Here is a 56,091-nt window from a genome sequence, read left to right on the forward strand (position 1 = left end):
GCGTGGAGCCCGCGCGACCTGCGGGTCGAATGGTTCTCGCTGCCGCTGGGGGCGTTCCTGCTGCTGGCCGGGATCATCGTCCTGCGGGGCTCGGATGCCGACGGGATGCTCGACCAGGACGCGCGTCCCGGCACGCTCGACAGCTGGCCCGCCCGCTGGACGGGATCCTGGGCGCTGCTGGCGCCGGGCATCGTGACGATGATGAGCGCGTCGATCGTGTCGACCTTCACCGATCCGCTCACGTGGCGGGCGATCCTCGTGATGGTGCTCGCACTCGCAGCGATCCTCGTCGGGTCGCGGGCGCGGCTGGCCGCTCCCTTCCTCATCGGCCTCATCGTGCTGCCGATCGAGAACGTCTTCGTCTTCTCGGTGCAGATCGGTCGCGGTATCGAGTCGATGCCGTGGTGGATCACGCTGGCGGTCATGGGGGCGGTGCTGCTGATCATCGCGGTCACGGCCGAGAGGCGCACGGGCGAGAGCGGTTCGGTCGCCGCGAGGATCCGCGATCTGCGCTGACGTCGGCCCCATTTGACCGCTCACGTTACGCGGCATTACACTTGATCAGGTGTGTGCACGTCTTGACGTGTGCGCTGGGCGCCGGCTCCATAGCCGGTCCGCCCCCACGGCATACCCTCCACCACAAAAGCTCGTCGGTTCCGGCGTGCCGGAGGGTCATGATGTGAAACCCATCACGCTGTCACCGTGCAGCACTATGAGGAGAGAACGTGCCAACCATTCAGCAGTTGGTTCGCAAGGGTCGCTCGCCCAAGGTCACCAAGACCAAGGCGCCCGCACTCAAGTCGAACCCGCAGCAGGCCGGGGTCTGCACCCGCGTCTACACCACCACCCCGAAGAAGCCGAACTCGGCGATGCGCAAGGTCGCTCGTGTGAAGCTCCGCAACGGCACCGAGGTCACCGCGTACATCCCCGGTGAGGGCCACAACCTGCAGGAGCACTCGCTCGTGCTCGTGCGTGGAGGCCGTGTCAAGGACCTCCCCGCTGTCCGTTACAAGATCGTCCGTGGCGCCCTGGACACCCAGGCCGTCAAGAACCGTAAGCAGGCTCGCAGCCGCTACGGCGCGAAGAAGGGCTGAGTCCAATGCCTCGTAAGGGTCCCGCCCCCAAGCGTCCCGTCGTCAACGACCCGGTATACGGCGCTCCGATCGTCAGCCAGCTGGTCAACAAGATCCTGGTCGACGGCAAGAAGTCGCTCGCCGAGTCGATCGTCTACAACGCCCTCAAGGGTGTCGAGGCGAAGAACGGTCAGGACGCCGTCGCCACTCTGAAGAAGGCGCTCGACAACGTGCGCCCGACTCTCGAGGTCAAGAGCCGCCGCGTCGGTGGCTCGACCTACCAGGTTCCGGTCGAGGTCAAGCCGCACCGTGCGAACACCCTCGCACTGCGCTGGCTCGTCAGCTACGCCAAGGGTCGTCGTGAGAAGACGATGACCGAGCGTCTCCAGAACGAGATCCTGGACGCGTCGAACGGCCTGGGTGCCGCGGTCAAGCGCCGTGAAGACACTCACAAGATGGCCGAGTCGAACCGCGCATTCGCTCACTACCGCTGGTAAACAGCTTCGCCCGCCCCCGGCCACACGCCGGGGGCGGGCACCCCCTCTTCGCAGTACGACTGCCAAAAAGATAAGGACACTCCTGTGGCACAAGACGTGCTCACCGACCTGAGCAAGGTTCGGAACATCGGCATCATGGCTCACATCGATGCTGGCAAGACCACCACGACCGAGCGCATCCTGTTCTACACGGGCGTCAACCACAAGCTCGGCGAGACCCACGACGGTGCCTCGACCACCGACTGGATGGAGCAGGAGAAGGAGCGCGGCATCACGATCACGTCTGCCGCCGTGACCTGCTACTGGAACAAGAACCAGATCAACATCATCGACACCCCCGGTCACGTGGACTTCACGGTCGAGGTGGAGCGTTCGCTCCGCGTCCTCGACGGTGCTGTCGCCGTGTTCGACGGCAAGGAGGGCGTCGAGCCCCAGTCCGAGACCGTGTGGCGTCAGGCCGACAAGTACAACGTCCCCCGCATCTGCTTCGTCAACAAGATGGACAAGCTCGGCGCGGACTTCTACTTCACCGTCGACACCATCATCAACCGCCTCGGCGCCAAGCCGCTGGTCATCCAGCTGCCCATCGGCGCGGAGAACGACTTCATCGGCGTCGTCGACCTCGTCGAGATGCGCGCGCTCGTCTGGGCGGGTGACTCCAAGGGTGACGTCACCATGGGTGCCTCCTACGAGATCCAGGAGATCCCGGCCGACCTCAAGGACAAGGCCGACGAGTACCGTCAGCAGCTCCTCGAGACCGTCGCCGAGACCGACGACGCTCTGCTCGAGAAGTTCTTCGGTGGCGAAGAGCTGACCGTCGCCGAGATCAAGGGCGCGATCCGCAAGCTCACCGTGGCTTCCGAGATCTACCCGGTGCTCTGCGGTTCGGCCTTCAAGAACCGTGGCGTCCAGCCGATGCTCGATGCGGTCGTCGACTACCTGCCGAACCCGCTCGACGTGGGCTCGATCCAGGCGCACGACCCCAAGGACTACGACACGATCATCGAGCGTCACCCCGACGCGAAGGACCCGTTCGCAGCCCTCGCGTTCAAGGTCGCGGTGCACCCGTTCTTCGGTCGCCTCACCTACGTGCGCGTCTACTCGGGTCAGCTCGACTCCGGTGCTCAGGTCATCAACTCGACCAAGGGCAAGAAGGAGCGCATCGGAAAGATCTTCCAGATGCACGCCAACAAGGAGATCCCGGTCCCCGCGGTCACGGCGGGCAACATCTACGCCGTCATCGGTCTGAAGGACACCACCACCGGTGACACCCTGACCGACCCGACCTCGCCGGTCGTCCTCGAGTCGATGACGTTCCCCGAGCCCGTCATCGAGGTCGCCATCGAGCCGAAGACCAAGGCCGACCAGGAGAAGCTGGGTGTCGCCATCCAGAAGCTCGCTGAAGAGGACCCGACCTTCCGCACGGAGCTCAACCCCGAGACCGGTCAGACGACCATCAAGGGCATGGGCGAGCTGCACCTCGACATCCTCGTCGACCGCATGAAGCGCGAGTTCAACGTCGAGGCCAACGTCGGAAAGCCGCAGGTCGCGTACCGCGAGACGATCCGCAAGGCCGTCGAGAAGCACGACTACACGCACAAGAAGCAGACCGGTGGTTCGGGTCAGTTCGCGAAGATCCAGTTCAACATCGAGCCGCTCGACCTCGACGACGAGAAGACGTACGAATTCGTCAACGCCGTCACCGGTGGTCGCATCCCGCGTGAGTACATCGGCTCGATCGACGCCGGTTTCCAGGACGCCATGAACGTCGGCGTGCTCGCCGGCTACCCGATCGTCGGCGTCAAGGCGACGATCGTCGACGGTGCTGCTCACGACGTCGACTCCTCGGAGATGGCGTTCAAGATCGCAGGTTCCATGGGCTTCAAGGAAGCTCTGCGTCGGGCGAACCCCGTGCTCCTCGAGCCGCTCATGGCGGTCGAGGTGCGTACTCCCGAGGAGTACATGGGTGACGTCATCGGTGACCTGAACTCGCGTCGTGGCCAGATCCAGTCGATGGAAGACGCCGCAGGCGTCAAGGTCGTCCGTGCACACGTCCCGCTGTCCGAGATGTTCGGATACATCGGCGACCTGCGCTCGAAGACCTCGGGTCGCGCCGTCTACTCGATGGAGTTCAACAGCTACGCTGAGGTTCCCCGCGCTGTGGCCGACGAGATCGTCCAGAAGCACCAGGGCGGCGAGTAACACTTTCCTGAGAGCCGGGCTCCGGCTCGGCTCTCAGGTCCCCTACAACTTCACATTCCCTCTCTACTAAACTGAGAACCTAAACCCGTAGAGATCCGGTCGCAATCCAGTGCCCGGACACCTCTACACGACGTCCTGAGGAGGACCAAGTGGCTAAGGCCAAGTTCGAGCGGACCAAGCCGCACGTCAACATCGGAACGATCGGTCACGTCGACCACGGCAAGACCACGCTCTCCGCAGCGATCTCGAAGGTGCTTGCTGACAAGTACCCCTCCGACACCAACGTGCAGCGCGACTTCGCTTCCATCGACTCGGCGCCGGAAGAGCGCCAGCGTGGTATCACCATCAACATCTCGCACATCGAGTACGAGACCCCGAAGCGCCACTACGCACACGTTGACGCCCCCGGCCACGCCGACTACGTCAAGAACATGATCACCGGTGCGGCTCAGATGGACGGCGCGATCCTCGTGGTCGCCGCCACCGACGGCCCGATGGCTCAGACGCGTGAGCACGTGCTGCTCGCCAAGCAGGTCGGCGTGCCGTACCTGCTGGTCGCGCTGAACAAGTCCGACATGGTCGACGACGAGGAGATCCTGGAGCTCGTCGAGCTCGAGGTCTCCGAGCTGCTCGCATCGCAGGGCTTCGCTGAGGACGCTCCTGTCGTCCGCGTGTCCGCTCTCAAGGCGCTCGAGGGCGACGAGAAGTGGACCCAGGCGATCCTGGACCTCATGGAGGCCGTGGACGAGAACGTTCCGGACCCCGTGCGCGACAAGGACAAGCCGTTCCTGATGCCCGTCGAGGACGTCTTCACGATCACCGGTCGTGGAACCGTCGTCACCGGCCGCGCCGAGCGTGGCACGCTGGCCATCAACTCCGAGGTCGAGATCGTCGGACTCCGTCCGACCGTCAAGACCACGGTCACGGGTATCGAGATGTTCCACAAGCAGCTCGACGAGGCATGGGCCGGCGAGAACTGTGGTCTCCTGCTCCGTGGCACGAAGCGTGAAGACGTGGAGCGCGGTCAGGTCATCGTCAAGCCGGGTTCGGTCACGCCGCACACCGACTTCGCGGGCACCGCGTACATCCTGTCCAAGGATGAGGGTGGGCGTCACAACCCCTTCTACACGAACTACCGCCCGCAGTTCTACTTCCGCACCACCGACGTCACCGGCGTCATCACGCTGCCCGAGGGCACCGAGATGGTCATGCCCGGCGACACCACTGACGTGACGGTCGAGCTGATCCAGCCGATCGCCATGGAAGAGGGCCTCGGCTTCGCCATCCGTGAGGGTGGACGTACCGTCGGCGCTGGTACGGTCACGAAGATCATCAAGTAAGCATCTGCTTTCTGGCACAGGGGTCGGACCTTCGGGTCCGGCCCCTTTGTCGTACCCGGGGGAGGTGCGGCGCGCATCCTCTGTAACAAATCTCTATACGATTGCATAGAAGTCCATGCTTCTTGTATTCTGATCAGCGTTGCGTACGCGCAATACACGTGATCGCGCCGTGGCAAGGGGAAGGCGCGAGATATCGGACGCCGGCGAGCGGCCCCCGCCCTCGCTGAGACGGACGATTGCGTCGTGTCAGGGGCAGCGCCTGGATGTCGGGGAGCGTCATTCAGGGTGCAGGGGAGAAGGGCGAATGCCGCAGTCTTCTTTCCACCGGGGAATGCACATGCTGACGGATGCGGGGGTCGGGCCGGGAACCCGACCCCGCACCATGATGGATGCCGGAGACGCGTCAAAACAGCCGCTCTGGGCATCTTCGCGGGGATCCGTGACCTGCGCTCGGTACCATGACTCGAGCTCGCACTCCGGGCCGCCGTCGCCCGATCCCGGGCAGGAGAGGAACGCGACCATGTCACAGATCCACGTGGGTCCGCCGCCACCGCGCAGCTACGCGCGCCTGTGGGTCTCGACGCTGCTTCTGATCGTGTACACGGGCTTCGTGCTCGTCGTGACGATGTGGCCGAAGCCCGAGCAGCTCGAGTTCGGCGGCATCGCCTCGCGCGTGCTTTGAGCGCTGCACAACCTCGGAGTATCGGAGTCGTTCGGCTACAACGAGATCGAATTCGTCGCCAACATCGGCATGTTCGTGCCTCTCGGCTTCCTGCTCGGTCTCGCCCTCGCACGCAGGGCCTGGTGGGTTGCGCTCTTCCTGCTGCCCGCGTTCTCCGGCGCGATCGAGTTCACGCAGGGAATCGCGCTCGACGAGCGCGTCTCGACCGTGCTGGACGTGCTGTCGAACACCATCGGCGGATACCTGGGGCTCCTGCTCGCGATGATCCTCCGAGCGATGATCCACAAGAGGGACCGCACCAAGATCGAAAGGGAGCTCTGGGAGCGACGGGCCGCGGCCGCCGAGCTGCAGCGTCAGAACGCCGCGCGTGCCGCCGCTCGTCCGGTGCAGGGGGCTCCCGCGTACGTCGCGGCGGACGAGCCCGACCCTGTCACGCGGGTGCTGGATGCCGACTTCTGGAACACGGGGGATGCGCCGACGGTGCGGATCCCGGTGTGAAGAGTCACCTGAGATCGAGTGACGTCACAAGAGGACGCTCAGTTCCCGCGTTGCACCTGAAGGATCTCGCGATCGCCGCACCAGCGAGAATCGTTTCGCCCTTGTAGATTGAGACCATGCATCGCGTATTCATCTATGGTTCGTGCGTTACCCGAGACGGCGTGGAGCACTGGCCTGAATACGGCCTGGACATGACCGGGTATATCGCGCGACAGTCGTTGATCTCAGCCACTGCGCCCGCGCGCCCCAGCGACTTCAACACTGGGGCAATCGCGTCCCCGTTCCAGAAACGGATGGCGGACGGTGACATCGTCGGCAATGTGATTGGTAAGCTCACCGCAGATCCCAATGCCTACGACATCGTTCTATGGGATATCACCGATGAGCGGCTCGGTGTTTACCGGGTCCCGTCGGGTGGTTATGTCAGCAGAGTCGTCAACTACGAGAACGGGATTTACCGAGGTGCAGATAAGCTCGGCGCGCCCGTTCGGGTTGGTAGCGCGGCTCATCGAGAGCTCTGGTTGGGCGCTCTCGACACGTTCGTCGAGCGTCTCGAGGCCGCTGGTGTCAAAGATCGCGTCATCCTGAACGCGATTCCCTGGGCAACGAAGGACGAGGACGGACGAGATACCTCGGCCCAGAACATCGATCCCCGTGCGTTCAACGTCCTGCTTCAGGACTACAGCGAAGAGGTGGCGGCTCGAGGGATTCAAGTTGCACACCCCAACCCCGCACGCGTTCTCCAGGCGAACACGCACAAGTGGGGTACGGCGCCATTCCACTATGCTCCGGACACCTACCACGCAAGTCTCGAAGCCGTGAGTGCTCTGCTCTAGCGGCGTCGCCGCGACCCGCTTCGAGATACCTTCGCCGGTCCCGGACATACACCCGCAAGGGGTCCGCTGACAGCGCGAGACCGAAGGCGCGCAGCGGGCTACTCCGGGCGGAGAAGATGACAGCGCTCGCCATGGTGAGGCTCCCACGATCCTGTGCGCACGATCGATGCTTCCGTCGGAAGAGTAGGCCTGTGACCACTGATACCATCGAACGCGGCGCGTACACGTCGCCAGGGCCCCGTGATTAACCACTGCCGGCCATTAAGCAATATTTCAGTATGTTAGCGCGACGTCTACAGCGCAGACGGGGGACGGCAACTTGAACCGCATCAGCAAAGCTTGGGAGTCACTAGGGCGAGCGCGCCAGGTAGCTTCACTTCTCCTGGTCTTGCTGTCCCTGCTTCAAGTCGTTCTTCTAGTTCTCGCCGGACAGGGATGGCTTCTGCCTCTAGTCGCGGTGGTCGCGCTGCTCGGCCTTGTGCTGATCAAGCAGTCGGCTGCGGCTAGAGACGCGGTCACGCGCCTTACTCAGTACCGACAGCCGGTTGAACGCCCCGTGAGTGTGAATCAGGCTGATGCGCGTCCCGCTCTCGCGCTCCTGCGCGAGCAGGTGGGTCGCACTGTGGCGCAGTTCACCTGGTTGGGAGAGCGCACGCTGGAGTCGAGCGAGCGCATTAATGAGGTAGAGCACGTTGCACATGAAGCGCTTGCGGGCATCAATGCTCAGAACGAGCGTCTGATTGAAATGGGAAGGGAGATCGCGGCAGCGTCAGCCGCTCTCTCGTCAGCGGTCGCAGCCGGCGACGAGCAACTGCGCGCGAATGCGTCGGAGACCCGAGAGGGACTATCGGCCGCTGTCGCCGCTGTCGCGGCTGTCGACACTAGACTCGCGAGAGCTCTCGACGGAGGCAACTCTCACTCGCTTGAACGCCGCATCGTCGCGGAGATATCGGCGCTCGCGCTTCTCAACGCAACTGCAGATGTCCCCCACCTCCCCCCGTTCGATTCATGGGCGATGTCTCCGCTCACGGTGAGGCTGATGAGGTCTTTCGCATGCAAACTCGGGCCGGAATCGACGATCGTAGAACTGGGATCGGGAGTTTCGACCGTATGGATCGCTTATGCCCTGTCTCAGCGGACGAGTCCGCCGAGGTACGTCGCGATCGACCATAGTGAACTTTTTGCGGCGAAGACTCAGATGCATCTCGAAGACACGGGCGTATCCGCCGCCGCAGACGTTGTACTCGCACCATTGCGAGCGGTGGAGATCGACGGAAAGCCGTTTGACTGGTACGCGACCGACTGGATTGCAGGAGTAAGCAACATCGCTCTTCTCGTTGTTGACGGGCCGCCAGCCGGCAAGGACCCAGGTGCCCGTTACCCCGCACTGCCGTTGCTTGTCGACAGGCTTGCCGACAACGCGACGATCATCGTTGACGACATTGATCGTCCGGGCGAGTCGGATATGCTCGCGAAGTGGCTGACGGTTCCCGGCGTGACAATGGCTGGGCCGGTAGGAAGATCCGCGATCTTGAACTACGCCCGGCCTGGGAAGGCGACCGAATGACTGCCTTTGGCAAGCTCGGAGACATGGAGGGGGCTGATGCGGAGTACGCGCGTCGCATCCTTCTCGCCGGCCCCGGAAACCTAGAAACCTTTACGCTCCAAGCGCGCACCAAGGAGACGCGCAATGCGTACGCATTGGCTGCATCTCGCGGGACTTACAATTTTGAGGGCCTCATCGCTCGTGTGATCGATGAAGCCAAGAACCCCAGTCCCGACAATTCGAGACTGCGGGCGGAATACGACGTGCGGGCTCTGCTGTCGCTCGCCCGAGTCGTGGCGAATCAGTCTTCTGATCCGGAGGAAACTTACAACGCGGTTCAGCTCTTCAAGTTCACGAACCGTGTGTTCGGCACGGGGGCGCTCAAGCGAGTCGATCGGCTGGTCTTCCTTGAGGCACTAGCCGCACTCGGCTGGGTCCGCGACACCGAGAAGTACTCCCGCCTGTTCAAGGTCTCGACCCTCGACCGCAACCAGTCGGATCTGTTGAAAGCCAACGTATGGGCGAACCGTGACCGGAGCACGCACGCCGCGATGGCATCCGAGCATTGGCTCGACCTCGTGAACTCGGGTTACCGCAAGTCCGGCATCGAAACCATCTCCTTTGCGCCGGGTGAAGGCCCACTTTTCGACCGAATTATTTCGGGTCCATCTGAGCACATCGTCCATAGTGCAAAAGTCACGGTAATCGTGCCGACGTTCAATAGCGGTCCGCGAATTGCGACCGCGCTACGATCGTTGGTGAATCAGACCTGGCGCAATATCGAGATACTCGTGATGGATGATGCGTCGCCGGAAACCAACGATAAATACCTGTTCGATTGGGAGGCGCGCGACGCACGAATTCGCGTGCACAAGATGGATGTAAATGGGGGTACTTACCGCGCTCGAAATTACGCCATTTCTTACCTGGCGACGGGCGACTTTATCACGGTTCACGACGATGATGATTGGTCCCACCCCCGGAAGATCGAAACACAGGTTCGTCAACTTCTCGCTAGGCCGTCTTTGGTTGCGAATATGTCGCTCCTCTCTCGCGCAACGCCAGATCTCGTGTTCACAAGGATCAATAACAACCCGGTCTTCACGCAGCCCAACTACTCGTCGCTTATGTTCCGTCGTTCGCCGGTAATAGACAGAATTGGCTTCTGGGATTTGGTGAACCGCAGTGCGGATGCGGAATTCCACGATCGACTCAAGGCCGAGTTCGGTGCTGATGCTTCAGGTGTGGCGGGGGAAGACATTCTTTCGTTCCTCCGCGTGAGGCCAGATTCGCTCACATCAGGCGAGATCGCTCGCGGCTACATCGATCGGCGACGTCTCTGGTACCAACAGTCTTCACGCGAATGGCATACTCGAGCGAAAGACGAGGGGCAGTCACTCCATGTGGCTGCGTTCCCTGAAGCGCCCCGGCCCTTCTCCGCACCCGTCAACATGATCGGCTCAAAGAACGATCAAGACGTCGTAGAGTTGGATGTTCTCTATGCGACTGATTTCCGATTCCCGGGCGGTAATTCCTCCCTCGCTGCTATCGAGATCGACTTGCTCGTGCGCGCAGGCTACCGAGTCGGGATGATGCAACTCGCCTCGCCGGTGAACGGACCCAAGGCATTCATCAGGCCTCAGTTCCTCGCGCTCTCCCAGAGTCCCTTGGTCTCGGTCGTTTCAACGTTGGATGAGGTGCATGCGAAGCTCACGTTGGTGCGGCATCCCTCGGTTCTTCAATACCCCGAACCGGTTCGCTCAGGCGTTCACACCGATGAACTTGTGGTCATTGTCAATCACGCTCCGCGAACAAATGACGGTCTCGGATCTATATACGACCTTCCGCAGGTCGCGGACATGGCGCAGGTCATCTTTGGTCGCGCCGCGAGGTTTGCTCCAGAGTCGGAGCTGATTCGTGACGCAATGAGAGTAGAAACGCCCGCGGAGTCGATGTTGCCGGACAGCTGGCCAGGAATCGTCTCGATCCAAACGAACCCGGAACGCCGAGTTCCGCCTCCTGCGCGTGTTATCGGGCGCCACAGCCGAGACCACGTCGCGAAGTGGCCCGAGAACGTATCCCGGCTTAGTGCGAGCTACCCCACTTCCGGCGAGTTCGAGGTTAGAGTTCTTGGAGGTGCGGAGACGCCTCGTAAACTCCTCGGACAGTTCCCAAAGAATTGGGTCGTTCACCCGTTTGGGTCAGTCGCCCCGGCTGAGTTCCTCGCGGATCTCCCGTTCTGGGTCTATCAGCACAACTCCGAGTTGGTGGAGTCGTTCGGTATGGCGGCCGCGGAAGCTATGGCGGCGGGTTGCGTAGTCATCCTGCCCCCGTATATGAGCGTTAATTTCGGTGGTGGAGCTGTCTATGCGGAGCCGAAAGACGTTGTTCCCACGATCGAGCACTTCATTGCTTCGCCGGACGAGTACTACGCACAGAGGGAAAGGGCAGCTCTGGTGGCGAGCGAGCGATTCGGCCCGGAAGCGTTTTACTCGCGAATTTCATCGTTGCTTCTCGACGCCCGCCCCCTGGTGCGGTAGTTCCCCTTCGCGAGGTGCGGACGCCTGCCTGAGAGTGGTGGGGGTGCCGCAGCAGTGCGGTATGCAATTTTAACTGTGTATCTGTATAACTGCGCTTGCCCCCACCATCGAAACCACGTAACAACGTGAAGCCATCCCCGGAACACAATGGTTTGTGCGGAGTGACGATAACCGACCAGCCCAGCGAACCTCAATGCTTGCCTGCGCGAGCAGGTCTTGTCTCTGCGACGCTGTTTGGCCCGCCGGCAAGACACTTGGAAGGGCTCCGCCGCGGCTCTACCGCCGTGTGGCGTCGCTCGGTGAGTGTGCGCTCCCTCGGAGGCTTTCGAAGACGGCTAACGCATCCTGGCTCATGTCAAGCGCTTTGATCTCTTCGGCGGCGGAGTCGGAGATGAGCGCGAACTGTTTACGGGCACCCTTGAGAACAAATTCGACGATGTCGTGTATAGCTGGGTCGATCTTGCTTCCATGGCGGCACACCTCTCGCGACATCTCCAAGTAAGCGAGAAAATATCCGCGTGCAGAGCGCTCTGCATTGAGAGTTGTGATGGTGGAGCCGGGCCGGATCCGGCGTGCATATACGTTGATCCGGTGGTGCGCGGCTCGTTCCGCATTCATTAGCAGGCGGAAGGTGTAAGGGTTGTCCTGGTGGACAATGCCAGGAATAAAACGAACCCCGGAGGCGCGCGCATATGCAGCTCGTGTCATATAGAGCCCGACGTGCGGTCTGTAGTCGCGGCCGCGCCGCATCGTGGACATCAGATCCATCCCGCTCAGAACGCCTTGATATAGGTGGGTTCGCTGATAGTAACCGGCGTACCACTCCCACGTCTTCTCCTCGACGTCGCCGTCTCGAAATGCCACGCAATCGAACAGCAAAACGTCGAGGGACTCTTGGTCAGCGTGTCGGACCAGTGCCGCGAGCGAGTCGTAGGGCCAGTAGTCATCACTGTCCAAAAATATTACATAGCGTCCAGAAGCCCGCTCGACTCCAAGATTCCTGCCCACGGACTGTCCGCTGTTGGCCTGTTCGATCACGATCACGCGTGAGTCGCGCTCGGCGAACTGCTCAAGGATGGCTCCGGAGCCGTCCGTAGACCCGTCGTTGATGCAGATCAGCTCAAGGTTGACGTCAGTCTGGGCGAGTACGCTCGAAAGGCAGTCGGCAAGCCAGGGCTCGGAATTGAAAACGGGAACGATGACGCTCACATCGGGTGTGGCAACCCGAGCCGGCGCGGGTGTTTCGGAGGAGAGCGGCGGCGGAGGTGTCGCCGGCGACAGGCTCCGCGTGCTTCCAGCCACGGTGTTCAGCGTCTGCCGAACCGTCCGCTTTGCCCAGGAGGCCAAAGTGCGCGCCTTGCGTGGGAGGAAGGTCAGCGCTCGCCCGGCACGGAAAGATGGGCCCTCCATGATCTCTTGGACCTTTCGATACGCGCGGTCACGTTCGCGACGTAGGGCCGTGATCTCTGCCTCTGCCTGGCTCCAGTTGCCGCCGGGCAGGCTCTGCTGCGCGACCTTAACGGGCCTCTGGAACGCGACTATACGTATGTGTGCAGGATCGCAGTATTCGAGCAGGCCGGTCGGGTCTGTCAGAACAGCAGAAAGCCCGCTCACTGAGGGGCCATCGAGGTCGACCTGGTCGAGATCGTAGCAAACAGGCGCGAAATGCTCGATGCCGCCCATCGTCTGCTGGCTCGCACACCGACGGGCGCGATGTGTGTAGAGCCGGTCGAGGACCGAGACATAGGTCGCTGCTCGCGCGAGAGCGAGGAGGGCGATGGGTAGGTCGTTCGCTCGATCGAGAGACAGGTGCTCGGGAACGTTCTCGTAGGTGTCTCGAAGGAGAGATGTCGAGAAGCAGTATCGCCACAGATGTCCGCTTGCTACCTCCCCAACGGGGAACAGCGTCGGAACGATATCGGGAGCGATCAGAAGACGGTGGCGAGGCTGCGGCGCGGCTTTGAAGCGACGGGGTGAGTCCTTGCGGGGAGTGACAACTGCGACGCCGAATTCGACGACGTCTGCCTTCTCGCGAATCGCGGAGGATCGTGCGGTCTCAGCCGCATGTGGCGCGAGTTCGTCATCGCCGCAGAGGAAAAGCACGAAAGGTGCTGATGCCGCGAATACCCCGGCACGCTGTGCTTGAAACATAGACACCCCTGCATCAAGACTAATCATCGTGATGCGCGGATCCTTGACTGCGTGCGTCCTGACGATCGCGGCGTTGTCGTGGGTGGATTCATCGCCTACGCAGATGATCTCGACGTCGGGCAGCGTCTGCGAGAGACAACTATTGAGCGCGGCGGCAACGTCGCCCCCATGACCGACAAGAGGCAGAATAATGGAAACGCCGGGGGCTTGGTGCACGGATCGGACCTCATCTGGGGCAACTCTTGGGGGCGGTCCCTCGAAGCTCCACTAGAACGAAAACGTTGTATCTGACACTATCCCACGTGCCAGCGAGGCCAGCGGTCATAGCGGTACCACGCAACACTACCGCGCGCGAAGCCACCCTTTTGCGCGATGCGCCAGCGGACGAAGTGCGGGTAGGCGCCGTATGACCCGCTTGCCAGCCGGGGCTACCCAGCGCCAGATCTTCGCTCCCAGGCTTGTCGTAGAATTCCTGGTTCGGTTCCGATGGTGAGACCGAGCTGCGTAGAAGGCGAAGAGGCGGAGCAACGTGCGCGCGTCGTCCATCGTAGGGTGGGGGCGAAACTCGGCGGACGGCGTGCCGTTCAACAGGTCTTCGTAAAGGCGCCGGTAATCGTGATCGACCACCAGCATGGCGCGTTCCAGCGAGGCTCGCGAATGATTGCGGTATATCTCTGCCGAGCCGAGCGACAGGATGATTTGACGAGCCAACCCCGCCGCGTCGCCCTGCGGAACCGACACGACCCCTTCGTTGTCCTTGACCAGTGTCAGCCAGGGCAACTCATACATGAACACCGGGAGGCCGCGTGACTGCGCCTCCGCAATTGTCAATTGGTACCCCTCAATGAGACTCGTCGTCACGAATGCATCGGCCGAATCGATCTCGGACACGAGCGCGTTCCCTCGGCGAGGTCCGATGGCGACGACGGCGTCTGCCACGCCGTGCTGCCGGGCGCGAACATTGAAGCTCCGCGCCGTGACATCGTCCCAGTCGGGGCCGATGACCGTGATCGTGAAAGACGCTCCCTGTGCGCGCAGTTGCACTCCGAGTTCGATCAGCTCGTACACCTGCTTCGTCTGCTGCTCTAAGCGACCCCACCAGACGAGCCGGAGCTTCTCGCGTGGTGCGTGCTTCTCGGGTACCTTCGCGACGCTGTCCAGCAAGAGCGACGACGGGGGGTTAGGCGCATAGGAGACGTGGTCGATACCTCGAAGCCGAAAATATGCGACGTCAAGCGGGGAAAGCACAGTGATGTGAGCGAGGGTGTTACTGCACGCTTCGATGAGTGCGAGACGATCGGTGCCGTCGAGGATCGGGCGGGCTACGAAGTTGTGAAGCCATCCGATCGTGAGAGCTCCCTCCGCACGGGCCGCCAGGGCATACTCCGGCCAGTACTGCGTGTAGAGCATCTGATGATCGATCACCACGTCGATGTCATGCTCGCGGCAAATCAGACCCCATTCAGCGAGTCGGCCAGGTAGGTCGCGGGAGGTGAGCTGGATCAAATCCACACCGGCTGGTACGGCATCCGCCTCGCTGCCTGCACTTCGCGCGACCACGATCACGTGATAACCGGCTTCGCTCAAATATCGCGCCTGCGAAGCAAGCACTGCTGAGACACCTCCGGTTCTGAGCGTCGAGGTGGCCAGCAGGACATTGCGAACCTGGCGCCCAGCCAGCGAAGGTCGTGGCATGTGATACTTCAAAGTTTTCAGTGTCACGGGGTAGAAGCGCGCCGCTCCACGGATGATGTCCTCGGCAGGGGCAAGAGATACCAGGTGAATCAGTGCAGCGCTGAGGACATCAGGGTCGCTGCGTTCTACGAGTTGAAAGCAGACATAGCCGATGATCGAGAGCCGTGCTGACTCATACGATGCTCTCAGTAACTCGCCGTCCGCATGCGAGTTGGCGATGATGTCTACCGCAGAGCGGATGCTATCGATCGATCGTATTGCCGAGGCGTAGAACTCCGCGCGTTCGACAGAATCGACTTGGTGACCGCTGCCGCCGCGACCGAAGTGGTAGCGGTAAAGTTTCGCGTTCGTTGAGGCATAGCTCTCAGCAAGCGCGGCGACGAGGAACATCAGCGGCAGGTCGTTGATCCTGGGAAGAGAGAGGTCGACAGGAAGTGCCGCGTAAGCCGTACGCAGAATACTGGTACGAAAGAGGTATCGCCAGAGCTGTCCCTGGGCAGGCTCTCCGATCGGGAAGAGACCTCGCAATACGGCATTGCCGCGAAGCTGGTCATGGACCGGCTGAAGGCGACGCTCGTACGCGTTCCCTGTACGTCCATCGGCTTCAACGACGCTCACCCCAAAGCCGATGAGGTCTGCGGACGCGGATCGGGCGAGTGCTAGACCCAGCTCCGCTGCAGTCGACACGAGCTCATCATCGCCGTCCAAGAAGAGGAGATAGTCGGCGCGTGCTGCGAGCACACCGGTACGGCGTGCTTGAAACGCGGAAGAATTCTTTGCGTGTCGGAGAAGTCGCACTCGGTCGTCTCGCCCTGCGAAGGCTTCGATGACGGCATCCGTACCGTCAGTCGAAGCGTCGTCGACGCAGACAATCTCCACGTCACTCAGAGTCTGCGTTAACGCACTCTCAAGAGCGAGGGCGATCGTCGTCACATCGTTGAACACCGGCAAAACGATCGAGACAAGTGGCACAGTCATCGGCCCGACTCTACTCGCTCGGGTTCGGCTCGACACACCGATAGCCTGGTGGCATGAAGATCGCCATCGCCGGGACCGGGTACGTGGGCCTGTCCAACGCCGTCATCCTCGCCCAGCACCATCAGGTGTTCGCCGTCGACATCGATCCCGAGAAGGTCGCGCTGCTCAGCCGTCGTGTCTCGCCGATTGCCGATGTTGAGCTCGAAGACTACCTCGCCACGCACGAGCTCGACCTGACGCCTACCCTCGACACCGACCAGGCGTATCGCGATGCCGACTTCGTCGTCGTCGCCACGCCGACGAACTATGACGAGGTCACCAATTACTTCGACACGTCTTCTGTCGAGGCCGTGATCGACACTGTGCTCGCCATCAACACCGGCGCGGTGATCGTCATCAAGTCCACTGTTCCTGTCGGTTTTACCGCGCGCATGAAGGAGGAGCACCCGCAGGCGACCGTCATCTTCTCGCCGGAGTTCCTGCGCGAAGGTCGCGCACTGTACGACAACCTGCATCCGTCTCGGATCGTCGTCGGCGACCGCGGGCCCGCCGGGCAGCAGTTCGCCGACCTGCTGCTCGAGGGCGCGATCGCGACGGAGGTGCCGGTGCTGCTCACCGACTCCACTGAGGCCGAGGCCATCAAGCTCTTCGCCAACACTTACCTCGCCCTACGCGTCGCGTACTTCAACGAGCTCGACACCTACGCGGCCGTCCACGGACTCGACACGAAGCAGATCATCGAGGGTGTGGGACTGGATCCCCGCATCGGGTCGCACTACAACAATCCCTCGTTCGGATACGGCGGTTACTGTCTGCCCAAGGACACCAAGCAGCTGCTGGCCAACTACTCCGAGGTGCCGCAGAACCTGATAGCGGCGATCGTCGACGCAAACAGCACCCGCAAGGACTTCGTCGCGTCCGACATCCTTGCTCGCACGCCTCGGACGGTCGGCGTCTACCGCCTCGTCATGAAGTCGGGATCGGACAACTTCCGCGCCTCGTCGATCCAGGGCATCATGAAGCGCATCAAGGCGAAGGGCGTCGAGGTCGTCGTCTACGAGCCGTCGCTCGACGAGGACGAGTTCTTCCACTCCGAGGTCGTGCGCGACCTCGACGAGTTCAAGGCCCGGGTAGACGTCATCATCGCCAACCGCTCGACGGATGCGCTCGACGACGTCGCGCACAAGATCTACACGCGCGACATCTACGGCCGCGACTGATCGCAGCACGCTAGCGGCGACCGAATCGCGCCGTGGGGTAGCATGATCCGATATGCCGCCGTGCAGCAGAATCATCGTGCGTTGCGGCGGGAAAGGTGAAGGAGTCGGAATGGGAGCGTTGGCTGTGCCCGCGACCGCCGGTCTGACCGAGGTGGGGACGCGCCCTCGATTGGGGGCGTACCTTGCGGAGTCGTGGCGACTTCGTTCATTCGCATTGCGACTGGCGGGAAGCCGTCTGATATCGGGTCTATTGCCGAATCGACTCGGTGTGCTCTGGATCGTATTGAAGCCGCTCTCGCTAGCGATCATCTACGGCACGATCTTCCACTTCGTGCTCGCAGGCCCTGCACGGCCCTCGAACTTCGTCCAATTTCTGATAGTGGGCGTATTTGTCTTCGAGTTTTTTACGGGGTGCTTCGGCAGCGGCTCGAAGGCAATCACAAGTAACACCAAGCTTGTCCAGAGCTTCGGGTTCCCACGGGTATTGCTCCCCTTCTCCGTCGTCGTGGAACAGGCGATGCGCATGGTACCCGTGGTCTTGCTGCTCGGAATTCTTCTCCTTGTTTTGGGTGAGCCGATCTCCTGGTCGTGGCTGCTCATCATCCCGATCCTCATGGTGATGGGGGCCTTTAACTTCGGTGTAGCTGTGGTCGTCGCCAGGATTGCTGTGCGTACGCGCGACGTCCAGCAGGTCGTGCCGATCATCAATCGAGTGCTCTTCTACGCCACAGGCATTTTCTTCAATGTTGACGGAGCTCTCGCGGACTATCCGACGCTGCTGGCGATCATGCACCTCGTCCCCACCTATGACTTCATCGCGATCTCCCGTGACGTGCTTCTATCCGGTTACTCCGCTCCGATAGCAGCCTGGATCGCGGCGCCTCTATGGGCTTTCGTGATGCTCGTAGGGGGCACGATTTTCTTCTGGCAGGGTGAACCTAGGTATGGACTCAGTGACTGACCTCCTTTTGCCTGGACAAGAATCGGATGTCGCTGAACACGGACCACGAGCGATGATCATCGCGGACGATGTCCACGTCAACTATCGCGTCTATGCCTCGGGTAAGAAGCTCACCGCTCGCGAGTCGCTCACGAGCCTGCGTTCGATCAGAGGTGGGCGTGATCTTCAGACAGTCCCCGCACTCCGCGGCATCAGCTTCACAGCGACCGAGGGCGAGTCGATCGGCGTCGTCGGGCATAACGGCTCTGGAAAATCCACGCTGTTCCGAGCGATGAGTGGTCTCATCCCTCCGTCGCAGGGGGCTATTTTTGCCCGCGAGCGTCCGGTGTTGCTCGGCGTGAACGCGGCACTTGTCCCTGAGCTTTCAGGTGAGAACAACATCAAGCTCGGTCTCCTTGCGATGGGATTCACCCCTGAAGAGGCATCGGCGCAGGTTGATGAGATCGCTGACTTCGCCGAGCTCAACGATTTCATCTACCACCCGATGCGCACCTACTCATCCGGTATGGCCGCAAGGCTCAGGTTCGCGATCGCTTCGGCGAAGGCGCACTCAGTATTGCTCATAGATGAGGCGCTCGCGGTGGGGGACCGGCGGTTCCGTGCCAAAAGCGAGAAACGCATCAACGAGCTGCGCGACAGCGCTGGTCTGGTCATGATCGTCAGCCATTCGGTCGGTTCGCTCAAGGAGACCTGCGAGCGAGTGCTCTGGGTGCACAAGGGCGAGCTCATCGCAGACGGCCCGACCGACGACGTGATCGACGAGTATGTCGCCTGGACCAAGAATCCGGGGGCTGGAGCCGTCGGAGCAGCATCGGCATCGGCGCCGAGGCCCGTGACCAAGCATGCGCCGGTCGCCGTGGGGTTCGATGGCGCTGCTGTCGCTGACAGCTCGCAACGGACGCAGCCGGTGAACGAGGCGGTCGCATTGCCTTCGGCCGCGGAGGAGCCTCGCGCCCTCGCGCGCCGAGAACGCCATCGCCGTATAGAGCAGCGTTCGCGCAAGCGCAGCGTGCTGCTTATGGTGCTGACGGGTGTGGCAGTGTTGCTCGCCGTCGCGGCCGGAGCCATCATCGGGGCGCTGAGCAGTATTGCCGCGCCGTCAGAAGACACCCAAGCGTCTGCGCAGCCTCAACCGTCGGCATCGGTCCCTGCAGAGATACCGGTGATCAAGACCTTCACAGTCAACACACCGATTGTCGAGTGTGCCGCTGAGGACAGCGAAGCACAGGTGCTGCTGAGCTGGCAGATCGACGATGCGGAGAGCGTCGCGATCGGGATCGGCGAGACGCAGGTCGACGCTCTCGAGCTCCCACTCGCGGCGGCTCTGCCGGCGAACCTGGCTGACCGCGCTGTCGCCTTCCCCTGCAACGCTGAGCTCGCGGTCTACACGGTGACGGCCGAGAATGCCGACGGTGTGCGGGTCAGCGCTCCGGTGACCGTCACGCGCCTGCTGCCGGTCGAGACTGAGGAGCCGGAAGAGAACGACGCTCCGAGCCGTCCCTCACAGCCAAATGTTCCGGCGCCGGATCCTGGCGCGACGACAGCTCCCGCGCCCCCCGCCCAGACCGAGACACCGAGCGACGCGACTGCAGGCGCCAACGGCAGCGGCGGTGCTGACGCTGGCGCAGGTGCTGACGCTGGCGCAGGTGCTGACGCTGGCGCGGGTGCCGACGCAGAAGCCGGGTCTGATGCTGGTGCAGGCGCTGACTCCGGTGCGGCTGCTGATGCGGGTGTTGACGTAGGTGCCGATGGCGGCGCAGGTACTGCGACCGCCACAGGGCTCCTCTGAACCGTCGGGCGCCGCGGGTACCTGCAAACCCTAGCCGCAACCAACGGAAGCGATCAGATCCTCCTCATGCCTCGTCGCGATGAACGATCACCAAGAGCTCCACGTCCGACCAGAACCTTCGTCTCCCTCACCGGTCCTGCGGGCAACATCGGCGATGCCCTGATCCGACGCGAAACCCTCCACTGGGCGGAGGGGACGAGCGACGAGCTCATCGCGTACATCGGTGAAGCCCCCGATGTGTGGCTGAGGCAGCTCGGAATCCCCGCCGGCACGATGGTGCTGCGGTCGAAGAAGTCGGTGCCGCGCTGGCTCTGGCTCCTTGCCACGGCTCCGCAGCACCCTGTGCTGGTCTTCGAAGCCGGTGAGATCCCGCTCGATCGCGGCAACGGCCTCAGAGAGCTCGTCTTCCTGGCCGAGACGATCATCGTCAGGCTCAAGGGCGGCGTCGTCGTGCGACCGCCGCGCGGCATCCGCGCGCCCTCGTGGCCGGCGCTCGCGATCCATCGTCTGGCAGCGCGCCTCTCCCAGGTCACGCTCTGGCGTGACGGCGCTACGATCACGCGAGCGGGCTATGGCACGCTCGCACCCGACATCGGTTTCTCCGCCGGGGCACGCGCCGGTCTCGCCTGGAGCGAGCGCACCGAGCTGCTCGTGAGTCTTCGCGGTGCGCGCCCCCTGCCTGACGCCGCGTGGATCCGTGCGGTGCGCGAAGCCGCAGACGCCGCCGGCCTCACCATCCGCACGGTCGTGCAGGTGCGCGAAGACGAGGACCGGGCGCGGGAGATCGCTCGGCTGCTCGGCGGCACGTTCGACGCGTGGGGCGACACGGACTCGGTCACTCAGGAAGAGGTCCTGCGCGACCGCTACGACGCGGCACAGATCGTGATCAGCGACCGTATGCACGTCCTGGTGCTCGCAGCCCTCAGCGGCGCGATTCCCGTCGAGCTCGTGCCGAGTCCGACGGCGAAGATCGCGGATGCCTTCGCGGCAGTCGGCCTGGAGGGGATATCCGTCGACTCGGCCACGGCCGATGCAGCGCGCATGACAGCGGCGCTGACGCCGACACCGCAGCGCGCGGCAGAGATCAGCGAGCGTGTGAGAGTCGCTGCAGCGACACTCGACGAGATCGAGCGCGGTATGCGTGCGGCTGTTCGACGGGCACGCGCATGACGGGCACCTCGACATCAAACGGGAACTCGCGCATCCTGTTCCTCTCGCACAGTCATCCGTTCGGTGCATTCCGGGTCGGGAGCCATCACTACGCGCGAGAGCTGTCGGCGCGCGGAGCCGATGTGGTGCACCTGAGTACGCCGATCTCGCTCATGCATCGGGTCACCGGGCGCGTGAAGAGGAGCGACCTCACGACGGTTCCGCGCGGTTCGCAGCGTGACGGTGATGGTGTGCTGCATATCGTTCCGCGCACGATCCTGCCCGCGCAGGCGGGAGCGCCGAGCGTCGCTCGACTGCTCGAGCGTGCGGGTGTCGCAGCGCGATTCGACGCGGTCCTGATCGATCAGCCGCTGCTGTGGGACGATTCCGTGCGCGCGCTCGGAGATTCGGTGATCTATCGCCCCACCGACCTCTACCCCTCGGGCCTCAAGAACTCGCTGCAGCAGCGCATCCTCGCTGCGGTCGACGGTGTGGTCGCCACGTCCGACGAGGTGCTGCGAGCGCTCGGACCCGTGCGTATTCCGTCGCTCGTTCTCGGCAACGGGGTCGACGTGCGGCGCTTCGCTGCGCTCGTCGATGAGGAGGCCCCGCGAGCCGCCCGGTGCGTCTACGTCGGCGCCCTGGACGACCGCTTCGATTGGGACCGTGTCGACGCCTGGGCGCAGGCGCACCCTGACGTCGACTTCGTCATCGCGGGGCCGGATGCACGCCCTGCGCACCCCCTGCCCTCGAACGTCGACCTGGTCGGCCCCGTGCCCTACGCGGAGGTCCCGGCATTGCTGCACACCGCTCGGGTGGGGCTGCTGCCACTCTCCGACAACCCCCTCAACGCCGGGCGCAGCCCGATGAAGCTCTACGAGTATCTGGCTGCAGGTCTCGCTGTCGTCGCGCGCGAGACACCGGGCATCCGAGGGCGTTCCGAGGTCGGCGTCGATGTGTACACCGGCGACGGAGATGCGGATGCCGCGCTCGACCGCGCCCTTTCGACGCCGTCCCTGAACCGCGCCGGTGTCCACGCCGCAGCCGCGGAGTCGTGGGTGCAGAAGGCCGAGGCGCTCGAGGAGTTCGTGCGCACGGTCCGACATCTTCTCGACTGAGCGTCAGTCGAGAAGGCGCGCGATCGTGTCGGAGATGATCTGCGCGGTTCGGCCCCAGTCGTACCCTGGGGGTGGATCCACGCGGCGTGGAGACTGCACGGCAGCTGTCAGAGCGCTCGACCACTCCTGCGGGTCGTCGGGAGAGCCCACCGCCCAGCCGCGGCCAACGACGATCTCCGCCACGGCTTCGCACCCCGACCAATGGATGACGGGCACTCCGCATCGGATCGACTCGAGGGCGGGGAGCCCGAATCCCTCGAGGGTCGAGGGCATCACCGTGGCTGCTGCGCCGCGGTAGAGGTCGGCGAGCTCGTCGTCGTCGACGCCGCTCATCCAGTGCACCCGGTCGCCGATGCTCCGGCGCCCCGCGCGGGCGTCGAGGTCGGCGATCTCATGCTCGGGGACGACCGCGACGAGGCGGACATCACGCGCGACGACGAGCGCGTCGAGCACGGTGTCGAGGTTCTTGTGTGCCCGGCCGTTGCCGACGAACAGCACGTAGGGATCGGCAAGGCTCGTCGCTGCCTCCGCGGGACTGAACGCCGCAGAGCATCCATTGCCCGCGTTCACTATCTCGACGGCGTCGTCGCCGACCCACGTGCGGATCGCTCGGGCCGAGGTCTCGGACACCGTCAGCACGACCCCGGTTCGGCGCACGACATCGCGCACGGGACCCGCGTAGTAGGCAGCGAATTTCCAGCAGCTCAGCCCGGATCCGCGCAGCTGGATGAGGTCGTGCAGGGTGAGCAGCTGACGTCGAGCACGGACGAGAGCGCCGTACCCGGGGGAGTAGACGAGTGCATCGCGAGCCGTAGCCGGGCCCACGCCGCGAAAGGCGTCGACCGCGGTGAACGGAGAGCCATCGAGACCGAGTGGCTCCCACGGCACGGTGAGTCGGGGTAACACCTCGGCGGCGTAGCGGCCGATGCCGTGCGCGCCGCGGTAGCGGTCATCGACGAACAGAGTGCTCATGCTCGCCTCAGCCCTGGCACGTGTGCTCCGTCGACGGAGTCGGCGACCCACTGGCGGATGCGGTCGGCGAACACCTCTTCGGAGAAGGTCATCGCCTGCGCCCGGCAGGCCTCCGGTGACAGCGTGGCGGCCAGCTCGACCGCCCTGCGCATCTCGTCGCGCGACCAGTCCTCGACGAGAGCGCCGGTGCGCCCGTGCACGATCGTCTCGGCTGCTCCACCGACGGCGTTGGCGATCACCGGACGCCCTGCGGCCATCGCCTCGACCGGCACGATGCCGAAGTCCTCGACCGCGGGGAAGACGAGGGCGATACTGCGCTGCAGAAGCGCCCTGTACAGCTCAGCACCGGGGGAGGGGACGAAGAAGACCGCGCCGCCGGCCCGCTCATCGGCGAATGCACGCAGTCGGGCCTCGTCGGGGCCGGCGCCCGCGAGGACCACCGGCACGCCCGCCGCGATGCCCGCGTCGATCACGAGTTCCAGCCGCTTGTACGGGATGAATCGGGAGAAGCCGAGCAGGAAGCGCTCCGGAAGGCGCGCGAGGGTGTCGAGGTCGCGCTGGTCCGGCGCCGCGGGGCGGAGGAAGCCGGTCACGTCGACCGGCGGATGGATCACGGTGCAGTCGCGATGCCAGGCGTCCTCGATGCGCTTCTGCACGAAGACGCTGTTCGCGGCGATCGCGACCGGCTCCTGCGCGCGGCGGCGATCGAGCCCTTTCAGGGCGCTCGCAGCCATTCTCGCGGGCAGCGAGTCGCCGCGGGCATCGAGCTCAGGGTTCCAGATATAGCGGGCAGGGGTGTGGGCGTAGACGAGCTTCGGGGCCTCGCGTGCCGACCCGGCGAATCTCGCGTGGTGGGCGAAGAGATGCGAGCTGGCGAGAACCCAGTCGGCGTCGACGGGCGGAAGAGTTCGCCACGCAAGAGGCATCAGCGGCACAGCTGCGGCCTTGCGACGGCGCAGCGGCGTCTTGGCGAGCCAGGTCTCACCGTCGACAGAGAAACGGCCATCGCTGTCGTTCCACAGGCAGTAGCGCGCGGCATCCGGGAAGATCCGCGTCAGCGCCTCGAAGACGTTCTCCGACCCGCCTCGCGGCGCGAGCCACTCGTGCACCAGGGCGCCGCTCACGGCGTCCTCCTCTTCTCGAAGGGAGCCCAGGCGCGGAGTCGTGCAGAGGCCTGTGGACGCATGGGTCGAGTCTAGGGAAGTTCTCGGCGGTGATCTCCTCGCGCCGGAAGCCTCGAATGCCGTGGCACGCACTGTCAGCTTCGTCCCGACCACGACCCGATACATTGGAACGGAACATTTCCGGGGGAGAGGACACGATGGCTCTGCGCGCCACCAAGAAGACGATCATCATCGCCAGTGCGGTCGCCGTGCTCCTTGTCGGAGGGACCGCGACTGCGGCCGTCATGGTGCTCAACTCGCAACAGCAGCCGCAGGCGGAGGCGACCCGAGCGCCGCAGCCCACCCCCACGCCCACGCCGGTCGTGACCGATCCGCCCGCCGTCGTGCCCGTCACGAACGTCGCAAGAGCCTCCGTGGACGGATGGACCCTCGCCGACCGCACGCTGGTCGGCACCGTGCTGCCCGAGGTCGGCGCCGCCGCGAGTGGGGCGGTCTCGCTGCGGGTGGATGCTCCCGCCGACGATGCCGACATCATCGCTGCCAGCGCGCCTGTCACGCTCGCTCCCGCCGCGGAGTACACCCTCAGGCTGTCGGCGCGCGTTCTCGCAGAAGAGAAGATCGCTTCGGGCATCCGCCTGACGGTCGCGGGCCAGACCTTCGAACTGCCCGAGCTTGACGCGGAGTGGGAGCCGATCGAGTTCCCGTTCACCTCCCCGGCCGACGCGGCTGCCTCATCGATCGACGTCGTGCTGTCGGGTGCCGTCCGCGGCTTCGGAATCGACGATGTCTCGATCATGGGAGGTGACGGTGCCGAACTCGTGCCGAACGGCTCGTTCGAGGCCGTGCAGACGCCGTCGGGCATCGTCAACGATTCTCTCGTCATGACCGGTGAGTCGGCGCTGCTCGCCGTCTCACTGCCGGAGGGGCCCGTGAGCTGGACCGCGACGTCGACGGCGGGGGGCGAGCCGATCACGGGGGAGTCCGCGGTCGCAGGGGCGCTCGCGGCTCTGCCGCTGACCGGCGTCTCGCAGGGACACTACGAGGTCTCCGTCAACGACGCATCCGGGCGTCAGATCCAGACGGCCGTCGCCATCATCGACACCGACGGCTTCTCGATCGCGCAGGACGGACGCTTCGGCGTCGCTGCCCACGTCGAGAAGGAGACCTTCATAGGCACGGGCTCGCTCGCCGCCGCGCTCGGATTCGCCGAGGTGCGCAACGACATCTCCTGGGAGCGGAACGAGAAGACCCCCGGGCAGTATGTGTGGGACCCGAACTACGAGCGTGAGTTCTCTCGCATGCATGCGAACGACGTGAAGCTGCTGGGCCTCGTCGTCTACGGCAACCGGCTCTATGGAAGCCGGAAGGCGCCCGGCAGCGAGCAGTCGATCCAGGCGTACGGTGCCTATGCCAAGGCGGTCGCCGACAGGTTCGACCTGGTCGGTCTCGAGGTGCTCAACGAGTTCAACCATCGGGAGAACGACACCGCCTGCGGCCCGGCGCCCTCGTGCTACGTGCCGATCGCGCAGGCCGTGCAGGACCACGTGGGCGCGGCGCATCCGGACCTCCCGATCGTCACGGGTTCCACCGCTCTCTACGATCGCGACTGGTTCGTCGGGTTCTGGCAGGCGGGCGGGCTCGCGGTGACCGACGTGGCGAGCTACCACCCGTACGAGTCCTGGATCAACCGCGACTCCGACCTGATCGCCGGAACCGTGCAGCAGTCCTACGCCGACATGCAGGAGTTCGCGGGCGAGACGCGACCCGTGTGGGTGACGGAGATGGGTTTCCCCACCCACTACGACGGTGTCGGCGCTCTCGAGCAGGGGCAGATGCTGGTACGCAACGAGGCACTCGCCTTCGCGAACGGCGTCGAGAAGTACTTCTGGTATGACCTGATCAACGACACCCCTGATCTCGCGGCAGGCGAGTCGAACTTCGGTCTCTACGAGAACAGCCCGCGAGCGAACGTCGTCGCGCTGGCTCCGAAGCCGGGTGCTTTCGCCCAGGCCCTGATGATCGCGCAGCTCGGTGGCAAGGACTTCTCGTCGGAGGAGTCCGATGAGACGAGCACCGTGACGGTGTTCGGGACGGGCGACGAGACGACCCGGGTCGCGTGGGCGGCGCAGGGTGACGTGCAGCGCACGTTCGCGTCGGATGTCGCGGTGACCGTGACGGATATGTCAGGGAACGCAGAACTGGTGGAGTCGGAAGACGGAGAGGTCACGGTGACGCTCGGTGCGTCTCCGGTCTTCATCACACCGGAGGCAGAATGAGTGCCACGGAATCGTGCAGAGCTGCCGAGAGTGAACCGAACCCGGTCGCTCCGGAAGGAAAGGTGCATCGTCCATGAGTCCTGATCGTCAGGAAGCGCAGACCATCGACGAAGAGAAGACGGGCCGCCAGAGGCGTCGTCGTCGCGTCTGGGTGATTCTCAGCCTCGTCGTCATCGTTCTGCTCCTCGCCGTCTGCTGGGTCGGGCTGCGTGCCATCACCGTGAAGGACGGGTTGCTCAAGAGTCAGGAGCTGCTCAGCGACATCCAGAACGGTGGCGAGGCCCAGGAGCTGCTTCCGGAGCTCGCCGAGAACGCCGCCAGTGCAGGGTCCGCCGCGTCGGATCCGGTGTGGTGGCTCATGGAGTGGATTCCCGCCGTCGGCGACAACCTCAAGGGAGTGCGTCTCGCAGCGCAGTCGCTCGATGCGCTCGTGAACGGAGTCGCCGTGCCCGTGATGGGCACCGAGGGCTCCACGGGTTCGATCACGGAGAGGCTCCTCGATGCCTCCGCGGATCAGGGTGCGCGCATCACCGAACTCGCAGACGGGCTGGAGTCTGTCTCGGACTCGCCGTTCCTCGTCTCGGTCGTGCGTGACGGGATCGACGACGTCGACAAGGTGATGTCGACCGCAGCCCCCGTGATCGCCACTCTGCCGTCCCTTCTGGGAGGTGACGGTGCGAAGAACTACCTGCTCGTCTTCCAGAACAACGCCGAGACGCTGGCGCTGGGTGGCAGCGCAGCGGCTCAGACGCTCGTCAAGGTCGACGGCGGCAAGATCGAGATGGGTTCTCAGGGCAACAGCGGCAGTTACCAGAACGGCGTCGCGGTCGATGTCGAGGTGCCGCCGAGCGCCATCGAGCTGTATACGAGCTACCTCGTGGACCACATCAACACGAGCATGAGCCGGCCCGACTTCCCCACTGCGGCCAAGATCATGAGGGCCTGGTGGCAGCGCGACATCGCCCCCGATGAGATCGCCGGAGTCATCTCGATCGACCCGATCGCGTTGTCGCGGATCCTCGTCGCGACCGGCCCGATCGAGCTCGCCTCGGGTGAGGTCCTCTCGGATGACAACGCCGTCTCGCTTCTGCTGAGCGAGGTCTACGGACGGTGGGATTCGTACAAGGAACCTGAACTCGTCGACGGATTCTTCGCCGACACCGCAGCCGCCGTCTTCGACAAGATCGCCACCGGAGACTTCGACCTCAAGGACATGCTGTGGGCGGTCTCGGAGAGCGCCTCGCAGGGCAGCGTGCTGGTCTGGAGTGACGACTCGCAGGTAGCGGATGCCATCAAGGGCGCCCGTATCAGCGGCATCCTTCCCGACAACAACAAGAACACCACCACGATGGGTGTCTACTTCAACAACACCAACGGCTCGAAGATCGACTACTTCACGGAGACCGCGACCTCTGCGAGGTCCACCTGCGAGGCGGGAACCGCCACGTTCACCGCGGATGCATCGCTCACTCTGCCGCTGACGCAGCGGCAGGCTGAGGCACTGCCGCGCTACGTGCAGAGCATGACGTTCGGTGCTCGCTTCCGCGACACGATCTTCGTCTACGGCCCTCCCGGAACGACTCTGTCCGAGGCGGACTTCACCGGCGACGAGGTCTCGGTGACCCACAGTGGCATCGACGATCTCGGGCGCCCCGTCGTCGCGTTCGAGGCGTGGTTCGATCCGGGCGACTCGGTCTCGGTCACCGCGACGTTCGTCGGATCCGACGGCGACCACGGCCCTCTCATGCTTCAGACGAACCCGATGGTGCGGGGCGCGAAGCCGGCCGTCACTGACGGGTGCTCCGGTTGAGCGCTGCACGAGTACTGCCGTAATATCCTTCGACCGGTATTATGGCTGGCGTTCTGACGTCGGACCGGAGGGGGTGAGAGTCGTCGTCGTTCAACTCGATCACGGTGACTCCAGCTCAGACGGCGGAGCGAGAGGCGGTACGCGGCTTCCCGAGTACAAGTCGCGGCGCCTCATGTGGAACCGTCGGTACGCGAGTCGTCTGTTCTACAGCGACCTCATCGTGATGGTCGTCGCGCTGTTGATCTCCGGGGCGATCTTGCTGCCCAGACTTCCGGCGGGCGTGCTCTGGCCGAGCGGGCCCCGGGTCTCCTATCTGTCCGCACTGATCGTGATCGGCGTGGTCTGGCTGATCGCCCTCGATGCGACGGACTCGCGCGACCGGCACATCGTCGGTCAGGGAGCCGACGAATACCGGCGCATCGTCAACGCCTCGGTCGCGGTCTTCGCCCTCACCGTCGCGATCGCGTTCTTCCTCGGGATCGAGCTCTCGCGACTGCTGGTGGCCGTCGTCTTCCCGGTCGGACTGATGCTCCTGCTCCTGTCGCGCTGGCTGTGCCGGCAGTGGCTTCGTGGACGTCAGAAGACGGGCCAGTACCTGCACCGTGCGGTGGTGATCGGCGAGCCGTCGAAGGTCGCGCATGTCGCGCGCGAGATCCGCCGCGCCAAGAGCAGCGGCTACGAGATCGTCGGCGTCATCACCGAAGGCACGTCGGCTGCCGACATCTCGGGATTCGAGGTGCTCGGCAGCATCGCGAATGTCGAGGGCGTTCTCGACGACCTGCGCTTCGACGCGCTCATCATCGTCGGATCCGACGATCTCGACCCCCTGACGCTGCGTCGCCTCGGGTACGCGGTGTCGGATCGTGACATCCAGCTCATCATGGCGCCGGTGATGACCGATATCGCAGGTCCTCGTCTGCACACGACCCCCGTCGCCGGACTGCCGCTCGTGCATGTCGACTATCCCCGTATGGAGGGGTCCGAGCGCTTCCTCAAACGCAGCTTCGACATCGTCGGATCCTTCGTGCTCCTGGTCCTGCTCTCTCCGGTGTTCCTCGCCACCGCGATCGCAGTCCGGGTCGACGGGCCAGGCGGCGTCTTCTATCGCCAGGACCGGATCGGTCGAGGCGGGCACACCTTCGGCATGCTCAAGTTCCGGTCGATGGTCGCTGACGCCGATGACCAGCTGGCGACCCTGCTCGACATGCAGGGCGACGGTGGCACGCCGCTGTTCAAGATCAACGACGATCCGCGCATCACGGGTGTCGGACGTTTCCTCCGGCGGCACTCCATCGACGAGCTCCCGCAGCTCATCAACGTGTTCCGCGGAGACATGAGTCTGGTCGGCCCCCGGCCGCAGCGAGCGACCGAGGTCGCACTCTATGACGACTTCGAACACCGGCGGCTCCTCGTCAAGCCGGGCATGAGTGGCCTGTGGCAGGTCAGCGGACGCTCGACCCTCTCGTGGGAGGAGACGATCCGTCTCGACCTCTACTACGTCGAGAACTGGTCGCTCACGCAGGACTTCGTCATCCTGTTCCGCACCATCAGGGCAGTAGTGGCGCCGGGCGTGAGCGCTCACTGATCTGTAGACCGCCCGCGCGGTGACGGCGATTGCACCCTCGCCCTGGGTACATTCGAGACCATGAGATCCCCCCTTGCGACGCGTCTCGCTGCGAGTGCTCTGGCCATCGTCATACTCGCAACTGCGGCAGGCTGCGCCGCGGATGCCGACGCGACTGCCCCTGCTCCGACATCGACAGCCACCTCGACTCCCGAACCGACGCCGTCGGCTACGGTTCCGACCGCTGAGCCGACGCCCACGGCCGAGCCTTCAGCGACACCCGGGCCGGAGTACGGCGCCTTCACCTTCGAGCAGCTCGCACAGATCTGCATCGACGCGACCGTCTCGACCTTCGCTCCGGACGTCGTCTTCGACGCTCCTAACACGCGTATCGAGCAGCGCATCGTTACTCCGGAATGGCTCGTCATCGTACCGGCGGCGACCATGGGTTATCAGGGGCAGTCGGTGTGCACCATCGGCGGCACGCCGGACGCCCCGGAGATGGAGCTGGGTTCGGGATCGATCGAGCAGCTGCCTGAAGAGCAGATCCAGAACCTGATCCGCGGCGAGAATGAGGGGGGCGATCGCTAGTGTGCGATGCGGGGGACTCCGAGCCCTCGTCCGAACACCGCGCTCAGCCCTTCTTCTCTCGTCGGGCGCTGCTGGTCGGTGCGGGAGTGGCCGTCGGCGCGACGGCGATCGGATGGGATCTGCTCTCGCCCAGCCTCTCGGCCACCGCTGCGGGCACGTATCTTCGTCCATGTGGAGACGTGCGCATCTCGAGCAGCTGGCAGGACCACCGGAATCGCAACCCGCCGTCGGGGGAGCCGGGCACGGACTACGCGGTCCCTGTGGGGACGCCGATCAGAGCTGCTGCCGACGGGGTCATCGTCGACCGCAAGGACACCACGTCGACGGCCACCGGCCGATACCTGGCGCTTCGCGCGGACGACGGCAACTACATCCGCTACCTCCACCTTCAGTCGAGCGCGGTTCTGCCAGGCACAAGGGTGGCGCGAGGGCAGGTCATCGCCGTGTCGGGGGCATCCGGCTTCGGATACGAAGCCGGATACGGCCCCCACGTGCATGTGTCGCTATGGCTCGGCGGCACGCCCCTGCAGTTGGGGTTCACCAACTCTGTCGATTTTGAGAATTACGCTGAACCGGAGGACCCCATGCCAGTACACCAATCATCCGAATATTCGTGGAACGCGACTCTGCCCAACCGCAAGTGGACGACGGTTCCTGTCGGTATGGGAAAGTATTACCTCGCGAGCACGGGAACTTCGGGCAGTGAGACCGGCGACCTCGCAATTTACTTCAGCGCGACAGGCGTAACGAGGGGTTTTCAAATCCGCGTGGTGGCCGAGGCTCTCGACTCGGCGGGACAGGTCACGAAGACTTCAGGCCAGCCAGTTCTCGAAATACCGCCCACTCGTGATTCGGCAGTGAACCCGCAAACTTTCGGCCAGTACGCCGTCCCCTATTTTCTTTCGGGGCGATTGAGGATTTTCGCGCAAGTGCGCGCGCTGAATTCTGGCATCAGAGTACAGAAGGTGATCGTGAAGAGAAACTTTTGGCTTTCCTGATCGCCTAGGTATTGGCGGCTCCCCTTAGATCAACCGATTCCCCGCGATCTGACTCGCTCTTGTCCTAAACCAGCGCGGGACGCCACCAAAGCAATTCTCGCGTTCAATCTTGTCAAGACGTCACGAGGGCTGGACGACCAACGTACGCGGGTAACCGCATCGCGAAATATCGCTCAAACTCGGCACGGCAGGCGCAGTCAAGAGGGCGTTGTCGCGTATGAGGTTTCAGCGTGGTTGGGCGCTGGTGCGAAGGTTCGCTAGGAAAAACGGGCACCTCGAATTATCTCAATGATTTGTTCTTTTGGTAACGGAGTGTGGCCAGAGACCGAGTCCGTGACGAGAACTGATTGCTCTCCTAGGAAGTCGCATTCCTCAGAAAGCTTCGGTAAGGAGTCGAGGAATGCTTTCTGCTGATCGTAGCTCGTGTCGTTCTCGTTGGTGATTAGAAGTAGCGGGGGAACGACTTTCGCATAAAGTAACCTAGAAATCAGATCCACCCTCTCAGGGAACACCTTTCGAAACTCCGACAGTGGTTGTCGAACGACTTCCTCGAGCATGTGGATGGCGCTAGGTACCGGCCATCGCTCGACGTCGATTTGAGGAATCTCAGCAATGGCGTAAGAGCCGGGCAAGTGCGCGGCGATTCCGATGGCCCCGAATCCTCCCAACGATGAACCGTGAATCGTCACGCTATCAAGCTTGATGTCCAGGGTGGTTGCAATCTTCTGAACGATAGAGGCGAGCTCCGAGATCAGGTCGATCTCGGGGTGCATGAACCACCCTCCGCGCAGTCGCTCATCCAGCGCGATCGAGGGGTCACCCAATGCGACGACGTGCGTTTCCGAAAGGTCTTCGTGCCAAGTCCATCGGTGGAAAAAAGGAACGCGGCGCACTGATCCAGCACCCTGGGCGCCAGGTAAAAAGACGACCATCCGGCGCGCGCCCACGCGCACTGCGACATTCGCATGCGCTGCGAGGTTGTGTTCGAGCTGAGTGGTCAACATGTAGATCCCCGGCGCCGGGTATCGAGACGTCCAATCGTCTAAAGCCACTTGCTGACTCGGATAGCTTTGCATCTGCCCGACGCTAGCATTCGGTCGGGTCTGGTTCGGCTATTTCGGATAGGAAGTTGAGCTCTGCGTCTCAGTCGTGCCGGGCGTCTGTGTCGACCGGTGCTCTAGCCGGCCAGCCCATTCAAGTGCTGGATCGTCCGGCGGGAGGGCGCCACGAGTCCACAACTCGGAACCGCCCCTGCTGCGCTTTGCCTGAAGCTAGGTGGGTATGGGCTTGGTGAGGCTCTCGATAGAGTTTGCGGGCCTACGGGGCTGGGCATCCCTGCCCAGGGGGACCTCCTTCCGCTTGCCGGTCCTTCCATGCAGAATGTACGTGCGTCGCACATCCGATGCGATCGTTCGCAGAAAAAGGGGGCCCGTCATGGGTATCGAGGAAACCGTCAACAAGGGCAAGGACCTGTACGAGCAGAACAAGGACAAGATCGCTGAGGCCGTCAAGAGCGAGCAGGCCGAGGACATCAGCGACAAGGTGCTCGACGGCGTCGCCGACTTCGCCAAGAAGATCGCTCCCGGTGCAGCGGACAAGATCGACGAGATCCGCGACCAGGCCGACAAGGCTGTCGGCAACCAGTAACGCGACTCACGCAGTCTGACAACGGCGGCTCCTCCACCCGGGGGAGCCGCCGCTCTTCTGCATCCGCGATCTGGAAACCCGGTATTCGGCACGGCGGTATCGCGTTTCAGTGCGGCCATCCCCTAGGATGAGAGAGATCGCCTGGGGAACTTGCGATCAGGGACGTCGAAGGGGTTCGACCTCCCGAAGTACGCGGTTCGCCGCGACAAACTGGGGAATGATTTTGGGGATCATCATGCGACGCGCGCACTCTGTGCGCTTCAGCGTCTTCCCGCCCGTGCGGCGGTCACTCCGCCGCGCCCTCGAACGAGGAAGACGGCGTCCCTTCACGCCGGACTCCTCGCGTTCGGTGTGCCCCCTCGCACTGAACGCCCTCCCCAAGCGGGGCGAGGCATGGGGATGCCTCGCCCCGCTCTCTCCGGTTCTCTGACGACCGGAGGCGTGGTTCCGAGGCTCTGAGCCCGGGGCCGCGGGGGCATGTCCAGGGGATGCTCAGCAAACGCGACACGCCCGGGTTTGCACTGGGGAAATCCGCCGTGGCAGAATAGACAGGTTCGACATTCCGGCGCGCTCAGCGTGAGCCGGATCACCACCACGACAGTGCATAGGCGGCGCAGACGCGCAGGGACCTAGGCCGCGGGTGGCAGAACGATCCCGACATCTTCATCACGAGGGCTTCGCCGTGCGCGGCGGAGGTCGGACACCCGCTCGCTGAGAGGCCTGCGGGATGACAGCAGAACAGTGGTGCAGCAGATCGGCTCGCGAGAGTCGTTCGAGTGCCGAGGCGCGAACAGCGCCGACGTGCGTCCAATGCCCCAGGGCCACCCGGTCCCGGACGGTAAGACGCTTAAAGAGAGAGAGCAGACAATGGCGGGACAGAAGATCCGCATTCGCCTGAAGTCGTATGACCACGAGGTCATCGACACGTCCGCACGCAAGATCGTCGACACCGTGACCCGTGCGGGTGCAACTGTCGTCGGTCCCGTGCCCCTTCCGACCGAGAAGAACGTCGTGTGCGTCATCCGGTCGCCGCACAAGTACAAGGACAGCCGCGAGCACTTCGAGATGCGCACCCACAAGCGTCTGATCGACATCGTCGACCCGACGCCCAAGGCTGTCGACTCGCTGATGCGTCTCGACCTGCCTGCCGATGTCAACATCGAGATCAAGCTCTGAGGTTCGACATGGCTGACATCAACGCAAAGATTTCCAAGGGCATGCTGGGCACCAAGCTCGGCATGACGCAGGTGTGGTCCGAGAACGGCAAGCTCGTTCCCGTCACCGTCATCGAGCTCTCGCCGAACGTGGTCACGCAGATCCGTACCCCCGAGAAGGACGGCTACAAGGCCGTTCAGATCGCCTACGGTCAGATCGACCCCCGCAAGGTGAACAAGCCCCTCACCGCTCACTTCGAGGCCGCCGGCGTCACGCCGCGCCGTCACGTCACCGAGATCCGCACCGCGGACGCCGGCGACTACACCCTGGGCCAGGAGCTCACGGTCGATGGAACCTTCGAGGCCGGACAGCTCGTCGACGTCGTCGGCACGAGCAAGGGCAAGGGCTTCGCCGGTGTCATGAAGCGTCACAACTTCAAGGGCGTCTCGGCATCGCACGGTTCGCACCGCAACCACCGCAAGCCCGGCTCCATCGGCGCATCGTCGACCCCGAGCCGCGTCTTCAAGGGCATGCGCATGGCCGGCCGTATGGGTGGCGAGCGCGTGACCGTCCTCAACCTCACGGTGCACGCCGTCGACATCGAGAAGGGTCTGCTGCTCGTCAAGGGCGCCGTCCCCGGTGCTCGTGGCCGCATCGTCTACGTCCGCAACGCAGTGAAGGGTGCCTGATCATGGCTGACTCCACTCTCGCGCTTGACGTCCTCAAGGCAGACGGCAAGAAGGCTGGCTCGATCGAGCTTCCCGCCGCGCTGTTCGACGCCAAGACGAACATCCCGCTCATCCACCAGGTCGTCGTCGCGCAGCTCGCGGCGGCTCGCCAGGGAACCCACTCGACCAAGCGTCGCGGTGAGGTCTCGGGTGCCGGCCGCAAGCCCTTCAAGCAGAAGGGCACGGGTAACGCCCGTCAGGGCTCCATCCGCGCGCCGCACATGACCGGTGGTGGAATCGTGCACGGCCCCAAGCCGCGCGACTACTCGCAGCGCACCCCCAAGAAGATGATCGCCGCCGCCCTCCTGGGCGCGCTCAGCGACCGCTTCCGCGGTGAGCGCATCCACGCCATCGAGTCGTTCGGCATCGACGGCACGCCTTCGACCAAGACCGCGGTGAACTTCCTCACCAACGTCGTCTCGTCGAAGAACGTGCTCGTGGTCATCGAGCGCAACGACGACGTGACGCTGAAGAGCATCCGCAACCTGTCGAACCTGCACGTGCTGACGTTCGACCAGCTCAACGCCTACGACGTGCTCGTCTCCGACGACATCGTCTTCACCCAGGCCGCGCTCGAGGGCTTCATCGCCTCGAAGTCCGGCGCCAACCAGGAGGTCTCCGCATGAGCGAGCAGGCATCTGTTCTCCAGACGGCCCTGAACAAGGACCCGCGCGACATCATCCTGAAGCCGGTCGTGTCCGAGAAGAGCTACGGTCTCATCGACGAGGGTAAGTACACCTTCCTCGTGGACCCGCGCGCTTCGAAGACCGAGATCAAGCTCGCCATCGAGAAGATCTTCGGCGTCAAGGTCGCAGGGGTCAACACCCTCAACCGCGTCGGCAAGGCTCGTCGCACCCGCTTCGGCACCGGCAAGCGCAAGGACACCAAGCGCGCCATCGTCACCCTGAAGTCGGGCACCATCGACATCTTCACGGCAATCGGCTGATCCGGGGGATAAGGACAATAATGGCTATTCGCAAGTACAAGCCCACGACCCCGGGCCGTCGCGGCTCGTCGGTGGCTGACTTCGCCGAGATCACCCGATCGACGCCGGAGAAGTCGCTGCTGCGCCCGCTCTCGAAGACCGGTGGTCGCAACAACCAGGGCCGCATCACGACCCGTCACATCGGTGGTGGCCACAAGCGCCAGTACCGCGTCATCGACTTCCGTCGCAATGACAAGGACGGCGTGGACGCCAAGGTCGCTCACATCGAGTACGACCCCAACCGCACCGCGCGCATCGCGCTGCTGCACTACTTCGACGGCGAGAAGCGCTACATCCTCGCGCCGGCGAAGCTGAAGCAGGGCGACGTCGTCGAGTCGGGTGCCGGCGCTGACATCAAGCCGGGCAACAACCTCCCGCTGAAGAACATCCCGACGGGTACCGTCATCCACGCGATCGAGCTCCGTCCCGGTGGCGGCGCGAAGATGGCACGTTCGGCCGGTGCATCCGTCCGTCTCGTCGCCAAGGATGGCAACTTCGCCCAGCTGCGTCTGCCCTCGGGCGAGATCCGCAACGTCGATGCGCGCTGCCGCGCGACCATCGGCGAGGTCGGCAACGCCGAGCAGTCGAACATCAACTGGGGCAAGGCCGGCCGCATGCGCTGGAAGGGCGTTCGCCCGACCGTCCGTGGTGTCGCGATGAACCCGGTCGACCACCCGCACGGTGGTGGTGAGGGCAAGACGTCCGGTGGACGTCACCCCGTCTCCCCGTGGGGCCAGGCTGAGGGTCGCACCCGTCACGCCAACAAGGAAAGCGACAAGTACATCGTGCGTCGTCGTAACGCCGGCAAGAAGCGTAAGTAGGAGTAAGAGAAGATGCCTCGCAGTCTTAAGAAGGGCCCCTTCGTCGACGATCACCTGCTTCGCAAGGTGGTCGTGCAGAACGAAGCCGGCACCAAGAACGTCATCAAGACCTGGTCCCGCCGGTCGATGATCATCCCGGCCATGCTGGGACACACGATCGCGGTCCACGACGGTCGCAAGCACATCCCCGTGTTTGTGTCGGAGACCATGGTCGGACACAAGCTGGGCGAGTTCGCGCCCACCCGCACCTTCCGCGGCCATGAGAAGGACGACAAGAAGGGCCGCCGCCGCTGACGCGGGGGCGATAGAGGAGAGAGAAATGGTGGAGTCCATCGCACGCGTGCGACACATCCGCGTGACCCCTCAGAAGGCTCGTCGTGTCGTCGCGCTCATCAAGGGCAAGCAGGCCCAGGAAGCTCTGGCGATCCTGAAGTTCGCACAGCAGAGCGCCAGTGAGCCGATCTACAAGCTTGTCGCGTCGGCCATGGCCAACGCGCAGGTCAAGGCGGATCGTGACGGCGAGTACCTCGACGAGCAGGACCTGTACGTGGCTAACGCCTACGTCGACGAGGGCACGACGCTCAAGCGTTTCCAGCCCCGTGCACAGGGTCGCGCTTTCCAGATCAAGAAGCGCACGAGCCACATCACGGTCGTGCTCTCGACGCCCGCCGCAGCTCCGGCTGCTGCGAGCGACAGCAACAAGAAGGCGAGCAAGTAATGGGACAGAAGGTAAACCCGTACGGCTTCCGTCTCGGCATCACCACGGACCACGTGTCGCGCTGGTTCTCGGACTCGACGAAGCCCGGTCAGCGTTACGCCGACTACGTCGCCGAGGACATCAAGATCCGCAACCTGCTGAAGACGCAGCTCGACCGCGCCGGTGTCTCGAACATCGAGATCGAGCGCACCCGTGACCGCGTCCGCGTCGACATCCACACCGCCCGTCCGGGCATCGTGATCGGTCGTCGTGGAGCCGAGGCCGAGCGCATCCGCGGCGACCTCGAGAAGCTCTCGGGCAAGCAGATCCAGCTGAACATCCTCGAGGTCAAGAACCCCGAGGCCGACGCTCAGCTCGTCGCACAGGGCATCGCCGAGCAGCTCTCTGCTCGCGTGGCGTTCCGTCGTGCGATGCGCAAGGGTCTCCAGGGCGCGCAGCGCGCTGGCGCCAAGGGCATCCGCATCCAGGTCTCCGGCCGCCTCGGCGGCGCCGAGATGAGCCGCTCGGAGTTCTACCGCGAGGGTCGTGTGCCGCTGCACACGCTGCGCGCGAACATCGACTACGGCTTCTACGAGGCGAAGACCACCTTCGGCCGCATCGGCGTGAAGGTCTGGATCTACAAGGGCGACCTGACGGCGAAGGAGCTCGCTCGCGAGCAGGCCAACGCCCCCAAGGCTCGTCGTGATGACCGTGGTGGCGACCGTCGTCGCGCACCGCGCAACGAGGCACCCGTCGCAGAAGGAGCGTCTGCCTGATGCTTATTCCCCGCAAGGTCAAGTTCCGTAAGCAGCACCACCCCGGCCGTAGCGGCCAGGCGACCGGTGGCACGAAGGTCTCCTTCGGCGAGTTCGGCATCCAGGCGCTCACGCCTGCCTACGTGACGAACCGTCAGATCGAGTCCGCTCGTATCGCGGTCACGCGTCACATCAAGCGTGGCGGCAAGGTGTGGATCAACATCTACCCCGACCGTCCCCTCACCAAGAAGCCTGCCGAGACCCGCATGGGTTCCGGTAAGGGTTCGCCCGAGTGGTGGGTCGCCAACGTCAAGCCGGGTCGGGTCCTCTTCGAGGTCTCCGGCGTGAGCGAGGAACTCGCTCGCGAGGCACTCACCCGTGCCATTCACAAGCTGCCTCTCAAGGCACGCATCATCAAGCGCGAGGAGGGCGACGCGTAATGGCGATCGGCACCAAGGAGCTCGCTCCGGCAGAGCTCGACACGTTCGAAGACCAGCGCCTCGTTGAGGAGCTGCGTAAGGCCAAGGAGGAGCTTTTCAACCTCCGTTTCCAGTCGGCCACCGGCCAGCTGGAGAGCCACGGCCGCATCCGCGCCGTCAAGCGCGACATCGCGCGTCTCTACACCGTGATCCGCGAACGCGAGCTGGGCATCCGTGCGACGCCCGCTCCGGTCGAGGTCCCGGCCAAGAAGGCGTCCAAGTCGAAGGCGAAGAAGGCGGATGCCGCCGACGACGCCGTGAAGGAAGAGGCTGAGTGATGGCCACCAAGAAGGAAGCCGCAGTCGAGGCTGAGCACGCCGCACACGACGTACGCGATGAGGACGCCCGTGGCTACCGCAAGTCGCGTCGTGGCTACGTCGTCAGCGACAAGATGGACAAGACCATCGTGGTCGAGGTCGAGGACCGCGTGAAGCACCCGCTTTACGGCAAGGTCATCCGCCGCACCTCGAAGGTCAAGGCGCACGATGAGGCGAACTCCGCCGGCATCGGCGACCTCGTCCTGATCAACGAGACCCGCCCGCTGAGCGCCACGAAGCGCTGGCGTCTGGTGGAGATTCTGGAGAAGGCCAAGTGATTCAGCAGGAGTCTCGCCTCAAGGTCGCCGACAACACCGGCGCGAAGGAGCTGCTCACCATCCGTGTGCTCGGCGGCTCGCGTCGTCGTTACGCCGGCCTCGGTGACACCATCGTCGCGACCGTCAAGGACGCGATCCCCGGCGGAAACGTCAAGAAGGGCGATGTGGTCAAGGCCGTCATCGTCCGCACGGTCAAGTCCACGCGTCGTCCCGACGGCTCGTACATCAAGTTCGACGAGAACGCCGCCGTCATCCTGAAGAACGACGGGGAGCCCCGCGGCACCCGTATCTTCGGACCGGTCGGTCGTGAGCTTCGCGACAAGAAGTTCATGAAGATCGTCTCGCTCGCGCCGGAGGTTATTTAAGTCATGGCGAAGATCAAGAAGGGTGACCTGGTTCAGGTCATCACCGGAGCCACGCAGGAGCGTGGCGGCGACCGCGGCAAGCAGGGCAAGGTCCTCGAGGTCCTTGCTGAGAAGAACCGCGTCATCGTCGAAGGCGTGAACTACGTCACCAAGCACACCCGCGTCGGACAGACGCAGCGTGGCACCAAGACGGGAGGCCTCGAGACCGTCGAGGCGTCCATCCACATCTCGAACGTCGCACTCGTCGACCCCTCGACCAAGAAGCCGACCAAGGTCGGCCACCGGGTCGAGGAGCAGACCAAGGACGGCGTCAAGCGCACCGTCCGCGTGCGCTACGCGAAGAAGAGCGGTAAGGACCTCTGATGGCATCGACCGACGCTGCGGTGGCTGGCAAGATCCAGCCCCGCCTGAAGGCGAAGTACAACGCCGAGATCAAGAAGGCTCTGCAGGACGAGTTCGGCTACGCCAACGTCATGCAGATCCCCGGCCTGGTCAAGGTCGTCGTGAACACCGGTGTCGGCGAGGCAGCTCGCGACAGCAAGGTGATCGATGGTGCGGTCGACGACCTCACCAAGATCACCGGCCAGAAGCCGATCGTCACGAAGGCCCGCAAGTCCATCGCGCAGTTCAAGCTGCGTGAGGGCCAGGCCATCGGCGCGCACGTCACCCTCCGCGGCGACCGTGCGTGGGAGTTCGTGGACCGCCTGGTCTCGCTCGCACTGCCCCGCATCCGCGACTTCCGCGGACTGTCGGCCAAGCAGTTCGACGGCAACGGCAACTACACCTTCGGTCTCCAGGAGCAGAGCGTGTTCCACGAGATCGACCAGGACAAGATCGACCGGGTTCGCGGTTTCGACATCACCGTCGTCACCACCGCGAAGACGGATGACGAGGGTCGCGCTCTGCTGCGTCACCTCGGCTTCCCGTTCCGTTCGGACGACGCCCAGGCGTAGCACTTTCGACGGGCTCAGCGGCCAGTGGTCACTGGGCCCGTCGAATTGCACGTACAATCGAAGATTGCGTGCTCATCGCAGGCCGTCTGTCGTGTAACGGCAGCCGGAACCGTATGAACAAAGGAAAACACCAATGACAATGACAGACCCGGTCGCAGATCTGCTGACCCGTCTGCGCAACGCGAACTCGGCGCACCACGATTCCGTGACGCTGCCGTCGAGCAAGCTGAAGACGCACATCGCCGACATCCTCCAGCAGGAGGGCTACATCGCCGGCTGGGAGACCTCCGAGGCGCGCGTGGGACAGAACCTCACGCTGCAGCTGAAGTACGGCCCCAACCGCGAGCGTTCGATCGCGGGCATCAAGCGCGTGTCGAAGCCCGGCCTCCGCGTCTACGCGAAGTCCACCGAGCTCCCCAAGGTCCTCGGCGGCCTCGGCGTGGCCATCCTGTCCACCTCCTCCGGTCTTCTCACCGACCGTCAGGCAGAGCAGAAGGGCGTGGGCGGAGAAGTTCTCGCCTACGTGTGGTAATCGAAAATGTCGCGTATCGGACGACTTCCCATCGACGTTCCCGCGGGCGTGACCGTTTCGGTCACCGGCCGTGAGGTCGCGGTGAAGGGCCCCAAGGGTGAGCTCACCCTGACGGTCGCCAACCCCATCGAGGTCGCGGTCGAGGAGAACCAGGTTCTCGTCACCCGTCCCGACGACGAGCGCGAGTCGCGGTCGCTTCACGGCCTGACCCGCACGCTCATCAACAACAACATCATCGGCGTGACCCAGGGCTACACCAAGGGTCTCGAGGTCGTCGGCACCGGTTACCGCGTGGCTCAGAAGGGCAGCTCGGTCGAGTTCGCCCTGGGCTTCTCGCACCCGGTCCTGATCGACCCGCCCGCCGGCATCACGCTCACGGTCGAGGGCACCAACAAGCTCACCGTCAGCGGGATCGACAAGCAGGCTGTCGGCGAGGCAGCTGCCAACATCCGCAAGATCCGCAAGCCCGAGCCGTACAAGGGCAAGGGCGTGCGCTACGCCGGCGAGAACGTGCGTCGCAAGGCCGGAAAGAGTGGTAAGTAACCATGGCTCTCAAGTCAAAGTCTGACGCCCGCGCGCGTCGTCACGCCCGCCTTCGCAAGAAGGTCGTCGGCACCGAGGCGCGTCCGCGCCTCGTCGTCAACCGTTCGGCTCGCCACGTCTTCGTGCAGCTTGTCGACGACAGCAAGGGTCACACCGTGGCGTCGGCTTCGACGCTCGAGACCGACCTGCGCTCGCTCGAGGGTGACAAGACCGCCAAGGCCCGCAAGGTCGGCGAGCTCCTCGCCGAGCGTGCGAAGGCTGCCGGCGTTTCCGAGGCAGTGTTCGACCGTGGCGGCAACCGCTACGCAGGTCGTGTCGCCGCCATCGCCGACGGCGCCCGCGAGGGGGGTCTGGCACTGTGAGTGACAACAAGGAGAACGAAGTGACCGAAGCGGCTGCTGCCACTTCCGAGACTGCCACCGGCACCACGCAGGCAGAGCCGTCTCAGCGCGACAACCGCCGCGGCGGTGGCCGTGGTGACCGCAACCAGGGTGGTCGTGACCGCAACTCGCGTGACCGTGGGGACAACCAGTTCCTCGAGCGCGTCGTCACCATCAACCGCGTCTCGAAGGTCGTGAAGGGTGGTCGTCGCTTCAGCTTCACCGCTCTCGTGGTCGTCGGCGACGGCAACGGTCTGGTGGGCGTCGGCTACGGCAAGGCCCGCGAGGTCCCTCTGGCGATCTCGAAGGGTGTCGAAGAGGCCAAGCGCAACTTCTTCCGCGTCCCGCGCGTCGGAAGCACCATCCCGCACCCCGTGCAGGGTGAGGCCGCAGCAGGCGTCGTCCTGCTTCGTCCGGCTGCTGCCGGTACCGGTGTCATCGCCGGTGGTCCGGTCCGCGCCGTGCTCGAGTGCGCCGGTATCCACGACGTGCTGTCGAAGTCGCTCGGTTCGTCGAACACGATCAACATCGTGCACGCGACGGTGGAGGCCCTGAAGCAGCTCGAGGAGCCCCGTGCGGTCGCCGCACGTCGTGGCCTCGAGTTCGACCAGGTCGCCCCCGCGCGTCTTGTCCGCGCCGAGGCTGAGGCCATCGCCGCACAGAAGGTAGGTGCCTGATGGCCGCCCGGCTCAAGGTCACGCAGATCAAGTCCAAGGTGAGTGAGAAGCAGAACCAGCGCGACACGCTGCGTTCGCTCGGTCTCAAGCGCATCGGTGACAGCACCGTTCGCCCCGACGACGCGCAGACGCGCGGCTACGTCAAGACCGTCGCGCACCTCGTCAAGGTTGAGGAGATCGACTAATGGCTGAGAAGAACGAAGCCGTCGAGGCCGAGAAGGCCCCGAAGAAGGCAGCTGCTCCCAAGGCGGCCGCCGAGAAGAAGCCCGCTGCCAAGAAGGCGCCCGCAGCTGCTGCAGGCACCAAGGCCGAGGCTGCTGCCAAGAAGCCCGCTGCCAAGAAGGCCGCGCCGAAGAAGGATGCTCCGGCATCCCGCCCCGGCGTCCTGAAGGTCCACCACCTGCGTCCGGTCCCCGGATCCAACACCGCGAAGACCCGTGTCGGTCGCGGTGAGGGCTCCAAGGGTAAGACCGCAGGTCGCGGTACCAAGGGCACCAAGGCTCGCAACACAGTCCGCGTCGGCTTCGAGGGTGGGCAGATGCCTCTGCACATGCGCACCCCGAAGCTCCGCGGCTTCAAGAACCCGTTCCGCGTCGAGTACCAGGTCGTGAACCTGGAGAAGCTCGCGGAGCTGTACCCGAAGGGCGGCGACGTCACCGTCACCGACCTGGTCGCCAAGGGTGCCGTTCGCAAGAACGAGAAGGTCAAGGTTCTCGGAAACGGCGACATCGCCGTGAAGCTCACCGTTGCGGTCGACAAGGTCTCGGGTTCTGCCGAGCAGAAGATCGTGGCGGCCGGCGGATCCGTCAAGTAACCACTTCATGAGAGGGGTCGGAGATTCTCCGGCCCCTCTTATGGGTTAGCCTGTTCTTTCAGCCGTCCCTCAGGATCGGCAACCTTTTCAGGAGGCACGTCCTTGTTTAGCGCCATCGCGCGGATCTTCCGCACGCCAGACCTGCGTCGAAAGATCGGTTTCACCCTCGCCATCGTCGCGATCTACCGACTCGGCTCCAACGTCCCCGCTCCGTTCGTGAACTTCCCGAACGTCGAGGAGTGCCTCGCTCTCAACTCAGGCACCGAGGGACTCCTCGGACTCGTCAACCTCTTCTCGGGTGGCGCTCTCCTGCAGCTCTCGATCTTCGCCCTCGGCGTCATGCCGTACATCACGGCGACGATCATCACCCAGCTCCTCCGCGTGGTCATCCCGCACTTCGAGGCGCTGCACAAAGAGGGTCAGGCCGGCCAGGCCAAGCTGACCCAGTACACGCGCTACCTCACCATCGCCCTCGCGCTGCTGCAGTCGACCACCCTCGTGACGGTGGCTCGCAGCGGTCAGCTGTTCGGCACCACCGAGATCGCCGCGTGCCAGAACCTCCTCACGAACGACGTGTGGTGGGCGCAGCTGCTCATCATCATGGCGATGACCGCAGGCACCGGCCTCATCATGTGGTTCGCCGAGCTCGTCACCGAGCGCGGCATCGGCAACGGCATGTCGCTTCTGATCTTCACGTCGATCGCCGCCACCTTCCCCGGAGCCATGTGGCTCATCTGGGAGAGCCGTGGTTTCGAGGTGTTCCTCATGGTGCTCGCGGTGGGAATCGTCGTGATGGGTCTCGTCGTCTTCGTCGAGCAGTCGCAGCGACGCATCCCCGTGCAGTACGCCAAGCGCATGGTGGGTCGTCGCACCTACGGCGGCACCAACACCTACATCCCGATCAAGGTGAACATGGCGGGTGTGATCCCCGTGATCTTCGCCTCGTCGCTGCTGTACATCCCGGCTCTGATCGCGCAGTTCAACACTCCGCAGGACGGCTCCGAGCCGGCCGCGTGGGTGACCTGGATCTCGACCTACTTCACCACCGGCGACCAGCCGATCTATATGATCGCGTACTTCCTGCTGATCATCGGCTTCACGTACTTCTACGTCGCGATCACGTTCAACCCCGTCGAGGTCGCCGACAACATGAAGAAGTACGGCGGGTTCATCCCCGGCATCCGTGCCGGTCGTCCGACCGCCGAGTACCTCGACTACGTGCTCACGCGCATCACGCTGCCGGGCTCGATCTACCTGGGTCTGATCGCGCTCATCCCGCTGATCGCACTCGCCACCGTCGGCGCCAACCAGAACTTCCCGTTCGGTGGCGCATCGATCCTCATCATCGTGGGTGTCGGTCTCGAGACGGTCAAGCAGATCGATGCACAGCTGCAGCAGCGTCACTACGAAGGGCTCCTCCGATGATGGTTCGACAGGCTCACCACCCCACGGCCAGGTTGCTGATCGTCGGCCCGCAGGGGTCCGGCAAGGGAACGCAGGGCGTTCGCATCGCCGAGTCGTACGGCATCCCGGTCGTGTCGACGGGAGACATCTTCCGCGCGAACATCAAGCAGGGCACGCCCCTCGGCCAGCAGGTCACCGCGATCCTCGACAAGGGCGACCTCGTTCCCGATGAGCTCACGAGCGAGATCGTGCGCGATCGCCTCACCCAGGATGACGCCGCGAACGGATTCCTCCTCGACGGCTACCCGCGCAACACGGCGCAGGTCGCGCACCTCGAGGAGTTCCTCGCCGGTCGCGGTGAGTCGCTGGATGCTGTCATCCTGCTCGACGTTCCCCGCGAGGAGAGCATCGAGCGCCTGAAGCTGCGTGCGGCCGAGCAGGGTCGTTCTGACGACACTGACGAGGGCATCGCGCACCGCCTGGACATCTACGAGAAGGAGACCGCTCCGATCCTCGAGGTCTACGGTGCCCGCGGCATCGTCGACCGCATCGACGGAGTCGGCTCTCTCGATGAGATCACGGAGCGCGTGTTCGCCGCGCTCACCGCGCGCGGCCTGCGCCTCGCTGCCTGATCAGTTCGATGTTCCGCAAGTCGATCTACAAGTCGCCGGCTCAGTTGCGAGCCATGGTCGAGCCGGGACTCATCACCGCGGCCGCACTGGATGCCGTGCGTCCGCTGATCCGCCCGGGAATCACCACCCTCGAGCTCGACGCCGAGGCGAACCGGGTCATCCTGGCGCGCGGGGCGGAGTCGAACTTCCAGCTCGTGCGCGGGTACCGGCACACGACCTGCATCTCGGTGAACGAAGAGGTCGTGCACGGCATCCCCGGTGAGCGCGTGCTGCAGGCCGGCGACATCGTGTCGATCGACTGCGGTGCCCAGTACCAGGGGTGGAACGGCGACAGCGCCATCACGGTCGTCGTCCCGGATGACAGCCGCCCGGAGCTGGTCGCACAGCGACTCGAGCTCTCGCGCGTAACCGAGGGGTCGATGTGGGCCGGCATCGCCGCGATGGCGACCGCCTCGCACCTCGGCGACCTCGGAGCAGCGATCCAGGGATACATCGAGGCTCAGGGCCCGTCGGCCGTCTCGGGGCAGACCTACGGCATCCTGCGCGAGTACGTCGGCCACGGCATCGGCCGCAAGATGCACGAGGCGCCGAGCGTCTTCAACTACCGCACGCCCGACCCCGGTGCCGAGGTCAAGCCCGGTCTCGTGCTCGCGATCGAGCCCATGGTCACCGCGGGAAGCGACGAGACGTTCGTCGAGGACGATGACTGGACTGTCTCGACCGTCGACGGCACCGACGGCTCGCACTGGGAGCACAGCGTCGCCCTGCACGACGGCGGCATCTGGGTGCTCACAGCGCCTGACGGGGGAGCAGCGGGCCTCGCGCCCTTCGGCGTGGTGCCTGCACCGATCGCCTGACGCGGCGCCTTGAGGCACCCTGTGGCCCTGAGCCGGACTGTGGCCCTGCGGCCGCCCTGTGGCCCTGCGGCCGGACTTCTGCCGGTCGGTTCTGCGAGACCGTGGTCTGGGCGTGAGACCCATGTGCGGGACGTGGGTTTCGTCTGTGGATGACGGTCTGGGATTCCGGGCCGGGCGCGTGTGCGGTCCTGCCGGGGTGTGCGGTGGTGAGACCGCGGATTGCGGGTGAGACCCGTGTGCAGGGCGTGGGTTTCGTGCGCGGAGGCCGGTGTCGGTGAGGCGCGCGGTCGTGGGGGACTGTCCCGTGGTGAGACCGCGGTTTGCGGGTGAGACCCGTATGCAGGGCAAGGGTTTCGTGTGTGGATGACGGTGTGGGATTCCGGGCCGGGCGCGTGTGCGGCCCTGCCCGGGGTGTCCGGTGGTGAGGCCGCGGTTTGCGGGTGAGACCCGTGTGCAGGGCGTGGGTTTCGTGTGTGGAAGTCGGTGTCAGTGAGGCGCGCGGTCGTGCGGGGGCTGTCCGGTGGTGAGACCGCGGTTTGCGGGTGAGACCCGTGTGCAGGGCAAGGGTTTCGTGTGTGGATGACGGTGTGGGATTCCGGGCCGGGCGCGTGTGCGGCCCTGCCCGGGGTGTCCGGTCGTGAGACCGCGGTTTGCGGGTGAGACCCGTGTGCAGGGCGTGGGTTTCGTGTGTGGAAGTCGGTGTCGGTGAGGCGTGCGGTCGTGCGGGGACTGTCCGGTGGTGAGACCGCGGATTGCGGGTGAGACCCGTGTGCAGGTCGTGGGTCTCGTGTTCGGGTGACGGTGTCGTGGTGCGGCGTGCCCCTATGACGAGGCATCGGGCTCGACAGTCGGTCCGCGCGCGACGAGTCAGGTGTGTGATGAGGGCCGCGAACGCGTGACCTCTCGGGGGCTGAGCCTCAGCGTCGCGAGCATCCCCTCCTGCGGCGGACGCACGAGCGGCACCCCGGCAGCGCGCAGGGCGAGCCGAACAGGCTCGACCTTCCAGGCATCGGCCAGATCCCACCGTGCGAACGGATGCCCGTTTCGGCGCAGCCTGTCTTCGCGGCGCTTCTCGTCGGTGAGCCGCTGCGCGGCCGCATCCGGATTGTCGAGGTCGTACTTGGCCCATCCGTCTGCTTCGCCGATCGCTCGGCTCGACGGGAAGAAGAAGTCAGCCCGGTCCCTCGTTCCCTCGTAAGCGAACTCGGTCTGCAACTCTGGCGTCTCGAATCCGCACCATCCGATCACTGCGCGGCTGACGCTCTCGCCGGGCGACTCCGAACTTTCGTCGGCATTGGTCCAGGCCCACCGTGCGCGGGCGCGGCCCCTGCTGCTCACCTGCCCCTCGAGGACCTGCCCAGCGGTCGAGCGCTGGACGTCTCCGCCCTGGAACGGCGACATCGCGGCATCGGCGACGGCCAATCCCTTCGCCGGCGACAGGACTCTCGTCAGATCGACGGCCGTATCGAGAAGGTTGGTGCAATGGATGCCGGCGATGGAGGTGACTCCTCGGGGATCCGCGGAGGAGTGGACCGCGACGTCTCCGAAGCGTCGCGACTTCTCACCAGCATCCGCCAATACGTGGATCAGGGCGGTCTCGCCGAAATGCGGCAGGCCATGCAGCACGGCGGCGGATTCGAGACACAGCACCGCATCCGGATGCGTCCGTGCGAAGGCGTGCACCCGCGCGGCGTAGCGCTGCCAGGGGCGGAGTGCGTCGTACAGGTCGCGACGTGCGTGGACGCCGCGCCGCACACGAAGGAGTCGCTGACTCGCTGCGCGCAGCCCCAGCATCCGCATCTCGGCACTCACGATCAGGGGCACGGGGGAGGTGATGAAGGCGCGATCGGCGAGAGTCTGCACAGCAGCATCCTCCCCGCAGCGAGTGGCATCGCCGGCCGTGGGGCGCTGGTTGGTCCGGACGCTGTGGGGGAGTGGCCCCGGATGCTGCGCAGTGCAGGAGCAGTTCACTGCCGTCGGCGGTTCGCCCGATGATTGCCCCACTTGAGACCTCTCTCACAGGGTGAGACCCACGCTGTAGTCGTGGGTCTCGTGCACGGATGCCGGTCTGGCGCCGCGTGGGGGCCGGACACCGGTGAGACCTCTCTCGCCGGGTGAGACCCACGGTGCGGACAGGGGTTTCGTGCACGGATGCGGGTCTCGTGCCGCGTGGGGGCCGGGCACGGGTGAGACCTCCATTGCCGGGTGAGACCCACGGTGCGGACAGGGGTTTCGTGCACGGATGCGGGTCTCGTGCCGCGTGGGGCGCCGGACACGGGTGAGACCTCCATTGCCGGGTGAGACCCACGCTGTGGTCGTGGGTCTCGTGCACGGATGCCCGTCTCGCCGACCAGCGGCTGAACCGCCGGGGCAGCGCGGCAGCGGACAGGCCCGAAGCGGGGCAACAGATAGTCACAACGCGCACATAGGAATCTCCGGGCACAATGGGTGTATGGGTGCGCATGCACCCGCAGACTTCACGCCGGGTCCGCCGTCTCGCGGGCCCCGACAGAAACGGAAACCCATGGCAGCCGCGAAGAGCAACACCAACTGGTTCGTGATCGGAGTGTCCGCGGCAGTCGTGGTCGTGCTGGCCGTGCTCGCCACTGTCGTGGTGCTCTTGAACAACCAGGCGAACGACCCGGGCACCGCCCCGACGAGCGACATCGTCAACCAGGAGACCGGGGCGATCACGTTCGGTTCCGGTGAGGACGAGATCGACACGTTCGTCGACTTCATGTGCCCGATCTGCGGTCAGTTCGAGGATGCCTACGGCGAGCAGCTGCAGACCGCTGCGGCGAACGACGAGATCACGCTGAACATCCACCCGATCTCCATCCTCAACCGCTACTCGACGACCGGCGAGTACTCGTCGCTGTCGGCCGGCTCGATGTACTGCGTGGCTGAAGAGGCCCCGGATGCGGCGCTCGACTACTTCAATCTGCTCTTCGAGAACCAGCCGGCCGAGAACACCGCCGGTCTCAGTGCGGACGAGCTCAGTGCCCTCGCCGAGCAGGCCGGCGCCGGCGCGGCCGCGGACTGCATCGCCGATGGCACGTACATGAAGTACACGGAGTCGCAGGCGAAGGAGCACGAGATCAGCGGCACCCCGACCGTCGAGGTCAACGGCGACCGCATCGAGAACGCGCAGATCGCCGCCGAGTTCGCCAAGATCCTCGGCTGATTCAGCCACTGCGACGGGAGTTCCGGCATCCTGCTCAGGTTGCCGGAACTCCTTTCGTCGTCTAACATAGATCTTTGGTGCCTTGTGCCCTGATTCGGCGTGTCTGAATCGGCGTGGCGCCGCAATCCCAATCACCCACCGCAGATCGACCGGTCTGCAGAAGCGTCAGCGAGGCTATGGCTAAGAAAGACGGTGTCATCGAGATCGAAGGAGTGATCTCCGAGGCTCTGCCCAACGCGATGTTCCGTGTTGAGCTCTCCAACGGACACAAGGTCCTTGCAACGATCTCCGGAAAGATGCGACAGAACTACATCCGCATCATCCCCGAGGACCGCGTGGTCGTGGAGCTCAGCCCCTACGACCTCACCCGCGGCCGCATCGTCTACCGCTACCGCTGATCGGTCGAGAAGTAACGGCCTGCCCCAGCTCGGGGCGGTACGAAGACAGCGAACAGGAATCATCATGAAGGTCAACCCCAGCGTCAAGCCCATCTGCGATCACTGCAAGGTGATCCGCCGTCACGGCCGCGTCATGGTGATCTGCAAGAGCAACCCGCGCCACAAGCAGCGCCAGGGCTGAAACCCCTGTCGGTTCGCCGGCAGGACTCTTCGGATCTGACACACAACTCAATACACACAACGGCAGGATCAGACGTTTCGACGGGCTCAACGGCCCACCGGAACTGACACCTCGGGGCGGAGGCCCGAGCACCGATCCTGCTCCACACCTCCACAACACTCAGGAGAACCGCATGGCACGTCTTGCCGGCGTTGACATCCCGCGCGACAAGCGCGTGGTGATCGCCCTTACCTACATCTACGGCGTCGGCCGTACCCGCTCGGTCGAGATCCTCAAGGCGACCGAGATCGACGAGAGCATCCGCGTGAAGGACCTCAGCGACGACCAGCTGATCGCCCTCCGCGACCACATCGAAGGCAACTACAAGGTGGAGGGTGACCTGCGCCGCGAGGTCGCCGCAGACATCCGCCGCAAGGTCGAGATCGGCTCCTACGAGGGCATCCGCCACCGTCGTGGTCTCCCGGTCCGTGGCCAGCGCACCAAGACCAACGCCCGTACCCGCAAGGGCCCGAAGCGCACCGTCGCCGGCAAGAAGAAGGCCCGCTAAGCAGCGGCCCCAGGGACTAGGAGAACATTTTCATGGCTGCACCCAAGGCCGCCGCGCGCAAGCCGCGCCGCAAGGAAAAGAAGAACATCGCGCTGGGCCAGGCCCACATCAAGTCGACGTTCAACAACACGATCGTCTCGATCACCGACCCGTCCGGCGCGGTCATCGCCTGGGCATCGTCGGGTGGCGTGGGCTTCAAGGGCTCGCGCAAGTCGACCCCGTACGCCGCCGGTATGGCTGCCGAGTCTGCTGCCCGCCAGGCAGCGGAGCACGGCGTCAAGAAGGTCGACGTCCTCGTGAAGGGTCCGGGCTCCGGCCGCGAGACCGCGATCCGCTCGCTCCAGGCCGCAGGCCTCGAGGTCGGCTCGATCCAGGACGTCACGCCGCAGGCGCACAACGGCTGCCGCCCGCCGAAGCGTCGCCGCGTCTGACACGGCTTGTTGAGCCGCTCGTGCCTCAGGGTGCGAGCGGCTCGACGCCCGTCCCTTCGACATGCTCAGGGACCGGGCATCGACTTCCACAACTCAAGACCTCACCCCACCACATGTCATATAGCGGGCATGTGATCGAAAGGAACACAGAGTGCTCATTGCACAGCGTCCCACACTGACCGAGGAAAAGATCGTCGAGAACCGGAGCCGGTTCATCATCGAGCCTCTGGAGCCCGGCTTCGGATACACGATCGGCAACGCGCTTCGTCGCAGCCTGCTGTCGTCGATCCCCGGCGCCGCGGTCACCAGCGTTCGCATCGACGGCGTGCTGCACGAGTTCAGCACCATCCCCGGCGTGAAGGAGGATGTCACCGAGATCATCCTCAACATCAAGCAGCTCGTGGTCTCGTCGGAGCGCGACGAGCCCATCACGGCGTACCTGCGCAAGACCGGTTCGGGCGAAGTGACCGCCGCTGACATCTCGGCTCCGGCCGGTGTCGAGGTCCAGAACCCCGAGCTCGTCATCGCGACTCTCAACGAGACCGCGAAGTTCGAGCTCGAGCTCACCATCGAGCGTGGCCGTGGCTACGTCTCGGCGACGCAGAACCGCAACGAGTACGCAGAGGCCGGTCAGATCCCGATCGACTCGATCTACTCGCCGGTGCTCAAGGTCAGCTACCGCGTCGACGCCACCCGTGCGGGTGAGCGCACCGACTTCGACAAACTCGTCCTCGACGTCGAGACCAAGTCCGCCATCAGCCCCCGCGACGCCGTCGCGTCGGCTGCCAAGACGCTCACCGAGCTGTTCGGTCTCGCTCGCGAGCTGAACGTCGAGGCTGAGGGCATCGAGATCGGCCCGGCACCGGTGGAGGCAGTGAACTCCAGCGAGCTGTCGATGCCGATCGAGGACCTCGACCTCTCGGTCCGCTCTTACAACTGCCTGAAGCGTGAGGGCATCAACACTGTTTCTGAGCTCGTCGCCCTGTCGGAGACGCAGCTCATGAACATCCGCAATTTCGGCCAGAAGTCGGTCGACGAGGTGCGCGACAAGCTCATCTCGCTCGGTCTGTCGCTCAAGGATTCGGTGCCCGGTTTCGACGGCGCCCACTTCTACGGCGGCAGCGAAGACGAGTCCTTCTGACCCACCCGGATTGTCATCTGGCAGTGGCCAGCTGACCCGACCTTTTCTGACCAGGAGTTAGACGATTATGCCCAAGCCCACCAAGGGTCCCCGCCTCGGAGGCGGCCCCGCACACGAGCGCCTGCTGCTTGCCAACCTCGCGGCGGCTCTGTACACCCACAAGTCGATCAAGACGACCGAGACCAAGGCCAAGCGCCTGCGTCCGCTCGCCGAGCGCCTGATCACCTTCGCCAAGCGCGGAGACCTGCACGCTCGTCGTCGCGTTCTTTCGGTCATCGGTAACAAGGATGTCGTGCACACCCTGTTCGCCGAGATCGCACCGCTGGTCGCTGACCGTGAGGGTGGCTACACCCGTATCACCAAGGTCGGCAACCGTAAGGGCGACAACGCTCCCATGGCCGTGATCGAGCTCGTCCTCGAGCCCGTCACCCCCAAGGCGAAGTCGACCAAGAAGGCCGCCAAGGCTGAGAAGCCCGCCGAGGTCGTCGAGGAGGCTCCCGCCGAGGAGGCTCCCGCCGAGGAGGCTCCCGCGGCTGACAACGAGGCCGGCGCAGAGTCGCAGGCCGAGGGCGAGGCCGCTGAGGCCGCCGCTGAAGACGCTGTGGAGAAGAAGTCCGAGTAAGGACCTCGCTCACGGCGAAGCCCGCCGCCCCTTCCGGGGTGGCGGGCTTCGTCGTCTCCGGGGGCGGAGGAGAAGAGGCTCAGACCCGGGCGCGCAGGTCCTTGCGCAGGATCTTCCCCGATGCCGACTTCGGGATCGCATCGATGAACTCCACCTGGCGCACCTTCTCGTGCGGGGCGACATGGGCCGCGACGTGGGCGATCACCGCATCCGCATCGAGATCGGCCCCCTGCTGTCGCACGACGAATGCCTTGGGAACCTCCTGGCCGTCGTCGTCGAGGGCTCCGATGACCGCGGCATCCGCGATCGCAGGATGCTCGAGCAGCACAGCCTCGAGCACGGCGGGTGCGACCTGGTAGCCCTTGTACTTGATGAGCTCCTTGAGTCGATCGACGATGCGGAAGACGCCGTCGTGCGTGACCGTCGCCACGTCGCCGGTGTGCAGCCAGCCGTCGGCGTCGAGCATCTCTGCCGTGGCATCAGGGCGGTTGAGATAGCCCTTCATGACCTGCGGACCGCGGATCAGCAGTTCACCGGGTGCGCTCGCGCCCTCCAGGGGCGCCTCGACGTCGGTTCCGTCCTCCGCGACGAGGCGAGCCTCGGTGTTCGCGAGCAGCATCCCGACCGTGGATCGGTCGATGTCTTCCCGGTCGTAGGGGATGGCATGGGTCACAGGACTCGTCTCGGTCATGCCGTACCCCTGGCACACGATGCAGTCGAGTCGCTTCTCGACGGCGGACGCGAGAGACCCGTCGAGTGGGGCAGCACCCGAGAAGATCACCTTCACGGCCGACAGATCGTACTGATCGACGAGCGGATGCTTCGCCAGGGCGACGGCGATGGGTGGCGCGATGAACACCCAGGTGGTGCGGTGCTCCTGCACGACGCGGAGGAACTCCGTGAGGTCGAACTTGGGCATCGTCACGAGCGCGGCCCGCTGGCGCAGGGCGAAGTTCAAGAGCACGGTCATGCCGTAGATGTGGAAGAACGGCAGCACGGCGAGCACGCGATCGTCGTCGCCGAGCGAGATGGTCGAACGGCACTGGCTCACGTTCGCGATGAGGTTGCGGTGTGTCAGCATCACCCCCTTGGGTCGGCCCGTCGTGCCGGACGAATACGGGAGCACGGCGAGGTGCGTCGCCGGGTCGAACGACACCTCGGGGGCCGGATGTCCTTCGCCGAGTAGCGCGGGAAGCGACGGATGCCCCTCGGCACCGTCGAGGACGATGAGGTGATCCGCATCGATGCCGAGCGACTCGGCGGCCGCCTTCGCGCCGGGGAGCAGAGGGGAGACGGTCACGAGCCAGGTCGCCTCGGCATCCGTCAGCTGGTTGGCGATCTCTTCGGGGGTGTAGAGGGAGTTGATGGTCGTCGCGGTGGCTCCCGCGCGCAGGATGCCGTGGAACACCGTCGCGAACGCGGGGACGTTCGGGCACAGCACGCCGACCGTGGTGCCGACGCCCACACCGCGAGCGGACAGTGCGCCGGCGAACAGATCGATCTGACCGATCAGCTGCCGGTAGGTGGTCGTCGCGCCGCTGACGCCGTCGATGAGCGCGACCGCGTCGAGGCGATCCTCATCGACGTCGCCGAACAGGAACTCGTGGATGGAGACCGCGGGGATCTCGACATCGGGATAGGAACTGCGCACCATGAAGATCTCCTTCGATCCGGTGAGGCGACGACGCCGTCTGATGCGATCCAGTGTCGCACAACAGGGCACCGAGTCCCAGAGTGTCCGTGCAACGCGTCAACGCGCTCGGAGGCCCGGGAGTAGGCTGATCCGGTGACTGATGCAGAGACCCTGAGCCGAGGGCCTCGCGCCTACACCGCCTTCATCGGGATCGGCCTTCTCGCAGGCCTCCTCTCCGGTCTCTTCGGCGTGGGTGGAGGCACCGTCATCGTGCCGCTGCTCGTGCTGTTCCTGCACTTCAACCAGCGCCTCGGAGCCGGCACGTCTCTCGCGGCGATCGTCCCGACGGCGACGGTCGGCGTGGTCTCGTATGCGATCAACGGAGCAGTCGCGTGGATCCCCGCGCTGATCCTCGCCGCGGGCGCCGTGGTGGGCGCGCAGATCGGCACCCGACTGCTGCCCAAGATCTCTCAGACCGTGCTGCGGTGGTTCTTCGTGGGCTTCCTCGTGATCGTCATCGTCAGCCTGTTCCTCGTGGTGCCCTCGCGCGACGCCGAGTTCGAACTGCAGCTGCTGAATGGCCTGGCCCTGCTCGTGGTCGGTGTCGGCACCGGCATCCTCGCGGGCCTCATCGGCGTGGGCGGCGGGGTCATCGTCGTGCCCGTGCTGATGCTGGCGTTCGGCACGAGCGACCTCGTCGCCAAGGGCACGTCGCTGCTCATGATGATCCCCACCGCGATCTCGGGCACCATCGGCAATCTGCGCAACCGCAACGTCGACCTCGTCGCCGCCGCGTTCGTCGGTATCTCGGCGTGTGCGACCACGGCACTCGGCGCGTGGCTCGCCACGCTGATCGACCCGCTCGTGGGCAACATGCTCTTCGCGGCATACCTCGTGTTGATCGCGGTGCAGATGGCGATCAAAGCCGTCAAGGGGCGCAAGAAGAAGGACTGACCCGGCAGCTCCCCTCTCCGGACGACGGCCTGGGGGAGTGGTCCGCCTGGACCCCGCGCCAGGCGTAGATGAAACGATCTTCATCTCAGACTCATCGTCACGTCATCATCGACCGGCATCATGAAGTCATGACCGACATACGACGCCTCCTGATCCCGAGCGCGTTGATCGCCATTCCGGTGATCTTCGCCGCCGGAAGCATCGCGCTGGCGCAGATGCCGCCGTCGCCGCGACCTTCAACGGGATGCTCGACAGGCTCGAGACCGTGCATGCGACCCAGCAGCGGTTCGTCGACGATGCCGGCCACGAGCTGCGCACACCCATCACGATCGTCCGCGGGCAGCTCGAGCTGCTCAGCGAAGACCCCGAGG

60 protein-coding genes (1 of these 60 cut by a window edge) are annotated in these 56,091 nt (G+C 64.6%); 53 read left to right on the forward strand and 7 right to left on the reverse strand.

The window, feature by feature from the left end:
• The 10 genes from IXW21_RS15225 to IXW21_RS15270 all read left to right on the forward strand — a co-directional run.
• Positions 1 to 516, forward strand: the final stretch of a protein-coding gene (locus IXW21_RS15225; RefSeq protein ID WP_194765107.1) for an SCO7613 C-terminal domain-containing membrane protein. Its footprint begins 3,312 nt before the window's first position; the window shows 516 of its 3,828 coding nt (coding positions 3,313-3,828); the start codon falls outside the window, past its left edge; its stop codon occupies positions 514 to 516.
• 209 nt (positions 517 to 725) lie between these two features.
• Positions 726 to 1,094, forward strand: a complete 369-nt coding sequence (rpsL, locus tag IXW21_RS15230) for a 30S ribosomal protein S12 (protein ID WP_194765108.1) — start codon at positions 726 to 728, stop codon at positions 1,092 to 1,094.
• 5 nt (positions 1,095 to 1,099) lie between these two features.
• Positions 1,100 to 1,570 (forward strand): 30S ribosomal protein S7, encoded by a 471-nt coding sequence (gene rpsG / locus IXW21_RS15235; RefSeq protein ID WP_042538706.1) that lies wholly within the window; start codon positions 1,100 to 1,102, stop codon positions 1,568 to 1,570.
• Between the two features lie 84 nt (positions 1,571 to 1,654).
• Complete coding sequence (gene fusA / locus IXW21_RS15240) at positions 1,655 to 3,772, forward strand: elongation factor G (RefSeq protein ID WP_194765109.1); 2,118 nt, start codon at positions 1,655 to 1,657, stop codon at positions 3,770 to 3,772.
• Between the two features lie 149 nt (positions 3,773 to 3,921).
• Positions 3,922 to 5,112, forward strand: a complete 1,191-nt coding sequence (gene tuf, locus IXW21_RS15245) for an elongation factor Tu (RefSeq protein ID WP_194765110.1) — start codon at positions 3,922 to 3,924, stop codon at positions 5,110 to 5,112.
• Between the two features lie 520 nt (positions 5,113 to 5,632).
• Positions 5,633 to 5,794: a hypothetical protein gene (locus IXW21_RS15250; protein ID WP_194765111.1), complete on the forward strand. Its 162-nt coding sequence runs from the start codon at positions 5,633 to 5,635 to the stop codon at positions 5,792 to 5,794.
• Positions 5,795 to 5,839: 45 nt separating this feature from the next.
• The gene (locus IXW21_RS15255) at positions 5,840 to 6,292 is read left to right on the forward strand and encodes a VanZ family protein (RefSeq protein ID WP_323742274.1); all 453 of its coding nucleotides are present in this window, start codon (positions 5,840 to 5,842) and stop codon (positions 6,290 to 6,292) included.
• Between the two features lie 116 nt (positions 6,293 to 6,408).
• Positions 6,409 to 7,128 (forward strand): DUF6270 domain-containing protein, encoded by a 720-nt coding sequence (locus tag IXW21_RS15260; RefSeq protein ID WP_194765113.1) that lies wholly within the window; start codon positions 6,409 to 6,411, stop codon positions 7,126 to 7,128.
• 622 nt (positions 7,129 to 7,750) lie between these two features.
• Positions 7,751 to 8,695, forward strand: coding sequence for a class I SAM-dependent methyltransferase (locus IXW21_RS18590; RefSeq protein ID WP_194765114.1), 945 nt, complete (start codon positions 7,751 to 7,753; stop codon positions 8,693 to 8,695).
• Positions 8,605 to 11,214, forward strand: a complete 2,610-nt coding sequence (locus IXW21_RS15270) for a glycosyltransferase family 2 protein (protein ID WP_194765115.1) — start codon at positions 8,605 to 8,607, stop codon at positions 11,212 to 11,214. Before IXW21_RS18590 ends, IXW21_RS15270 begins: the two co-directional genes overlap by 91 nt.
• A 276-nt stretch (positions 11,215 to 11,490) precedes the next feature.
• Here the strand turns inward: IXW21_RS15270 and IXW21_RS15275 are convergent, their stop codons facing one another.
• Positions 11,491 to 13,581 (reverse strand): glycosyltransferase, encoded by a 2,091-nt coding sequence (locus tag IXW21_RS15275; RefSeq protein WP_194765116.1) that lies wholly within the window; start codon positions 13,579 to 13,581, stop codon positions 11,491 to 11,493.
• Positions 13,582 to 13,707: 126 nt separating this feature from the next.
• On the reverse strand, positions 13,708 to 16,038 hold the full coding sequence (locus IXW21_RS15280; protein WP_194765117.1) for a glycosyltransferase: 2,331 nt from the start codon (positions 16,036 to 16,038) through the stop codon (positions 13,708 to 13,710).
• A 53-nt stretch (positions 16,039 to 16,091) separates the two neighbouring features.
• On the opposite strand from IXW21_RS15280, the gene IXW21_RS15285 reads away from it, so the two are divergent.
• The 5 genes from IXW21_RS15285 to IXW21_RS15305 all read left to right on the forward strand — a co-directional run bounded on the left by IXW21_RS15285 (position 16,092) and on the right by IXW21_RS15305 (position 22,275).
• Positions 16,092 to 17,258, forward strand: a complete 1,167-nt coding sequence (locus IXW21_RS15285; protein ID WP_194765118.1) for a nucleotide sugar dehydrogenase — start codon at positions 16,092 to 16,094, stop codon at positions 17,256 to 17,258.
• Positions 17,259 to 17,526: 268 nt separating this feature from the next.
• Entirely contained in the window at positions 17,527 to 18,219 is a 693-nt protein-coding gene (locus IXW21_RS15290) for an ABC transporter permease (RefSeq protein ID WP_194765119.1), read from the forward strand.
• The gene (locus IXW21_RS15295; protein WP_323742273.1) at positions 18,191 to 20,008 is read left to right on the forward strand and encodes an ABC transporter ATP-binding protein; all 1,818 of its coding nucleotides are present in this window, start codon (positions 18,191 to 18,193) and stop codon (positions 20,006 to 20,008) included. The genes IXW21_RS15290 and IXW21_RS15295 overlap by 29 nt, the downstream gene beginning before the upstream one ends.
• Positions 20,009 to 20,074: 66 nt before the next feature.
• On the forward strand, positions 20,075 to 21,178 hold the full coding sequence (locus IXW21_RS15300; RefSeq protein ID WP_194765120.1) for a polysaccharide pyruvyl transferase family protein: 1,104 nt from the start codon (positions 20,075 to 20,077) through the stop codon (positions 21,176 to 21,178).
• Positions 21,175 to 22,275, forward strand: coding sequence for a glycosyltransferase (locus IXW21_RS15305; protein ID WP_194765121.1), 1,101 nt, complete (start codon positions 21,175 to 21,177; stop codon positions 22,273 to 22,275). The genes IXW21_RS15300 and IXW21_RS15305 overlap by 4 nt, the downstream gene beginning before the upstream one ends.
• A 3-nt stretch (positions 22,276 to 22,278) precedes the next feature.
• Here the strand turns inward: IXW21_RS15305 and IXW21_RS15310 are convergent, their stop codons facing one another.
• On the reverse strand, positions 22,279 to 23,247 hold the full coding sequence (locus tag IXW21_RS15310) for a glycosyltransferase family 4 protein (RefSeq protein ID WP_194765122.1): 969 nt from the start codon (positions 23,245 to 23,247) through the stop codon (positions 22,279 to 22,281).
• Complete coding sequence (locus IXW21_RS15315; RefSeq protein WP_194765123.1) at positions 23,244 to 24,371, reverse strand: glycosyltransferase; 1,128 nt, start codon at positions 24,369 to 24,371, stop codon at positions 23,244 to 23,246. The genes IXW21_RS15310 and IXW21_RS15315 overlap by 4 nt, the downstream gene beginning before the upstream one ends.
• A 197-nt stretch (positions 24,372 to 24,568) precedes the next feature.
• Between IXW21_RS15315 and IXW21_RS15320 the strand changes: the two genes are divergently transcribed.
• From IXW21_RS15320 to IXW21_RS15340, 5 genes are all read left to right on the forward strand, one after another.
• Complete coding sequence (locus IXW21_RS15320) at positions 24,569 to 26,647, forward strand: hypothetical protein (RefSeq protein WP_194765124.1); 2,079 nt, start codon at positions 24,569 to 24,571, stop codon at positions 26,645 to 26,647.
• A 73-nt stretch (positions 26,648 to 26,720) separates the two neighbouring features.
• Positions 26,721 to 28,457: a DUF4012 domain-containing protein gene (locus tag IXW21_RS15325; RefSeq protein WP_194765125.1), complete on the forward strand. Its 1,737-nt coding sequence runs from the start codon at positions 26,721 to 26,723 to the stop codon at positions 28,455 to 28,457.
• Between the two features lie 172 nt (positions 28,458 to 28,629).
• Positions 28,630 to 30,042: a sugar transferase gene (locus tag IXW21_RS15330; RefSeq protein ID WP_194765126.1), complete on the forward strand. Its 1,413-nt coding sequence runs from the start codon at positions 28,630 to 28,632 to the stop codon at positions 30,040 to 30,042.
• Positions 30,043 to 30,102: 60 nt separating this feature from the next.
• Positions 30,103 to 30,612 (forward strand): hypothetical protein, encoded by a 510-nt coding sequence (locus IXW21_RS15335; protein WP_194765127.1) that lies wholly within the window; start codon positions 30,103 to 30,105, stop codon positions 30,610 to 30,612.
• 179 nt (positions 30,613 to 30,791) lie between these two features.
• A complete protein-coding gene (locus IXW21_RS15340) occupies positions 30,792 to 31,610 on the forward strand; it encodes a M23 family metallopeptidase (RefSeq protein WP_323742275.1) in 819 nt (272 codons plus the stop codon).
• Between the two features lie 257 nt (positions 31,611 to 31,867).
• On the opposite strand, the gene IXW21_RS15345 is transcribed toward IXW21_RS15340, so the two are convergent.
• Positions 31,868 to 32,686: an alpha/beta hydrolase family protein gene (locus tag IXW21_RS15345; RefSeq protein ID WP_194765129.1), complete on the reverse strand. Its 819-nt coding sequence runs from the start codon at positions 32,684 to 32,686 to the stop codon at positions 31,868 to 31,870.
• A gap of 358 nt (positions 32,687 to 33,044) precedes the next feature.
• Here IXW21_RS15345 and IXW21_RS15350 point away from each other — a divergent pair, with 358 nt between their 5' ends.
• The 24 genes from IXW21_RS15350 (at position 33,045) to map (ending at position 46,629) form a co-directional block, all read left to right on the forward strand.
• Entirely contained in the window at positions 33,045 to 33,257 is a 213-nt protein-coding gene (locus IXW21_RS15350) for a hypothetical protein (RefSeq protein ID WP_194765130.1), read from the forward strand.
• Between the two features lie 867 nt (positions 33,258 to 34,124).
• The gene (gene rpsJ, locus IXW21_RS15355; RefSeq protein ID WP_017201594.1) at positions 34,125 to 34,433 is read left to right on the forward strand and encodes a 30S ribosomal protein S10; all 309 of its coding nucleotides are present in this window, start codon (positions 34,125 to 34,127) and stop codon (positions 34,431 to 34,433) included.
• A gap of 8 nt (positions 34,434 to 34,441) precedes the next feature.
• Positions 34,442 to 35,101, forward strand: a complete 660-nt coding sequence (gene rplC / locus IXW21_RS15360) for a 50S ribosomal protein L3 (RefSeq protein ID WP_194765131.1) — start codon at positions 34,442 to 34,444, stop codon at positions 35,099 to 35,101.
• Positions 35,102 to 35,103: 2 nt separating this feature from the next.
• On the forward strand, positions 35,104 to 35,766 hold the full coding sequence (rplD, locus tag IXW21_RS15365; RefSeq protein WP_194765132.1) for a 50S ribosomal protein L4: 663 nt from the start codon (positions 35,104 to 35,106) through the stop codon (positions 35,764 to 35,766).
• The gene (gene rplW / locus IXW21_RS15370; RefSeq protein WP_017829206.1) at positions 35,763 to 36,086 is read left to right on the forward strand and encodes a 50S ribosomal protein L23; all 324 of its coding nucleotides are present in this window, start codon (positions 35,763 to 35,765) and stop codon (positions 36,084 to 36,086) included. Before rplD ends, rplW begins: the two co-directional genes overlap by 4 nt.
• 20 nt (positions 36,087 to 36,106) lie before the next feature.
• Complete coding sequence (gene rplB / locus IXW21_RS15375) at positions 36,107 to 36,946, forward strand: 50S ribosomal protein L2 (protein ID WP_067121105.1); 840 nt, start codon at positions 36,107 to 36,109, stop codon at positions 36,944 to 36,946.
• Positions 36,947 to 36,958: 12 nt separating this feature from the next.
• A complete protein-coding gene (gene rpsS, locus IXW21_RS15380; protein ID WP_017829205.1) occupies positions 36,959 to 37,240 on the forward strand; it encodes a 30S ribosomal protein S19 in 282 nt (93 codons plus the stop codon).
• A 25-nt stretch (positions 37,241 to 37,265) separates the two neighbouring features.
• Positions 37,266 to 37,664 (forward strand): 50S ribosomal protein L22, encoded by a 399-nt coding sequence (gene rplV, locus IXW21_RS15385; protein WP_194765133.1) that lies wholly within the window; start codon positions 37,266 to 37,268, stop codon positions 37,662 to 37,664.
• Positions 37,664 to 38,419: a 30S ribosomal protein S3 gene (gene rpsC / locus IXW21_RS15390; RefSeq protein WP_017201587.1), complete on the forward strand. Its 756-nt coding sequence runs from the start codon at positions 37,664 to 37,666 to the stop codon at positions 38,417 to 38,419. Before rplV ends, rpsC begins: the two co-directional genes overlap by 1 nt.
• On the forward strand, positions 38,419 to 38,838 hold the full coding sequence (gene rplP / locus IXW21_RS15395; protein WP_167948788.1) for a 50S ribosomal protein L16: 420 nt from the start codon (positions 38,419 to 38,421) through the stop codon (positions 38,836 to 38,838). The genes rpsC and rplP overlap by 1 nt, the downstream gene beginning before the upstream one ends.
• Complete coding sequence (rpmC, locus tag IXW21_RS15400) at positions 38,838 to 39,155, forward strand: 50S ribosomal protein L29 (protein ID WP_194765134.1); 318 nt, start codon at positions 38,838 to 38,840, stop codon at positions 39,153 to 39,155. Before rplP ends, rpmC begins: the two co-directional genes overlap by 1 nt.
• Complete coding sequence (gene rpsQ / locus IXW21_RS15405; protein ID WP_194765135.1) at positions 39,155 to 39,472, forward strand: 30S ribosomal protein S17; 318 nt, start codon at positions 39,155 to 39,157, stop codon at positions 39,470 to 39,472. Before rpmC ends, rpsQ begins: the two co-directional genes overlap by 1 nt.
• Positions 39,469 to 39,837: a 50S ribosomal protein L14 gene (gene rplN / locus IXW21_RS15410; protein WP_053097479.1), complete on the forward strand. Its 369-nt coding sequence runs from the start codon at positions 39,469 to 39,471 to the stop codon at positions 39,835 to 39,837. Before rpsQ ends, rplN begins: the two co-directional genes overlap by 4 nt.
• Before the next feature lie 3 nt (positions 39,838 to 39,840).
• On the forward strand, positions 39,841 to 40,200 hold the full coding sequence (rplX, locus tag IXW21_RS15415; RefSeq protein ID WP_067121114.1) for a 50S ribosomal protein L24: 360 nt from the start codon (positions 39,841 to 39,843) through the stop codon (positions 40,198 to 40,200).
• The gene (gene rplE, locus IXW21_RS15420) at positions 40,200 to 40,790 is read left to right on the forward strand and encodes a 50S ribosomal protein L5 (protein WP_194765136.1); all 591 of its coding nucleotides are present in this window, start codon (positions 40,200 to 40,202) and stop codon (positions 40,788 to 40,790) included. Before rplX ends, rplE begins: the two co-directional genes overlap by 1 nt.
• 133 nt (positions 40,791 to 40,923) lie before the next feature.
• The gene (gene rpsH, locus IXW21_RS15425; protein ID WP_194765137.1) at positions 40,924 to 41,322 is read left to right on the forward strand and encodes a 30S ribosomal protein S8; all 399 of its coding nucleotides are present in this window, start codon (positions 40,924 to 40,926) and stop codon (positions 41,320 to 41,322) included.
• A gap of 6 nt (positions 41,323 to 41,328) precedes the next feature.
• Entirely contained in the window at positions 41,329 to 41,865 is a 537-nt protein-coding gene (gene rplF, locus IXW21_RS15430) for a 50S ribosomal protein L6 (protein ID WP_194765138.1), read from the forward strand.
• 2 nt (positions 41,866 to 41,867) lie between these two features.
• Positions 41,868 to 42,227, forward strand: coding sequence for a 50S ribosomal protein L18 (gene rplR, locus IXW21_RS15435; RefSeq protein WP_017201578.1), 360 nt, complete (start codon positions 41,868 to 41,870; stop codon positions 42,225 to 42,227).
• Complete coding sequence (gene rpsE, locus IXW21_RS15440) at positions 42,224 to 42,922, forward strand: 30S ribosomal protein S5 (protein ID WP_194765139.1); 699 nt, start codon at positions 42,224 to 42,226, stop codon at positions 42,920 to 42,922. The genes rplR and rpsE overlap by 4 nt, the downstream gene beginning before the upstream one ends.
• The gene (rpmD, locus tag IXW21_RS15445; RefSeq protein WP_067121122.1) at positions 42,922 to 43,107 is read left to right on the forward strand and encodes a 50S ribosomal protein L30; all 186 of its coding nucleotides are present in this window, start codon (positions 42,922 to 42,924) and stop codon (positions 43,105 to 43,107) included. Before rpsE ends, rpmD begins: the two co-directional genes overlap by 1 nt.
• On the forward strand, positions 43,107 to 43,736 hold the full coding sequence (gene rplO, locus IXW21_RS15450; protein WP_228528620.1) for a 50S ribosomal protein L15: 630 nt from the start codon (positions 43,107 to 43,109) through the stop codon (positions 43,734 to 43,736). Before rpmD ends, rplO begins: the two co-directional genes overlap by 1 nt.
• Positions 43,737 to 43,838: 102 nt before the next feature.
• Entirely contained in the window at positions 43,839 to 45,161 is a 1,323-nt protein-coding gene (gene secY, locus IXW21_RS15455) for a preprotein translocase subunit SecY (RefSeq protein WP_194765140.1), read from the forward strand.
• Positions 45,161 to 45,772, forward strand: a complete 612-nt coding sequence (locus IXW21_RS15460; protein WP_194765151.1) for an adenylate kinase — start codon at positions 45,161 to 45,163, stop codon at positions 45,770 to 45,772. The genes secY and IXW21_RS15460 overlap by 1 nt, the downstream gene beginning before the upstream one ends.
• A gap of 8 nt (positions 45,773 to 45,780) precedes the next feature.
• Entirely contained in the window at positions 45,781 to 46,629 is an 849-nt protein-coding gene (gene map, locus IXW21_RS15465) for a type I methionyl aminopeptidase (protein WP_194765141.1), read from the forward strand.
• Positions 46,630 to 47,496: 867 nt separating this feature from the next.
• On the opposite strand, the gene IXW21_RS15470 is transcribed toward map, so the two are convergent.
• The gene (locus IXW21_RS15470; RefSeq protein ID WP_194765142.1) at positions 47,497 to 48,492 is read right to left on the reverse strand and encodes a hypothetical protein; all 996 of its coding nucleotides are present in this window, start codon (positions 48,490 to 48,492) and stop codon (positions 47,497 to 47,499) included.
• A gap of 661 nt (positions 48,493 to 49,153) precedes the next feature.
• On the opposite strand from IXW21_RS15470, the gene IXW21_RS15475 reads away from it, so the two are divergent.
• The 7 genes from IXW21_RS15475 (at position 49,154) to rplQ (ending at position 53,133) form a co-directional block, all read left to right on the forward strand.
• Positions 49,154 to 49,813, forward strand: a complete 660-nt coding sequence (locus IXW21_RS15475) for a DsbA family protein (RefSeq protein ID WP_194765143.1) — start codon at positions 49,154 to 49,156, stop codon at positions 49,811 to 49,813.
• A 176-nt stretch (positions 49,814 to 49,989) separates the two neighbouring features.
• Positions 49,990 to 50,211 (forward strand): translation initiation factor IF-1, encoded by a 222-nt coding sequence (infA, locus tag IXW21_RS15480; protein ID WP_017201569.1) that lies wholly within the window; start codon positions 49,990 to 49,992, stop codon positions 50,209 to 50,211.
• A 64-nt stretch (positions 50,212 to 50,275) separates the two neighbouring features.
• Complete coding sequence (rpmJ, locus tag IXW21_RS15485; RefSeq protein WP_005050492.1) at positions 50,276 to 50,392, forward strand: 50S ribosomal protein L36; 117 nt, start codon at positions 50,276 to 50,278, stop codon at positions 50,390 to 50,392.
• Between the two features lie 172 nt (positions 50,393 to 50,564).
• Positions 50,565 to 50,939, forward strand: coding sequence for a 30S ribosomal protein S13 (rpsM, locus tag IXW21_RS15490; RefSeq protein ID WP_017829190.1), 375 nt, complete (start codon positions 50,565 to 50,567; stop codon positions 50,937 to 50,939).
• A 32-nt stretch (positions 50,940 to 50,971) separates the two neighbouring features.
• Entirely contained in the window at positions 50,972 to 51,370 is a 399-nt protein-coding gene (rpsK, locus tag IXW21_RS15495; RefSeq protein ID WP_017829189.1) for a 30S ribosomal protein S11, read from the forward strand.
• A gap of 151 nt (positions 51,371 to 51,521) precedes the next feature.
• On the forward strand, positions 51,522 to 52,511 hold the full coding sequence (locus IXW21_RS15500) for a DNA-directed RNA polymerase subunit alpha (protein ID WP_042538798.1): 990 nt from the start codon (positions 51,522 to 51,524) through the stop codon (positions 52,509 to 52,511).
• 67 nt (positions 52,512 to 52,578) lie between these two features.
• Positions 52,579 to 53,133 carry a 50S ribosomal protein L17 gene (gene rplQ / locus IXW21_RS15505; RefSeq protein ID WP_194765144.1) on the forward strand — a complete coding sequence of 185 codons (555 nt, stop codon included), beginning with the start codon at positions 52,579 to 52,581 and terminating at the stop codon, positions 53,131 to 53,133.
• Positions 53,134 to 53,212: 79 nt separating this feature from the next.
• On the opposite strand, the gene IXW21_RS15510 is transcribed toward rplQ, so the two are convergent.
• Complete coding sequence (locus IXW21_RS15510) at positions 53,213 to 54,787, reverse strand: AMP-binding protein (RefSeq protein ID WP_194765145.1); 1,575 nt, start codon at positions 54,785 to 54,787, stop codon at positions 53,213 to 53,215.
• 132 nt (positions 54,788 to 54,919) lie between these two features.
• On the opposite strand from IXW21_RS15510, the gene IXW21_RS15515 reads away from it, so the two are divergent.
• Positions 54,920 to 55,720 carry a sulfite exporter TauE/SafE family protein gene (locus IXW21_RS15515; protein WP_194765146.1) on the forward strand — a complete coding sequence of 267 codons (801 nt, stop codon included), beginning with the start codon at positions 54,920 to 54,922 and terminating at the stop codon, positions 55,718 to 55,720.
• 244 nt (positions 55,721 to 55,964) lie between these two features.
• Positions 55,965 to 56,091: histidine kinase dimerization/phospho-acceptor domain-containing protein (locus IXW21_RS15520; RefSeq protein WP_323742276.1), on the forward strand; the 127-nt coding region annotated here is incomplete at its 3' end.

This window comes from Microbacterium sp. UFMG61 (assembly GCF_015354505.1).
Taxonomy (GTDB): domain Bacteria; phylum Actinomycetota; class Actinomycetes; order Actinomycetales; family Microbacteriaceae; genus Microbacterium.

What these genes read in the sequence shown, in the direction of transcription:
- rpsG (WP_042538706.1), top strand. Translation starts at nt 1,100, where the DNA reads ATGCCTCGTAAGGGTCCCGCCCCCAAGCGTCCCGTCGTCAACGACCCG.
- IXW21_RS15250 (WP_194765111.1), top strand. Translation starts at nt 5,633, where the DNA reads ATGTCACAGATCCACGTGGGTCCGCCGCCACCGCGCAGCTACGCGCGC.
- IXW21_RS15260 (WP_194765113.1), top strand. Translation starts at nt 6,409, where the DNA reads ATGCATCGCGTATTCATCTATGGTTCGTGCGTTACCCGAGACGGCGTG.
- IXW21_RS15280 (WP_194765117.1), bottom strand. Translation starts at nt 16,038, where the DNA reads ATGACTGTGCCACTTGTCTCGATCGTTTTGCCGGTGTTCAACGATGTG.
- IXW21_RS15285 (WP_194765118.1), top strand. Translation starts at nt 16,092, where the DNA reads ATGAAGATCGCCATCGCCGGGACCGGGTACGTGGGCCTGTCCAACGCC.
- IXW21_RS15300 (WP_194765120.1), top strand. Translation starts at nt 20,075, where the DNA reads ATGCCTCGTCGCGATGAACGATCACCAAGAGCTCCACGTCCGACCAGA.
- IXW21_RS15305 (WP_194765121.1), top strand. Translation starts at nt 21,175, where the DNA reads ATGACGGGCACCTCGACATCAAACGGGAACTCGCGCATCCTGTTCCTC.
- IXW21_RS15310 (WP_194765122.1), bottom strand. Translation starts at nt 23,247, where the DNA reads ATGAGCACTCTGTTCGTCGATGACCGCTACCGCGGCGCGCACGGCATC.
- IXW21_RS15320 (WP_194765124.1), top strand. Translation starts at nt 24,569, where the DNA reads ATGGCTCTGCGCGCCACCAAGAAGACGATCATCATCGCCAGTGCGGTC.
- IXW21_RS15325 (WP_194765125.1), top strand. Translation starts at nt 26,721, where the DNA reads ATGAGTCCTGATCGTCAGGAAGCGCAGACCATCGACGAAGAGAAGACG.
- IXW21_RS15330 (WP_194765126.1), top strand. Translation starts at nt 28,630, where the DNA reads ATGTGGAACCGTCGGTACGCGAGTCGTCTGTTCTACAGCGACCTCATC.
- IXW21_RS15335 (WP_194765127.1), top strand. Translation starts at nt 30,103, where the DNA reads ATGAGATCCCCCCTTGCGACGCGTCTCGCTGCGAGTGCTCTGGCCATC.
- IXW21_RS15345 (WP_194765129.1), bottom strand. Translation starts at nt 32,686, where the DNA reads ATGCAAAGCTATCCGAGTCAGCAAGTGGCTTTAGACGATTGGACGTCT.
- IXW21_RS15350 (WP_194765130.1), top strand. Translation starts at nt 33,045, where the DNA reads ATGGGTATCGAGGAAACCGTCAACAAGGGCAAGGACCTGTACGAGCAG.
- rpsJ (WP_017201594.1), top strand. Translation starts at nt 34,125, where the DNA reads ATGGCGGGACAGAAGATCCGCATTCGCCTGAAGTCGTATGACCACGAG.
- rplC (WP_194765131.1), top strand. Translation starts at nt 34,442, where the DNA reads ATGGCTGACATCAACGCAAAGATTTCCAAGGGCATGCTGGGCACCAAG.
- rplD (WP_194765132.1), top strand. Translation starts at nt 35,104, where the DNA reads ATGGCTGACTCCACTCTCGCGCTTGACGTCCTCAAGGCAGACGGCAAG.
- rplW (WP_017829206.1), top strand. Translation starts at nt 35,763, where the DNA reads ATGAGCGAGCAGGCATCTGTTCTCCAGACGGCCCTGAACAAGGACCCG.
- rplB (WP_067121105.1), top strand. Translation starts at nt 36,107, where the DNA reads ATGGCTATTCGCAAGTACAAGCCCACGACCCCGGGCCGTCGCGGCTCG.
- rpsS (WP_017829205.1), top strand. Translation starts at nt 36,959, where the DNA reads ATGCCTCGCAGTCTTAAGAAGGGCCCCTTCGTCGACGATCACCTGCTT.
- rplV (WP_194765133.1), top strand. Translation starts at nt 37,266, where the DNA reads ATGGTGGAGTCCATCGCACGCGTGCGACACATCCGCGTGACCCCTCAG.
- rpsC (WP_017201587.1), top strand. Translation starts at nt 37,664, where the DNA reads ATGGGACAGAAGGTAAACCCGTACGGCTTCCGTCTCGGCATCACCACG.
- rplP (WP_167948788.1), top strand. Translation starts at nt 38,419, where the DNA reads ATGCTTATTCCCCGCAAGGTCAAGTTCCGTAAGCAGCACCACCCCGGC.
- rpmC (WP_194765134.1), top strand. Translation starts at nt 38,838, where the DNA reads ATGGCGATCGGCACCAAGGAGCTCGCTCCGGCAGAGCTCGACACGTTC.
- rpsQ (WP_194765135.1), top strand. Translation starts at nt 39,155, where the DNA reads ATGGCCACCAAGAAGGAAGCCGCAGTCGAGGCTGAGCACGCCGCACAC.
- rplX (WP_067121114.1), top strand. Translation starts at nt 39,841, where the DNA reads ATGGCGAAGATCAAGAAGGGTGACCTGGTTCAGGTCATCACCGGAGCC.
- rplE (WP_194765136.1), top strand. Translation starts at nt 40,200, where the DNA reads ATGGCATCGACCGACGCTGCGGTGGCTGGCAAGATCCAGCCCCGCCTG.
- rpsH (WP_194765137.1), top strand. Translation starts at nt 40,924, where the DNA reads ATGACAATGACAGACCCGGTCGCAGATCTGCTGACCCGTCTGCGCAAC.
- rplF (WP_194765138.1), top strand. Translation starts at nt 41,329, where the DNA reads ATGTCGCGTATCGGACGACTTCCCATCGACGTTCCCGCGGGCGTGACC.
- rplR (WP_017201578.1), top strand. Translation starts at nt 41,868, where the DNA reads ATGGCTCTCAAGTCAAAGTCTGACGCCCGCGCGCGTCGTCACGCCCGC.
- rpmD (WP_067121122.1), top strand. Translation starts at nt 42,922, where the DNA reads ATGGCCGCCCGGCTCAAGGTCACGCAGATCAAGTCCAAGGTGAGTGAG.
- rplO (WP_228528620.1), top strand. Translation starts at nt 43,107, where the DNA reads ATGGCTGAGAAGAACGAAGCCGTCGAGGCCGAGAAGGCCCCGAAGAAG.
- IXW21_RS15460 (WP_194765151.1), top strand. Translation starts at nt 45,161, where the DNA reads ATGGTTCGACAGGCTCACCACCCCACGGCCAGGTTGCTGATCGTCGGC.
- map (WP_194765141.1), top strand. Translation starts at nt 45,781, where the DNA reads ATGTTCCGCAAGTCGATCTACAAGTCGCCGGCTCAGTTGCGAGCCATG.
- IXW21_RS15475 (WP_194765143.1), top strand. Translation starts at nt 49,154, where the DNA reads ATGGCAGCCGCGAAGAGCAACACCAACTGGTTCGTGATCGGAGTGTCC.
- infA (WP_017201569.1), top strand. Translation starts at nt 49,990, where the DNA reads ATGGCTAAGAAAGACGGTGTCATCGAGATCGAAGGAGTGATCTCCGAG.
- rpmJ (WP_005050492.1), top strand. Translation starts at nt 50,276, where the DNA reads ATGAAGGTCAACCCCAGCGTCAAGCCCATCTGCGATCACTGCAAGGTG.
- rpsM (WP_017829190.1), top strand. Translation starts at nt 50,565, where the DNA reads ATGGCACGTCTTGCCGGCGTTGACATCCCGCGCGACAAGCGCGTGGTG.
- rpsK (WP_017829189.1), top strand. Translation starts at nt 50,972, where the DNA reads ATGGCTGCACCCAAGGCCGCCGCGCGCAAGCCGCGCCGCAAGGAAAAG.
- rplQ (WP_194765144.1), top strand. Translation starts at nt 52,579, where the DNA reads ATGCCCAAGCCCACCAAGGGTCCCCGCCTCGGAGGCGGCCCCGCACAC.
- IXW21_RS15510 (WP_194765145.1), bottom strand. Translation starts at nt 54,787, where the DNA reads ATGGTGCGCAGTTCCTATCCCGATGTCGAGATCCCCGCGGTCTCCATC.